The sequence below is a fragment of the Corallococcus sp. CA049B genome, assembly GCF_003611685.1.
GTDB lineage: Bacteria > Myxococcota > Myxococcia > Myxococcales > Myxococcaceae > Corallococcus > Corallococcus coralloides.
Window position 1 is genome coordinate 1 of record NZ_RAWC01000051.1, and the last position, 46,934, is coordinate 46,934.

Genomic DNA, 46,934 nt, shown 5'->3' on the forward strand with positions numbered 1-46,934 from the left:
GGCTTGGGGTGGTGGGCGCAGGCGGCGAGCGACAGCGCGGCGGCCAGGACGAGCGACACGGTAGCGCGGGTCTTCATCACGGCGTCCCTCCGGCGGCGACGGCCTTGGGGGTGAGGGTGAGGACGGTGAGGTTCTTGTCCTCGAGGTACTTCCTCGCGAACAGGGTGAGCTGCTGGGGCGTTACGCTGCCCAGCTGTTTCAGGTAGCTGGCGAGCGCGTCGGGGCGGCCCATCACGCCCGCGTAGAGGGCCAGGTCGATGGCCACGTCGCGCGGCGTCTCCAGGTCCATCAGCAGGCCGTAGCGCAGGTGGTCCTGGATGGCCTTCAGGCGCACGGCGTCCACCGGGCCGCCGGACAGGGCCGTCACCTCGCGGCGCAGCACGGCGTCCACGTCGGCGCGGAACTTCTCGTCCTGCAAGGTGGCGTCGATGGGGAACAGGTACGGGTCGCGGTGCGGCGTGGTGTAGACGTTCAGCGACTCGACGTACTGCTTCTCCAGCACCAGCTCCTTGTACGCGGGGCTGGTGTCGCCCACGAGGTACTCGGCGAGGATGGTCTGGATGGCGGCGTCGGGCGTGTCCGCGCGCGCGGCGGGCGTGTGCCACGCGAGCACGTGGCGCGGCTGCGTGGGCTGCGGCCAGTCCACGTGGACGGTGCGCTGCTTCGTCTGCGGGGGCTCGGTGGGGATGCTGACGCTGGTGGGCTGGCGCTGCCATCCGCCGTAGGCCTTCGTCACCTGCGAGACGACCTGCGCGTCGTTGAAGTCACCGACGATGAAGAGGGTGGTGTTGGCGGGCGTGTACCAGCGCTCGAAGAACGAGCGGCTGTACGCGTACGCCTTGGGCATCGCCTGGATGTCTTCGTAGAAGCCCAGCGTGGTGTGCTGGTACGTGTGGCGGGTGAAGGCCGTCTTCGCCAGGGCCTCCTCCAGCTTGAGGTCCGGGCCCGCGGCGTTCTTGTGGTACTCGCCCAGGACGGCGAGCGCCTCCGTCTGGAAGGCCGGCTCGGAGTACTCCAGGTTCTGGAAGCGGTCGGCCTCCAGCGCGATGAGCTTCTCCAGGCCGGCGGTGGGGCCGTACACCTGGTACACGGTGATGTCGTCGGTGGTGAACGCGTTGTCGTCGAAGCCGAAGCCGCCGAGGATGCGCTCGCGCTGGCCCTCCGGGTTCGCCTTGGTCCCCTTGAACATCATGTGTTCGAAGAAGTGGGCGAAGCCGGTGCGGCCGGGCTCCACCTCGTTGCGTGAGCCCACGCGCACGGCGGTGACGTACGCGACGATGCCGGGCGAGTTGAACGGCACGCGCACCACGGTGAGCCCGTTGGGCAGGACCGTGGTGTTCAGCGTGTAGGGGAAGAAGCGGGTGGCGTCAGGAGGCTGCTGCGCGGACGCCGGGAGCACCGGCATCAGGAGCAGCAGCAGGAGGGGCAACAGGCGGCGCATGCGCGGACCCTTTCGGTGCTGGGAACGCGCGGGACGTTACGCCGGAGCCAGGCCTTGCGTGGGTGGCTTTCTGCCGGCGCCTGTCACCTGTGCGCCAGAGCCACGCCTCACAGGGTGATGACGATCTTCCCGAAGTGGCCGCCGGACTCCATGTACCGCAGCGCTTCGCGAGCCTGGGCGAAGGGGAAGACGCGGTCGATGACGGGCCGGGTCTTCTCCTGCGTCATGGCCTTGAGCATGTCCTCGAACATCTCTCGGCTGCCCACGTAGGTGCTGACGACGCGCAGGTGCCTGGCGCTGGTGGCGGTGGTGTCTGGCTTGCCGGGGGCGCCGGTGAGCAGGCCGATGAGCGCGATGTGGCCGCCCTCCGTGGTGGCCGTGATGGAGCGGGGCAGGGTGCCCGCGCCGCCGACCTCCAGCACATGGTCCACGCCCTGGTTGCCGGTGAGGGTGAGCACGGCCTCTTCCCAGTCCGGCGTCTGGCGGTAGTTGATGAGCCCCTGCGCGCCCAGCTGTTTCGCGCGCTGGAGCTTGTAATCCTGGCTGGAGGTGATGAGGACGCGGGCCCCGAGGAGGCGGGCGAACTGGAGGGCGAAGATGGACACGCCGCCGGTGCCCTGCGCGAGCACGGTCTGCCCGCGCTTGAGGCCGCCCTGGGGGACGAGCGCGTTCCAGGCGGTGACGGCGGCGCAGGGGAGGGTGGAGCCCTCCTCGTAGGAGAGCCAGTCCGGGAGGAGGACGAGCCCTTCGGCGTCCAGGCAGACGTATTCCGCGAGGACGCCAGGGACGCCGCCGCCGAGCGCGTGGGCGACCTTCTCCGGGGTGCGTTCGCCGTCGGTCCAGACCTGGAAGAAGGTGGGGGCGACGCGGTCGCCGGGTTTTACGCGGGTGACGCCGGAGCCCACGGCGACGACCTGGCCAGCGCCGTCGGAGCAGGGGATGAGGGGGAGCTTGAGGCCGGGGTAGGTGCCGCGGGCGATGATGAGGTCGCGGTAGTTGAGGGAGACCGCGTGGATGCGGACGAGCGCCTGGCCGGGGCCCGGTTGGGGCTGGGGCGTCTCCACGAGGGTCCAGCTGGAGGAGCCGGTGGGGGTGTGGAGCTCGTACGCCTGCATGAGGGGACTCCGGAAGGAAGGGGCTGCCTGGGGGGCAGGCAGGGGAGGAGATGTTGCAGGAGTGACCGCCGAGGCTTCAGGAGGATTGACGGGGGGCGTTCAGCGGTTAATGTAGGTCGAGTGCGGAGCTGATGGGGCCGCATGACGTACATCGAACCGGGGGCGACCTGGCTTCGACGGGGGCAATGACGTTCGAGACGCGTGCCGAGCTTGTTGGGTGCTCGTAAAACTTCCGACAACAACACAAAAGCCAACGACAACGTTGAGCTCGCGCTGGCTGCCTAACTAGCAGTCTCTAGTGCGCGGTCCCCCTGCTCTCGGTCCGTGGGGTAGGGATGGGCCGTCATAATGCGGACTGGTCGCCAAGGGTGCCTGGGCCCGAGGTGACGAGATCTTTCCAGGACCGGCATCAGGGATCCCGTCCGTGGGAGCCCGGGTGACGTAGCAAATCGCGGACTACGCACGTAGGGTCGAAGAGCCGACGGCTTTCGGACGAGGGTTCGATTCCCTCCGCCTCCACAGTGAAGCCTGGCAATCCAGTACGGGTTGCCAGGCTTTTTCTTTTGGAGGAGCCGAAGCGCGGAGGCCGCTTCGTGAAGCGGTGGGTGAGCGCCCGTCAGTCCAGGTTCTCCAGGGACAGCTCCACCTGCTCTCGGTAGAGCGGCACCCGTTCCACTGCGAGCAGGTCCTTTAGCAGTTTCCGTGCTCCAGCCTTGTCCCCCGCGCGCTCGAGGTCCCGTGCCCTCATCTCCGTGATGTTCAAGCGGATGGATCCGTCACGGATCCGCCCGCGCGCCTCGCGCAGCAGGGCGGTTGCCGTGCCCACTTCCTGGACGGCTACCTGCGCGTCGGACTCAAGAATGCCCACCTGCCGGGCCGTGCGCAGGAGGAGCTCGCGCACGTGCGGGGTCAGCACCAACGCTTCGCCCGCCTCCACGCGCGAGGCCAGCTCCCGCACAGGGTCCCAATCAATGTCCTCGGACATGCTCAGCGCCCGCCCTTCCGCTTCCGGCACTTGTCGCGAGGCCAGTCGCCCTGCTGCCCCTCGCAGTATCGGAAGCAGTCGTAGCAGGAGCCTGACCAGCGGTCCTCCTGACATTGCACATAGGTCTCCAGGCAGGCGCGCTTCCACTCTGGAAGGTCTCGGGAGAGCTCCTCCGCGGCCCGGGCGAACAGGAGGATGTCCTCGGCCTCCAACTCCGTCGCGCCGCAGCGCGCGGGGTTGCCCGGGTGCGTCTTCACACAACAACTGATGGTGGAGTCCTGGGGACCACATTGGGCCTGAGCCAGGTACACCGCGGTGGCGCTGGGCTCGGTGGCGCTCGCACGGGCATGGGCCCCGCCACTGCAGCCCATGCCCACCAGCGCGAGTGCCTCCACGAGCATGGCCACGAAGCGGGTGTTTCGATTGTGCATGCATTGCCGCTTAGGCTTGTTTTTGCTTGGGATTCAATCCCTACGGCTTCCGCCCTCGACGGCGCGCTCCGTCGATGCCGGTACACCCACGACTGCAGCGTGCTCAACTGCACGCCGACGCGAACGCCCGCTGCGTCTGCCCGCTCGCCACGATGGACTCCGCGACACGCGCCCTCTCCGGCTTCTCCACCTGCTTCGTCATGCCCGGAAGCGCCCGCCGCGCGCCGCTACCCCGGCAATCCCTCACGGCACGTCGTTGGCCGGACGGATACGGCGCTCGGCACGAGTCTTCTACCGCCCACCCGGCGATTTCCATGGCCCCGGAAGTGGCACTCGGCGCGGGTGGCTTCCAATCCGTTCCCGCCGAGCGTAACCGTCCGGCCAGTGACGTGCCGGAAGGCTTGATGTTGCCGCGCACGTATGCTGAGGGTTGCTTGAGCCGACTGGATGATGGACGCCGGAATCCCGAGTCAGTTCAAGGCCCTCCGGGCAGCCTTGATCCGCCTCGTGCTCCGGCTCAAGCTGCAACCGGCGATTCCCCAAGGGGAATCGCCTCTGGATGCGCCCATCACAGAGCCGGTCCGTGAAACGCCGTGGAACCATCAATATACGTGCGCGATAACACCAAGCCGATGACGTCAGTGCCGCCGCTGCCATTATTTCCGCCAGAGTGTGCAGGAACTACTCAATCCACCCGCTCCCGACATGATTGTCATCAATGGAGTTCGCCAGCGAGACTTGGTTCGAGTCGAAGCCACTGCCCGCGGACAGCGAGACGTCCACCCCCCAATGGCCAAAGCCGACGATGTCCGCAAGGCCGTCGCCGTTGACGTCCGACAGCGTGCGGGGGTGCTGCTCCACTCGCCAGGTCTGGTTGTAGCCGTAGTCCGCTAGCCAGAGCCGGGAATCGGTGAAGCCGGTCCCCGTGGACAGCGCCACCTCCACGCCCCAGTTGCTGAAGCCGACGACGTCTGCAAGGCCGTCGCCGTTGACATCCGCCAGCGTGCGGGGGTGCTGCTCCACTCGCCAGGTCTGGTTGTAGCCGAATTTCGCCAGCCAGAGCCGGGGAGCGGTGAAGCCGGTGCCCGTGGACAGCGCCACCTCCACGCCCCAATTGCTGAAGCCGACGACATCTGCACGGCCGTCGCCGTTGACGTCTGCCAGCGTGCGGGGGTGCTGCTCCACTCGCCAAGTCTGGTTGTAGCCAAATTTCGCCAGCCAGAGCCGGGAATCGGTGAAGCCGGTGCCCGTGGACAGCGCCACCTCCACGCCCCAGTTGCTGAAGCCGACGACGTCTGCAAGGCCATCGCCGTTGACATCTGCCAGCGTGCGGGGGTGCTGCTCCACTCGCCAAGTCTGGTTGTAGCCGAATTTCGCCAGCCAGAGCCGGGAAGCGGTGAAGCCGGTGCCCGTGGACAGCGCCACCTCCACGCCCCGATGGCTGAAGCCGACGATGTCCGCAAGGCCGTCACCGTTGACGTCTGCCAGCGTGCGGGGGTGCAGTTCCACTCGCCAGGTCTGGTTGTAGCCGAAGTTCGCCAGCCAGAGCTGGGAAGCGGTGAACCCGGTACCCGTGGACAGCGCCACCTCCGCGCCCCGATGGCTGAAGCCGACGATGTCCGCAAGGCCGTCGCCGTTGACGTCTGCCAGCGTGCGGGGGTGCTGCTCCACTCGCCAGGTTTGGCTGTAGCAAAAGTCCCGGCTCCACAATCTACGACCGTAGAGTTGGACGACGCCCTCGATATCGGTCGCACTCAGCTCACCGTTCCCGTTCCAGTCAGGGTTGCAGTAGTTCATCACCGATTGTAGGTCCCATGCACCAATCATCAGGTTGCCGTAGGAGCCCTGCGCAGGCTCGGTGCAGGTGGACGGTCGGTCTGGACGATTCTGCTCGTGCGCAAAACCTAGCGCATGGCCGAACTCATGTACCGCAATGGCCCGAATACAGAACTCCCGCTGGAACTGGCAGCTCGGGCTCCAGTTAGCGAAAGTGAAGTTGAGTTCCATGCCGTTGACGTAGCCATCCAGGCGGCGGCCTAGACCCTTCACGTGCGGACCGGTGTCTGCGATGCGGATACGGATGCCACGTGAGGTCGAGGTGCACGTGCTCCAGCCAGTGAAATTCACCCGTGAGACACTGCCCCACGTGCTGTTGGCAGCATTCTCTACCCAGCCCCGCTCCGTAACACTCGCGACCGTTGGATTTTCCCAGCAGACACTGATGACTGGAGAGTTCCAGATCGAAGTGGTGTCGGCGTAGAGTGCGCTCACATCTGAGGCAAACGATGTCTGATGCGCTGCTGAGGCTGAGAGCCGGTCGCCACCATCACACCCTGAAATGAGAAGGAGTCCTGACATCGCAAGGAAAGACAATGACATGAAATGAAAGGTTGTTCTCGGCATAAGTCTCTTTCCGTGTGGGGCAGGCCCATTCCACCCCAAGATAATCAAAATAGAAAGGCAACATCCCTCAAAAAATCACTCGCCCCATTATGAAAATGCGTATTCCGGTCATGGTGAGCACTCGTTCCGGCTCAAGCCGAGCAGCGATTCCGGCTGATGGCGAGCGGTCGGAGTGTCAGTGACGCTGGGTGGTTCATACCTTGGTCTGCTTCCGACCCTTCATCAAATTTGTCTCCACGTACCGGATGGACTCTCCGCCCAACTTGATGCGATGGGCGTTGTGGACGCGCCGGTCGAGGATGGCGTCGGCCAGCGTCGCGTCGCCAATGACGGCGTGCCAGTCCTTGGGCTCCAGTTGGGAGGTCACCACCGTCGAGGACTGGTGGTAGCGATCCTCCAAGACTTCGAGCAGTTCCTTGCGCTCAGCTGAGCCCAGCGGCTCCAGGCCGAAGTCGTCGAGGATGAGCACCTGGGCCTTGGCCAGCCGCTTGAGCGCATGCGGGTGCGTGCCGTCCGCGCGGGCCTGAGCCAGCTCGTCGAAGAGGCGTGAGGCGCGGCGGTACACGCCACTGAAGCCATCACGGCACGCCTTCTGTCCCAGCGCGCACGCCAGGAAGCTCTTGCCCTCGTCGCTGAAGGACCCGCACGATGGCTGGTCGCAGCTTCTCCGGGGTGGGATGTCCTTCGCTCATCCTCAGAGAAGGTAAAGTTTCGACGATCGCGTCAAACGAGCCCTGGGTTGGCCCCCACCAGATGGGCCCCTCCGGCTGCCCGTAGATAAGGTGGCTCGCCCCGAGACGAGGGTGTACCTGTCGCAGGTGTTCACCGCGCCCCGTCCTGGTTCGGAGCTGACCCAGACGTGATGAGCGTTGACAACAAGGCGGGCTACTCGGCCTTCGGCGTCTGATATGAGAATGGGTCGCTGGCCATCGTCTAGCATGTCCATCCACTGGAGCATTTAAATGCCTTCGAAGCACTTCCTGACTGCTTGCTCAGCTCTCGCGCTCCTGGTGGCGCTTCCCTCGACTCCGGCAATGGCTGATCCGGGGTATGGGGATTCCCCTGACTTGGCCTTGCGTAGCTGTCAGCACCTTTATGCCATGGGTGTCAGGCGCTCAGGCGTCTACTTTCTCAAGCCTGACGGCGCACAGGCCCTCACCACCTACTGCGACATGGAGACGCAAGGGGGAGGGTGGGCGATGGTCTACAACAGCGTGCTCGGCATCAACACGACCGACTTCTGGAACATCCCCTATGGGGACCGCCTGGGGCGCCGCGGTCGGCCCAGCTTGGATTCCAACTTCTACGAGGGCAGCCTCTATCTCTATCGCAGGACGGAATACGTGGATGCTGTCAAGTACATGGATGTTATCGAAGATCTTCGTGGAAAGACTGTTATCCTCTTCACGGCCCAGGTCGGAGGATTCGCAACCAGTACCATGAGGTTTCAGGGACCTCAGTTGCTCAGCGGCCAGCCGGAGATATACAGAGAGCAGTTTGCTACTGGCTGGGCAGCCCCTGATTATGATGGGGACACCCACTCAACCACGGAGTGCTCGAGTTACTTCGCAAACGTCACCCAGCACTATGGTGCCTGCTGGGTCTATAATCTCGGTGCCGATGCTGGTGACGGACCTGATGATGGCAGGGTTGGGCCCCACCTGAACTCGACTGTGGCGTCTGCACTGGGGCTCGCCACCGATGGCACGACGTACACGCGTGTCCGCCGCATCACGCGCTTCGTGAGGTGGTAGCGCAGGGGACGAAGCGCCCTCGTCGGATAGACGGGGTCGAGCGGCATGGGTTCGCCCATGCCGAGCGCAGGGCCGCCCTCTGCCGCACCTGCCTGGGCGAGGTATCGAGGGAGGCCGCCGCCCCCTGTGTCAGGGAAGTTGTCGCCTCGGGGTGCGCGCCGAGCTGACGATGCCCTCCGCGCGCCTCGCTCACTTGCTTGTCAAGGACCAGGGCCATGGATCGCATGAGGGTCGGCCAAGCGGATCGCTCAGCTCAGCCGTCCAGGTGCGGCGATTCGAGTTCGCAGCGCTGACGAGGTTGGGTCGGCCCAGCGGATCCGCTGCGGGCTACCGGGCTTAGGCGGCCGAGGGCTTGCGCCGCCGGGTGGGAGACGGATTGCGGAAGCTGTCGCCTTCGATGACGAGGAAGTGGGAGTGGTGGAGGAGCCGGTCCATGGCGGCGCTGGCCATCAGCAGGTCGCCAAAGAGGGGCGGCTACTCCTCGATGGAGCGGTTGGAGGTGATGACGGTGCTCTTGCGCTCGTAGCGCTTGCGGACGAATTCGTAGAGTGAGCGTGAGCGCCTGTCAGTCCAGGTCCTCCAACTCCAGCTCTGCCTGCTCACGGTAGAGAGGCACCATCTCCACGGCGAGCAGGTCCTCCAGCAGCTTCCGGGCCCCGGCTCTATCACCCGCCTTCGCAAGGTCTCCAGCCAGCATCCTCGTGCGCGCCAGACGCATCGAGCCCTCGCGGATCCGCGAGCGAGCCTCGCGCAGCAGCGCGGTCGCAGCAGCCACGTCCTGGACAGCGGCCTGTGCATTCGGCTCAGGAATGGCCACCTCGCGCGCAGTACGCAGCAGCAATTCGCGCACGTCTGGGGTGAGCGCGAGTGCTTCGCCGGCCTCGACGCGCGCGGCGAGCGCACGCACCTCGTCCCAGTTGATGTCCTGCCCCATGCCGCTACCGCCCCTTCCGCTGCCGGAAGCATCTGTCATGCGGCCATTCACCCTGCTGTCCTTCGCAAGAGCGGAAGCAGTCGTAGCAGGACCCTATCCAGTCCTGCTCCTGGCACTTCGCGTACTCGTTCATACAGTAGCGCTTCCACTCCGGCAGGTCCTCCCGGGCCAGCTCCTTGGCGACCCTGGCACCGAAGAGGATTTCCTCTGCCTCAAAGTCCGTGGCCCCGCAGCGCGCGGGGTTGCCCGGGTGCGTCTTCACACAGCAGCTCACCGTGGAGTCCTGGGGACCACATTGGGCCTGAGCCAGGTACACCGCGGTGGCGCTGGGCTCGGCGGCGCTCGCCCGGGCATGGGCACCGCCGCCGCAGCCCGCGCCCACCAGCGCGAGTGCCGCCACGAGCATGGCCACGAATCGGGTGTTCCGACTGTACATGTGTACCTGCCTGGGCTCGTTTTGCTGTGAGTTCAATCCCTCGCAAGAGGGAGCCGGGCCGCACATAGAGGCCGGCCCCGAGGCGCGATGCTCCTACGCGATGAGTACTGGCAGTTCGTCGCCCGGCTCAGGCAGCAGCTCCAGCACACCCCCTTGCTTCGGCGCGAAGCGGGGCGGCGGATATCCGAAAAAGAGGTGAGGGGGAAATACCGTCCCGCCCGTTGCTTCGAGCGGAAATGCAGAAACGCTTTCCGGAGCCCCACGCCCATCCTGGGCGCGGAGGACTCAGCCAACGGCATAAGGGGACACCACAATGAAGCGAGCGTCCATCGTTGTTGCGGCGGTGATGATGTCGGTCGGATTCGCCAGCACGGCCCTGGCGGCCCCCATCACCGTGAATGGCTACGTCTGCGCGGCGACGTACACCCGGCAACCCAACGTCACCTACGGCCAGGGCTACGTGGTCGTGCAGGTGAACACCGGGGCGAACTGCACGGGGAGCTTCGTCGGCAACTACTACTACCTGGGCTCGGGCGCCTCGGCCGGTGGCTACGAGTACAGCGAGGCCGAGCGCCTGGGCCTGTTCGAGCGCGCCACCCAGGCCGCCACCCAGGGCACGTCCGTCAGCCTGTATGTGGAAGGCGCGGGCATCGGCATCCTCAACACCACCTACCGCGGCAACTGACGGCGGACGGGCTCTCGCGCTCCAAACTCAATCCATGGCGTGGCCCCACCCACGGTGACCTGGATGCGCGCCTCCCTCACATGCTGGAAGGCGCGCATCAGGGACCCCGTCAATTCAGTACACCTCCACTGAGGCGTAGAGACTGGTGCCGTTCGTGTAGGCCACCATGGCGCCGCCGTTCGACGGGAGCGCCGCGACTGCTGGCGCGGCGCCTGGCCCCACTGTCCTGGCATCCGTGTTCAGAGTCGTGGCGGCCCCCACGACTTCCCAGTCGGGATGCGGCAGGGGCCTGGCTGTCTTGGCTGGCTGTGGCGGCTTGAGCTTCAACACCACGCGCTCTGGGCCTGCTTGAGGGAAAGATGAGGCAAGGCGCGTGCCTGGTGGGGAATGGCTCTTCGAAGAAGAGAAGACGCGGCCCACGTTTGTATCTGCCGTGCGCTGCTCGACTTCTTCTTCAGCCCGTTGTCTGGGGTTTCCGCCGTGGAGATCGCACCCATGTATTGCGGGAATCCGGCTCAATCGGGGGCCAAGCCGACCTGGACGGGCGACCCATGTCTTTCAAAACGTTTCACCTGCGGCCTGGAGCCCCACTTCTCTCGGTGCTGCTGACCCTCCTGATGCTCCCCGCGATGGCGGGAGAGTCCGTGGACTCTCAGACTGACCCGCGTGAGTGGGGTTCGCAGCCTCCCTATGCCCAGAAGGTGCTGTGCCTGGACCCCGTCGTCTACCTGCGGCTGAACGGCAACTTCCGGGACTCCGCTTCTCCAGGAGTTCATCCGGGTGTGGGCCATGGAGGCGTGGACTTTTCCAGGCCGGGTGGCGGCGCCCCCCTGGCGCGCAACCCCTCCAACAAGGCCGCCGTCTTCGATGGCGTGAACGACTACATCGTGGTGCCCAGCTTCGCGAGCCTGAACTTCACGGAGGAGGTGACGGTGATGGCCTGGGTGAAGTTCGACAGGCTGCCCTCCGAGGTCGGACACATCACCACCATCGTTTCGAAGTCAGGAGTCGCGAGGGATCTCGACCTCCAGGCGGAGCCGGACAACCGCTTCTATTTCTTCATTGGCCCTGGGGCGCCCATTCGGCTGATTTCGCAGACACAGATTCAGGTCAACCGCTGGTACTTCCTGGCGGCGACCTATCGGCGCGGAGACCGGATGGACCTCTATGTGGATGGAGTCCTGGAGAGCACGTTGATGGGACCCGAGGTGTCCCGCGAGGAGAACACGACCGCTCTCAGCATTGGCCAGAGCCTCGTGTGGCCAGGGCGATTCTTCCCGGGCCGAATCGATGAGGTCGCGGTGTTCGGGGACGCACTGGCTCCGGGGCAGATACGTCGCGTGTATGAGGCCTCCTTCCGCTCGTGCGGATTGGATGACTCCAGCACCCCGTGACACGTACGCCCACACCTCGCTCCTTCTTCAGGGCCTGGAGGAGCGGGGAGGGGACCTCAGTGGAGGCGCGCCGGCGTCTCTTCGCGCGCCGCCGGGGATGCGCGTGGCACGGCGGATGGGGCCTTGGGCGCGTGGGCCACGCCCTTTTCGCGGTAGCGCCGCACCAGCGTTTCCAGGTGCCCGCTGTCCAGAGATGTGTGGAGGGCCTGCGCGGCCTTTTGAAGCAGGGCCCGCTCGGGTTCGGTCACGGCGAGGTCCGCGGCGGCGAGCGTGTTCAAGGACTCCTGGAGGACTTCACGCGCGCTGGCCGGTGCCGAGCGCAGGCGTTGGAGCCACTTGGACTCATCGTCCACGAAGAGCACTCGCGTCTCCCGGCGCCGCGCCGGGGTGAGCCGCGAGAGCTCGTGGGTGAGCACGGCGGACTCCTCCTCGCGGAGGCGGCCGTCGGAGACGAAGAGGAACCAAGCGCTCTCCAGCAGCAGGCTCTCGTTGCGCGGCGCCACCTCGCGCAGGGCCGCGTCGGCGTCCTCCAGTGCGCGGCGCAGCCGCACGTAGCGCAGCATGGAGTCGCCCAGCCGCCGGGTGCGCCGCCAGTTGTCCACGGAGGACGTCACCACGTTCAGGAAGGGCACGATGTTGCGCGCCACGCTGTCGCCCAGAAGCTTCGCCCCCACGTCCTCGCCCAGGTCGGTCGCCTTCGCTTGCGCGAGGTGCTCCACGCGCTCCAGGCCGAGCGGGTCCTCTTCCTCGTCGTGCTCCCCGCCTCGGAGGAGGGCGTAGAGCCGCGAGAAATCCGCGGGGTCCTCCGGGTCGAAGCGGATGTGGAAGGCGCTGGCCAGGTCGCACGCCAGCCGCAGGTGGATGAGGGCCCGCACGATCATCTCCGCCGTGACGACAATCCCCGATGCGGGAAGGGCCACCATCAACCCGGCGACGCCCGCGTCCACCGAGGCCGCGGTGATGCCGGTGGTGACCGAGCCACTCCCCGCGCCGGTGAGGAAGGCCGCCTCGCAGGCCTGCCGGATGAGGGTTTCGGTGGTGTCAGCGCCCGTCCCCTTCGCCGCGGCGACCGCGTGCAGCCGGTGCGTGTCGTAGTGCCGCAGGTAGATGGACAGCAGCTGGGTGAACCAGCGCCCCGTGCGCAGGTCCCTGGGGGACAGCTCCTGCAGCAGCGCCCTCGTCAGCTGCCAGGAGCGCAGGAGGACCGCCGTGCCTTCCTCACGCTCCCCTGGGACGATTTCCAGTGTCTCCGTCATGGTTCCTCCTCGCGGACTCGCAGCCGCGGAGTGGGAGACCATGCATTCACGTGTGGCATGGCCTCGCGGAACGATGGACACGCGGAGCATGGGAAGGACAGCAGCCCTCTTGGGCGTAGCGGGCGGGAGCCGCGCGGGAGGTGAGGGACGCTGACGGGGAGCCCATGCGCCGCACGCCGGGCCGGCGCGGAAGCCATTCATCTCCAGCAGACACACGCCTGCTCAGCCCAGCCGCCTTCCCAGGCGGGAGGCGGCAGGGGCCTGGCTGCCGTGGCTGGCTGTGGCGGCTTGAGCTTCAACACCACGTGCTCTGGGGCGGCCCTCGCGCAGGGGCCAGGTGTGCACCCGCCTTGGGTAACCCCAGGTGCTCCAGAATCCCTCTCACCCCTCCTGCTCCCTTCCTCCTCCACCGTTGCGGCAAAGGCGAGGCTCTCCTCCTCCACGCCCGGCTCCGCCCCTGCTTGAGGGAGCCCCGGAAGGCGTGTCGCTGCTTCGTCCCATGAGGACGCAAGTGCGTCCCATGAAGACGCACCAGGATGTGTTGACGACGCGCCGCCATGGCGGTCCTCCTTATTTCCCGCCGTCACCCGGGAAAGGCAAGATGTTGTATAAGAAGGAGGACACGGGGGTCGGAACCAATGGTCAACATCCAGGAACTCCATGGGGCGAAGCTGAATGTCAACATGGCCGCGGGCATGAGGCGGATCCAAGAGCTTCTTCGGGACGAAGAGGAGGTCCAGAAGTATTTGAAGCGGCTCGAGGATGCGATTGCCCAGTGCCCAGGAGGCAAGGGTGGGAGGACCACACCGACCGCCAAGCTCAGTCTGGTGTTGGAGGACACCGAGAAGCGCTGGATGCGCTCCGGCGTCGATCGGCTCATCCCGAAAGAGGGGGTCGTGGAGGTCATCAACTTCCTGGTCGACCACCTGTGGCAACGCAGGGCCCTGAAGGACGTCGGTGCGGGGCCGCAGCACGGTGAACACAGCCATCGGATCCAGTGGTACATCATCTTTAACTACTTCCGCTCCAAGGGGGCGCCCATCAGCTCCATTCAGGATCTCTATGACACGATGGTGAGTCCCACGCACACCGCGACGAACATGGTCGGCATCCAGGTGTCGCTGTGGGACTCCGTGCTCGACGTGAGGTACTCCTGGTTGAATGGAATGCACGGCGGGAAGCCCGTGCCTGAGCTGAGCGAAATCTACGGAGACGTCAAGTACGCGTCGCCGGTCTTCCTGAACGAGGCGCTGACCCATCCGGATTCGAAACTGATTGAACTCTATCCGCGACTCAGCGCCGCATTGACTCATAGGCGTTTGAAGAGAACGCCGTCCACCTCGCCGAAGACCCGCGCTCTTCTCCAGCAATGCCTCGCGAAGGCGCAGCTGAACATCAACCCCGACACTGTCGCCCAGGCACTGCTCGAGGAGGTGATCACGGACGTTGTCAGCTCGCAGGGTGCTCACACCGATTTCTAGTTGTCCGTATCCGCCCTTCCCGGTGAGCACTGGGGTTGAGGCGCCCGGAGGCCCTCGCCCGCAGGGTCGCGCTGAAGAAGCGATGCCGCCGGCGTCCGCGCTCCCCGGAACGCCCGGTGCCCCGGCGGGCGGTGGGCTTGCACCGCCGCAAGCGTCGCCGCCGCGCTCGCGTGAAGCGGTGACACCCGCCACCCCCGAGTGCTCCGGCAATCTGCAGCTTCGGTTGCGCGTCGAAGGCGGTCGGCTGAGCATCGTCGACGTACGCCACCTGCCCGGGCAGCTGGTCCAACCCTGGGACGCCGGACCCGGCTACGCGTATGAGGTGACGGTCGGGGACAGGCGCGTATCGCTGGGCTCGCTCCCCGACCTGAGTGTGCGGCGGTCCTACCCCAGCCCGCACGGTCCGCCGGAGCAGCTGGTGCATCACGTGAGCCCCAATCCGCACCCGGAGTTCGCCGTGCGGCTCCGAAGTGATGAAGTCACAGGCGACGAACCGTCCTCGCTCGGGGTGGCGCTGTACGACGTGCCGGCCCACGCCGCGCGCGCCCAGCACCGCGCTCCTTCGGGACGCGGACCCCGCGGTCCGGCCGCTCGCGACCCTGGCTCGACCAGGTGCCGGCCCAGACCTGGCTGGAGCTCGAGCGCGCGCTGCGTCCGGGCTCCTGGCGTCACGTGTCCGACGCATGAGATGCCCGGGGCGGTGGCGCCGACCCTGCCCGAAGTCCCGGGCAGTGGCGCCATGCCACCATCCCGAGTGCCCCGCCAGCCCATGGTTCGTACGAGCGCCCGACGCACCTTCCGTTGCAACACAGGGGAGGTCCGCATGGCGAGGCAAGTGGTCACTCGGAAGGTCCGGCGGGGAGGGGGCACCCTGCCGCGCAGCGCCGCGAAACGTGTACGGGGGCGTCAGTCGGAGACGGCCCTCCTGGAGGAGTCACCTGCCGCGAAGGCATCAGCGCGAGGCTCCGGTGCAACGGCGCCGGCCGTGGACATCCGGAACCTGCCTGCCTGCATCCGCGAAGTGGCGCTCGCGGCGCAGGACACGGACCCGGGCCCGCCTGAGCCCACCGACTATCACCAGCTGCGCGGCCGGATCGAGGCGGCGCGGGCCACGCTGCCTCCGCTCTACCGCGACGCGGTCCTCGTGCCCTACCTGCGGACGTTGGACCAGCTCGGGCCCCAGGGGTTCGCCGACACGCTGGTGCGCGACCCACGGCGTGAGTCCGGGGCCGGGCTCCTGATGGACGCCGCACACGCCATCCTCCAGAACGGGGAGGGGTACCAGCGCATCGCCACGGATGCGTTCGAGGAGGTGGTCAGCGACCTGTACGACGGCTTCCTCAGCGCGGAGGATCGCCGGGGCGTTCATCCGCCGGACCAGGGCACCCTCGCGCCGCTGGTGAAGTGGGGGAACCCGGACTCCGGGCCGTACACGTGGCCGGTGAACGCGACCTTCTCCGTCCTGGGGCTGGAGTGCGGCATCGTCAACCTCCCGCCCTCGCAGGGCCGCGCGGGCCTGCTCGCGTGGGCCGCGCTCGGACACGAAGTCGGCGGGCACGACATCCTCCACGCCGACACCGGGCTCGCGGAGGAGCTGTCCACCGTGGTCTACGACCGCCTCCAGAAGCAGGGCCTCTCCGCCCTGGCGAACTACTGGGCCCGGCGCATCGACGAGACGGCCTCGGACGTGCTCGGCATCCTCAACATGGGGCCTGCCGCGGGCATCGGCATCATCGGGTACTTCCGGGGGCTGGACACCGCGTTTGGCGGGGCAGGGCGCCTGCGGAACGCAGGGGGGGCGTCGGATCCACACCCCGCCGACATCGTCCGGGGCTACCTCGCCGGGAGTGTCGTGAAGCGCCTGCGCTTCAGCCAGGCGGAGCCCTGGGCCCAGGTCATCTTCGACGAGGTGGACAAGGACCTGAACCCCGCGGAGCTCCGGCTGGGCACCCAGCGCGTGACGCCCGAGCAGGCGCGCCTGTCGGCGGACCTGGTCGCGGACGCCATCATGACCCATCGCGCGACGGCGCTCGAAGGGCAGTCGCTCGCGTGGATCCAGAACTGGCGGAACCATGACGAGCAGCGGGTGCAGCAACTGCGGCGCCGGCTCGCGACGGGCGTGGGCAACCTCACGGAGGAACTCTCGACCGGAATCTACGCCGCGCACGTCGTCGCGGCGGGCGTCGTCGCCGGCCTGACGGAGCAGGCCGACGTGCGCAAGATCTTCGACCGGATGGTCCGCATGCTCAAACAGATGCACGACCGGAACCCCGCCTGGGGGCCGCTGTTCGTCCGGCACCGGGGCGACGTCGTGCCGCACTTCATCTATCCCTTCCCAGCCCGGAGGACGTGAGTCGGTCCCCCCCCGCCTCCATCGTGAAAGCGCCTGGCAATCCAGCACGGGTTGCCAGGCTTCAGTGGCCCGGCTCTTCGCCAGGGCCCGGCCGGCCGTGGACCCGCCGCTTGAAGTGAATCCCCAGTAGCTGGTGCAGGATGGCGGCGCGATGAGCGCGACCCCTGCCGTGACCGAAGAGCTTCGACGCACCCTGAAGGCGCGGAGTGACCCTCGCCTCGCCGAGGCGACGCGCCGCTACTTCCCCTCGGACATCCGAGCCCTGGGGGTCCGCAACGCGGAGGTGCGGCGCATCGCCGATGCGTTCATCAAGGAGCGGGGCCTGTCGCCCGAGGACCGCCTGGCGGTGACCGAGGACCTGCTCGCCCAGGCGACCCACCACGAGGAGGTGTTGCTGGGTTTCGCCGTGGTCCGCAAGGCGGTCGGGCGCTCGTTCGACGAGTCGCTGCTGGACCGCTTCCGGTACTGGTTGGAGCACTCCGTCTGGAATTGGGCCCAGTGCGACGACCTGTGTCTGACGGTGCTCTACCCGTTCTTCCTCACCCGGACGCCCGCGCTCACCCGAATCCAGCACTGGACCGGATCCCGTTCTCCCTGGTGCCGGAGGGCGGCGAACGTCGCACTCGTGAAGTTCGTGAGCCGCGGGATTCGCTCCTCCAGGTACATGCTGCCCCGCGAGGTGATTCTCGGAAATGCACACCGGTTGCTATCGGACCCAGAGCCGTATGTGCAGAAGAGCGTGGGGTGGCTGCTGAAGGTGGCGGCGGACCACCACCGGGAGGCGGTGGTGGCGTTCATCCAGGAGAACATCTCCGGGATGCAGCGGGACACCCTGCGCTATGCCATTGAGCGGCTGGAGCCAGCGCAACGGAAGGCGCTGCTGGCGCTGGAGTGCAAGACATCCTGACCTTCCCTTCTGATACGGAGCGAGTCATGCGAAGCCTCTTCATAGCACGGGATCGACAGGTAATACCCAGACGCTGATGAAGCAGCCACAGGGGCGGGACGCGCCGCTCGCGGATGAGTCCTCCGCGAAGTTCACGGCCACCCTGGACCTCGCCGAGCCGCGGTTGGTGACCGTGGAGGTGTCCGGGCCACTTGCGCAGCGGCAGGCGCTCGCGACCAGCACGCCCCAACTCTGGCTGCTGCCCGGCAAGCACCTGGAGGGTGATGGCCTCATCCTGGAGCTGCCTGGCTTCGTGGTGGATGTGCTGATGCCATCCGCTCACGAGTTCATCAAGCTCGCGAAGGACAAGAAGCTCACCGTTCCTCTTCGCGCCAACCTCACCCTCATGTGTGGCGGCACGACGGAGCCCAAGGGACTCGGGGACTCCAGTCGGTACGAATTGCAGGCCACGGTGAAGCACAATGGAAAGCTGCTCACCCAGCCCCCCCTGAAGTACGCGATGCGCCAGGGGGCGTCGCGTCCGTGGACTGGTCCCACGGAGGCGGGCTTCTCCTGGGGCCCGGTTCAGGCGCCTGCCCTGGACTTCTCCAATGCTGGTGCAATGCGCTGCCTGGTAAAGGTGCGAATCCTGGCAATAGCGTTCACCAGACAAACAATCGTTGCTCCGTGGGTTTGGTTTGCTCTACCTTTCAAATCGTCGCTACCGGCCCGGGCGACGTCAGTTGATGGGGAGTGCGAATCATTGTTCGCCCCCGGCGGCTGTCAGCGGAATCGCCTTGTCCACCGGATACCCGGCACGCTCGGCAGCACTTACCCTTGAATGGAGATGAATCCGTGCGCGTTGTCTCGCTTCTCGCAATGTTTCCTCGTTGGCTCGCCCTGGGGCTGAGCCTCTTTGGTGCTCAGGCTCTCGCGGGCTACGCGCCCATCCCGGACGGTTACGTTCTCCTCAGCTCGGACACGACAAACCGATACGTGGTGGCGGGTGGAGCGCGGTTCTTCATCCCTCCCGCGCAGTGGAGCAATTATTCCGGCGCCAGCACGGTGGTGCTGCCCCAGGCCACCATCAACTCCTATGCGGAGATTCCCCAGGAGGGCACGCTGCTCCGCCAGCTTGGCTACGCCGCGATCTATGTCGTGGTGGGAGAGAAGTTCTGGTGGATTCCGAGTCCCACGGAGTTGGACTACTGGGATGACTGGAAGACCGTCAACAACATCCCGAACGCCGGCTGGAGTGAGGTGTTCTACAACTACTCCTACAAGGTCCTGGTCCAGGAGCGCACGGGGAGCCAGATCTATCTTTATATCGCGGGCGCCAAGTACCCCATCACCAATGCGTCAGACCTCGCCTACTACGGGGGGGCATCCAGCGTGAAGATCGTCCCCTTGGGAACGCTTGCCGATAAGACGGCCGAGCCCTGGTGTGGCGCTCTTCTGCGCGAGCGCTCGAGCAGCACCGTGTATTTTTTTGGGACCGTCTCCTCCCTCCCCGGCATTTATCGGTCGCCCGTGACCGCCACCGCGGACGGCGAGGTTCCAGATGGCGCGCTGAACTCCATCCCGGTGTTCACCCCCGGCGGGTTCCTCAGCTGCATCGGGTAGCGACACGCTTCCAAGGGGGGGCGGTGACCGCCCCCTGTCTCACGAAAGCGGCGACTCATCCGTGGCTTCTCGCAGGACCGCTTCCTGGTGAAGCCTCCGCGCGAAGAAGGACAGGATCTCGTCTCGCGCCGCGAGGGTCGGCTCTCCAGCTGCGTCGATGAGGTGCGCGGTCACGACGCTGTGCGCACCGCCGACGATCCGCTCGAAGAAGGGCGGGGGCGTGGGGTTCGCGGCCGACGACGGCAGCACCCTGGGGTGGAAGCGAGGCCCCAGCGCTTCGGCATAGGCGGCGAACCGCTGCGCCGTGCAGAAGCGATCGCCGTCGAAGCGGTACGCGAGCACCGTCAGGTCTTCACGCTCGAGTCGCTCCTTCACGGCCGCGGCTTCCTCGGGGGCGATTTGAATCGCTCCTGGGTTGTCGAGCGGCAGCGAGGGCTGGCACAGGACGGGCGCCAGCACCGCGGGCTCGAGCATCATGCTGAGCGCGAAGTTGCCGGTGAAGCACATGCCGATGGCGCCGACGCCGGGGCCTCCACATTCCTGATGCGCGAGGCTCGCGAGCGCACGCAGCCACTGCGTCACGGGGCTTGACGCATTCGCCGCGAACGCACGGAACTCCGCGCTCACGCAGGCCTTCTTCATCACGGCGAGCCCCGCCTCGGCCTGCGGGTAGGCCCCATCCCTCCCGAACAACGACGGCATGTAGACCGTGAAGCCGGCATCCCGGACCCAGCGTGCGAAGCGCGCGACGTGAGGGCTGATGCCAGGCATCTCGGCCATGACGATGACCGCGGGACCTCGGCCGGCGACGTAGACGGCGCGCGGGGTCGACTGGAGCGTGATGGTGCGTCGCTCGAAGTCATCCAGGGGATCGTCGGCGGTGGGCTCGGAGGCGGAAGGAGTCATGCCCGGACGATGCGGGAAACCCTCCCTGGTGAGCCAGTGGCGACGTTGACAGCTTTCGGTCTACCCTTGCCAGACATGATCTGGCATGTCGTCCTGGATGGCGTGGCCGAAGGGCCGCTGGGTGTCGGCCTCGACGTGATCAACACGGCCACGCGCCTGCTGGAGTCCGGCCTCGTCCCGGGCGCCCCACGCGCGAACCCGCTGCGTCAACGCGTGGTGTCGCTGGACGGCCGCCCGGTCCGCTCGGGCACGGGACGCTCTGTCTGCGTGGACGGCGCGCTCAACCTGCGAAGCGTGAAGGCGGGGGATGTGCTGCTGGTGCCCGGGCTCTCCGCGGCCAGCGAGCGCGCCGTCGAACAGCTGCTCTCCCGCGCCGACACCGCGCGCGGCATGGAATTGCTCGCGCGCGCGGCGGCGAAGGGGGCGAAGGTCGCTGCGTCGTGCTCGGCGACCTTCGTCCTGGCGGCGGCGGGGCTCCTCGAGGGACGGAACGCGACGACGACCTGGTGGCTGGTGCCCGCGTTCGTGCGCCGCTTCCCCCAGGTCACCGTCCGCGCGGACCGGATGGTCATCGAGAGTGACGGTGTCCTCACCGCGGGCTCTGCCTTCGCGCACGCCGACTTGATGCTGGCCCTCGTCGCGCGCGTCGCAAGCCCGTCACTGGCGCACCTGGTGGCTCGCTACCTCGTGCTCGACGAGCGCGTTTCGCAGTCCCGCTACATGGTGATGGAGCATCTGCGCGTCTCGGACCCGGCGCTGCGCGCGGTCGAACGGTTCATCACCGCGAACCTCGGCCGGCAGTTGACGCTGGCGGAGCTCGCCCGCGCCGCCGCCACGTCCTCGCGCACGCTCGCGCGGCGGGTCCAGGCGGGCCTGGGCATGACGCCGCTCGAGTTCGTGCAGCGGGTCCGCGTGGCGCATGCCTCCCACCTCCTGGAGACGACCCGGGACTCGGTCGATGACGTCGCCGCCCGGGTGGGCTACGCCGACGCGGCTGCCTTTCGGCGTGTGTACCGGCGTTACGCCGGCGAGAGCCCCCGCGGCAGACAGCCGAGGGGCTCCCGTCCGGGATGACCTCGTGAAGCAGTCCAAGGGCCGCCACCCGGGATGACAGTGAAATGGTCCATGCCGCGGGGCTCGCTCCCGGCCTTGGCTGGGGCCTGTCCTGCCGTGCTCGACGTCCCCGGGGTGGCTTGAGGGCTACCCGTAGGGCGTCTCTTCATGGCGCTGGAACGGGTAGGCCAGCTGGCCCAGGTAGGTCTCTGGCGGCTGGAACTTCGTGGTCCCGTACTTCGAGGGCCAGTGGGCCGGCATGTGCGCGGTGCCGAAGATGACGTCGATGAAGGACAGGAAGACGGCGAAGTTCTTGTCGATGCCTTCGTCATCGGACGTGTGGTGCCAGTGGTGGAACTCCGGCGTCGCGAAGACCCAGCGCAGGTACGGCCAGCGGTGGTTGACGTTGGCGTGGATGTACACCGCGTGGAAGGACACGAAGACGAGGTAGCCGTAGATGGCGGACGGGTGGAAGCCCAAGAGGAACACCGGCACGAAGCCCGCGAAGCGGTTGACCAGGATGTCCACCACGTGGCTGCGCGAGCTGGCCAGCCAGTCCATCTGCAGCGTGGAGTGGTGGATGGCGTGGAAGCTCCACATCCACCCGACGGTGTGGAAGGCCCGGTGCACCCAGTAGCTCACCAGGTCGATGACCAGCAGGATTTCGAAGAACTGCAGCCAGATGGGCTGCGCGGCCACGTGCGCCTGGAAGTCGAGCTTCACGGCCCAGGACAGGAACACCTGCACGGGGATGAGCACCGCGAAGGAGATGAGCTGCACGCCCACGTGGCTGACGAAGAAGTGCTTGAGGTCGGTCTGCCAGCCGGCGCGGAAGATTCGCTGCTCGTGCAGCCCCCACAGCCGCTCCATGGGGATGAACACCAGCCCGAGCACCAGCAGGTCCAACGCGAAGAAGTCCAGGCCCGCGCTCATCGCGCGCGGCGTGTGCGTCAGGGGCTCCGCCTCGCTGCCTCCCAGGAGCAGCGCCACCATCGCCAGCACCATGGCGATGCCGCCGTGCGCCTTGGAGCGCAGGGTCATCACGCTGAAGGTGCCCAGCAGGAAGGTGGCGACGATGGACACCTGGAGGATGCCCCGGAAGACCTCCAGGTGCTCCACGTAGAAGGCCCGGCCATCGTTGGACACGAGCACGTGGGGGAACAGGAAGCAGAGCTCCGCGACCACGCAGAGCACGCCCAACAACCCGCCCGTGACACCGGCGCGCTTGCCCAGGTCGATGCGCCGGGCGGGAGCAAGAAGCATTTCCAAGGAGGACCGTCCAGAAGGAGTGCGGCGAGGCATGAGCCTACACCACCCGGGTGCCGGAGCTGGGGCAGCCAGGAGGACGCACGCGTTCCTCCACCTCGCTTACGTTTCCGCGACGGGCTCCGCGGCCACCGCCCGCACGCGGCGCTGTTCGTTGTAGACGGACATCCGCAGCGTCAGCACATAGGTGACGCAGCATGCGAGGACGGCGGGCGGTCCATAGGCGGAGCCGAACACCTCCAGCACCAGGGCAATGGCCGCCAGGGGCACGCCGACCACCGCCACCAGCGCGGAGGCGATGCCGACCACCACGAACACCGTCACGTCCGCGGGCCCCGTGCCCGTCAGCGACGCGAGGAGCTGCGCCGTGGCCGCGCCCGAAACGCCCCCCAGCACCATGGAGGGAATGAGCATGCCCGCCGACCCGCCCGACTGCACCGTGAAGCTGGTCGTGAGCAGCTTTCCGCCCACGATGAGCAGCAGGTACCACCACAGCGACAGCGTCCCAGCCGCGCCCGTGAGCAACCGGGCGATGGTGTACTCCCCCATGCCCAGCACGTGCCGGAAGTCCATGCCCACACCGTAGTAGAGGCCCCCGGCCACCCCGACGGTGCACAGCGCGCCCATGGCGCCGCGCAGCAGGGGACTGGCGCGCTCCACCACCTTGCGCGTGTGCTGCATCGACAGGCCGAACAGCAGCGCGATGGGCGCGGACACCGCCACGGCCACCAGCGCGGTGAGCCCGTACTCCCCCAGCGTGTACGTGTGCGCGTGCGGCGGTGCCACGAAGATGGGCTTGAAGCCGAGGAACCGGTTGTTGAGCGCGTACGCGATGATTCCGGCCAGCAGGCAATACGCCAGCTTCCGGTAGACGATGCGGTTGCCGTAGACGACCTCCAGCGCGAAGAGCGCCGCGGCGAACGGCGCGTTGAGCAGCGTCCCCACCGCCGCGGCGATGCCCGCCAACTGGCAGGTGCGCAGCGTGTGCTCGGAGCGGGCGCGCGTCAGGCGGGCCACGCCCGCGCCCAGGGACTCGCCCACCAGCACCACGGGACCCTCCAGCCCCCCTGACGCGCCGGAGCCCAGCGTCAGAAGCGTGGCCACCGCCTTGCGCAAGGCGAGCCGGAGGGCGGGCCGCGAGTAGCGCGGGCTCGGGTCGTCCGCCGAGTCCTCGTAGGTGATGTGGTAGTTGTGGAGCGCGACATTCACCCCGTCCGAGGCCACGTCGCTCCAGCCGGGCCGGCGGTTGAGGACGCCTCTCAGCAGCCCGCCCAGCAGCAGCACGCCCGCGAGCACCAACGGTGCCCACCAGACGCTCTGCCCGGAGGCGAACGCCAGCAGCGCGTCGCTGGTGGCATGGACGCCATACCGCAACGCCGAGCACACCCCCCAGATGAGCACCGTGCTCAGCACCACCCGGCCCACCGTGCGGAGCACCGTGTCCCAGGAGTCGTGGAGGGCACGCTGCTCTTCATCCAGGGGTTCGCGACGTCCAGCCATGGAGCGGGAGGCTACGTCGTTTGAGGCCAAAGTAAATGGGCTCGGCCGCCCCGGGTCCAGGGCGTCTTCAGCGGAGCTCCTCTTCCAGGAGGGCCCAATGCGCATCCACCCAGTCGTGGAGGTACCGCACCTCCTCCTCGAAGCCGAGGATGTCGGCGCGCTGGTTCCAGCGCGGGAAGTGGCGATAGGCCTCGCCCCAGTGGGCTTCATCCTTTCGTGCCGCGCGGTCGACCTCGGCGGCATAGGTGTCGATGAGCCCCTGGACGACGTCCCGGTGGAGGGTGGTGTGCAGCAGCGTGTGGAGGCGCTCGCGGAGGGGCTGGCGGATGGCGGGGTCTTCCAGCATCCGGGCGAACAGGCGGTTGTCCTCGGTGAAGGAGTCCATCACGTCCGGGGCCTGCCGCGTGGTGTCCCAGTTCTGCCCGAAGCTCGCGTCCAGGTCCCAGGGGATGTAGCGCCAGCGCCGCGCTGGGCCTTGCGCGCGGAAGTGGCAGGCGTTCTTCGTCACGGAGTCGGACAGGGCCGCCAGGCGGGCGAAAATCCACCAGTCCTCGTAGTCCTCCACCTGCATCCATGCGCCGCGCTCCGTGCGGAAGCGCACCGCGTGGGAGTCCGCCACGAAGGCGGTGAGTTGCTCGATGCTGGCGTAGGCCCCGTCTCCCTCCTCGGGTTCGCCCTCCTTCTTCTCGTAGCCCAGACGCAGTGAGGCCTTGGGCCTGCCGGACGCGTCTCGCCAGGAGAAGTTGGCGTCGGAGTCCACGGCCTTGAAGAGCTCTCCCTGGACATCCATTCCCTGCGCGGAGAGCGAATGCCGGTCGACGTGGTCCGCCACCGTGTAGAGCCCGTGATAGCGCCCGTTCAGATAGACGACCGCGCTGAAGGTCTTCACCTGGAGGTGGCCGGGAGACATGCGGCTCCACAAGGTGAAGCCCAGCCTCGCGCGAAGGTATGAGTTGTCATTGAAGGGGCTGATCAACACCACCTTGCGTCGGCCGGTGAAGCCAGCCGCGAGCAGGGGCTCGTCGAAGGTCTGCCCGCCGAGGAAGTCGAGCGTGAAGCTTCGCTTGGGAAAGACCTTGGACGTCGCGCCGCGATGCCGGGCCCGGGCGACGTAGCAGCGTCCGCGATAGAAGACGCGCGCCGACTGGTAGTCGTCGTCATCCGGCAGTGAGCCCGCCACGTAGAGGTGGAGCACCGGCAGGCCATCCTCCTCGACGTAGGCGCGAGGATCCTGTCCGTGCTCGCGAGCCGCGTCTTCTCGGGCGGTGTCCCCCGTTCCGGTGCATTCGGGAACGGGCAGGTCCCAGGGACTCTGGGGCCGGCAGCCAGAGGCCGCCATTCCCAGCACCAGCAGGGCCAGGGCGACGTGCGGTGACCCTCGCCTCGTTCGTCCCATTTCCTTCCTCCACGCCATGACGCGGGTCATGCGTTCGTTCCCATACCTCTCCCCGGCTGGCGGCGGGCCCTGTCTCCGGGGCCGAGGTGCGTGTCGCCTACAGGCGGAATGGGGGCCGTGGTCGAGGGGGAGGCGCGGGGCGCGCTCCTTGCCGGGGCAGGTGTGTGCCCACTACCGTGGACGCATGAAGACCGTGCATGAATGGAAGGTAACGATGCGGGCCGCGCTGAAGGAGGCCCTGCGCGCTCGAAACGCTCCCGCCTCGGCGGTGCTTCGGGAAACACTCGCCGCCATCGACAATGCCGAGGCGCCTGACATGAGCGTCGCCCCAGTCTCGGTCGGTGGCGGCATCGCTGGCAGCGCGGGGGGACTCGGAAGTGGAGAGGTGGCCCGGTTGCTGTTGTCGCCGGAGGCGGTGGAGGCCCTCATCCAGCGTGAACTCCAGGAGCGTCGCGACGCGGTGGAGCTCTACACCCGGCTCGGCAAGCTCGAAGAGGCCCGGACGCTTCAGGCGCAAGTGGATGTGCTTCTGGCGCTTTGAGGGCGGTCAGTAGTCCTCGTCCTCGTCCTCGTCGTCCCAGTCCTCGTCCTCGTCGATGGCATCTCCCTCGAAGTCCGTCTTCGCATAGCAGTCGTCAGCCCAGTGGCCGGACCGCCCGCAGCGGAAGCAGGCATCGGGATCATCGTGGTGAACGCGGTCGTGGATGCTGTCCTTGAGCACAACGAGATTCCGGGAGCGGTTGTCCTCCTTGTCACCGTTGATGTGGTGGACCTCTTCGCCGGGGACGGGCTCGCGTCCGATCTTCTTCTCAGCGACCCGGCGGTGCGTGAATACCCAACGCTCCTCATCCTTGTCCCAAAACTGCTTGTAGCCGCTGGAATTGACCCGAGTCTTCAGCTTTCCTGCCATCGTTCCCTCATCGCGCGAGGCTCGGGCCAAGCTCACTTCAGGTCTTTCGTTCTTGCAAGGCCCCCATCTCGTCGAGCGGACGGGGCAAGGCAGACCGAGCCTCCTGGGACTCATATCCCATGCGAGACGATGGGCAGGTCGGTCAGTGCGAGCTGGATGCACCCTGCAATCCCACCTGCTGGGGCGTGGAGAGCGCCTATCCCGTCCACAGCGACTACTTCTACTGTACGTGTTGCCCTTGAGGCCCTCGCTCCCGCCGTACAGCGCGGGAGCGACGAAGTCGGGCGCGGCCAGCGAGGGCGCGCCCGGCCGCGGGCACTACTCAGGCACGTCCCAGGGGAAGCGGGTTGCCAGCCTTCCGCGTGGTAACAGATTCCTTGCTTGTGGCCACAGCGCAGCTGAAGCCAATTTGCGCCTTATGTCCCGAAGGTGCGCATCAGCTCCAGTAGGCGTAGGACCTCCCTGGTCCTGGCGGTGTTTGAAAGAAAGTCCATGCTGAAGGAGGTGCATCCACTTGAGGTTGTAGGGGGACCCCATGGCATTGAGGAAGACCCATCAGGGCGCCGCCAAGAGCGAAGCAAATCAGCTCTCCAGAAGAACCAATGCCGCCGAGCCCAATGCCGTCAAGAACCATCAGCCCGCAAAGGACTTTCGTCAGCTTATCGGGCTTGTTCGCGCGACGGAGGAGCAACTCATCGCGAATGGGTATGACGATGTGGAGGAACGCATCCACGTCATTCGTGGCATCTACTATGGGACCACATGGAGCGCGGACTATCAGGGGGAGAAGAGCCTGGTTCGCAACCTGGGCTTCCAGACATACACAAACTCCTCTGTGCCTGACGATCCCCGGCCCTTCTTGAAAAACAACCTGTTTGAGTCGATGCGACAGAGTCGCGACGTGCAGGAAGGGGATCGGTATGTCGACTTCAGTCATCTTATCATTGGCATGGATGCGCGAAGGAGTCGCATTGCACGCAACATGGCAGTTCCAATGCAAGGAGGTACTGGGTTGGAGTTGAGCACGTGGCTTGGCGACCTGGGAGGGGCTGCGGGCATGCTCGCCAGGGACAGGTCGACTTCGCCCAGCAGTTCCGTGCTGAAGCGATTCATCGGGCTTGATTTTGGAGGCTCCAACAACCTGGAAGGGGACGTCGCCGGATACGTCGTTGCGCGGGACAAGAGCGATGACAAAGGGTCCAGTGCTCTGGATATATCCAAGGGGAAATGGGTCGCGGATGCCCTTGAGGAATACATGTCGCCTGGGCGCCCTGGCTCTGAATGGAAGGACCGTTGCACCGTGTTCCTGAAAATGATGGGTGGAGAGTTCAAGGGCTACAAACTCGGCAACCGCGATGCGTTGATTGCCAGGTTGGCCGTCCAAATTGCGGAATTTGGCAGCGTCTACCTGCTGAATCGCTTGCGGCAGAAGAACCAGCTTACGGCAAGCCTGCTTGAAGCTTCGTATCTCCACCTCGTGGGCGCGGCCATGGAGGTGGCTCAGGTCTTTGTCAGCGCCCTCGTCTATAGCCACGAACATCAAGGTGGGCGTCTGCAGGCGCGCCCTCCGGCGCCTCCCGTGACTCCCAAGGCCCAGCAAGTGACGGTGGGCAGCACCCTCCTGAGTACCATCAAGTCCAAGGAGAACGTGGAGAAGGGCGCGAAGAAGATCGAGAAGGACCTCCAAGAAGTGGAGCACTGGCTGAAGAAGCACCTCGGTTTCTGAGGGTTGGGTTGATAGGCTCAGCCTTCTCCTGGTACGCGCGAAAAGTCGGAGGAAGCAATGAGATCCACCAGCGGAATCCTGGTTCTGACGCTCGGAATGGTGGGGTCCGCTGTTGCGTATTGGTGGATGGGGCTGATTCTTCTTTTCGTTGGCGAGGCCCTGGGCGTCTTGACGGACCGGGCGTTTGTCGAGGGGCTGTTCGCCATGGGGGCAATCGCGGGGGGCACCGCGGGCCTTCTCGCGGGGAGCACGGGCCTGATGGGAGTCCGCGCATTGGCCGTCCGCCCACAGCGAGCACTCCCGGTGTTCCTGTTCATCTGGGGCGCTTGGATGCTCCTGGGCGCCATGAGCTCCGCCTTCCTTCGGAACGCGCTATCACCGCTCGCGGCCGCGAGCCTCCTGGGTGTCTGTCATCTGGCCGCGTGCGGGCTCTATCTCGTGACGGAGCGATTGAGGACCCGGTAGCCACGGAGGTACTCGACACCGAGGGGGCGCACGGGCTGCAACGCCAACACGGACGGCACGAAGTCCGGCGCGGCCAGCCGCAAAAGCCCCAGCCCTATTCCGGACAGCCCCAGCATCAGCCCCGGCGCCTCGGTGAACCGGGGCAGGCCGCAGCGCCATGCTCCGCCCTGGCCCTGCGCCAGCACCCGCGCGGCCCGTGAGTACGCGGCCTCTTTCCAGGCCGCGTCTCCCAGCACCTCTCCCGCCAGGTGCAGCACCTCCAGGTTGCCCACGTCTCCGTGGCACAGGCAGTGGCTGCCGCCGAAGCCCTCCCGCTGCACGGTGGCGAGCCCTGCGTGCAGCTCGTCGCGCAGCCGCGCATCGTCCAGGTGGCGCAGTGACAGCAGTCGCGCCAGGACGCCGCCCGCGGCCCCGTTGCACCAGGCCGTCATGAAGCCGCCGGGCACCAGCGGCTCGCCTTCCTTCGACGTGCGCACATCCTTCCAGTTGCCGCGCTCCGGGGCGAACAGGGCCCGCTCGAAAACCAATCCCTGACGTGCGGCCTCCCGGTAGCGCTCGTCGCCGGTGAGCGTGGCCAATTCCAGCAGGGCCCAGACGAAGCCGGCCGCGCCGTGGGCCAGGCCCGTGAGCGCGCGTCCGGCCGCGGGCACCACCCAGGCGCGTCCTCCGTGCTCGGAGTCGCTCGCTGTCTGGAGCATCCGCTCCCCGCACCTGCGCGCCAGCCGGAGCGCCTCCTCGCTGCCGGTCTGCTGGTGGAGCCGCGTCAGCACCAGCGCGGTCCCCGCGACGCCCGTGACCAGGTCCAGCGCCGTGTCCGCGTCGATCTTCGCCTCCAGCGAGCCCAGGCCGGCGTGGACTTCATCCAGCAGCGCGGCGTCGCCCAGGGCCACGGCCAGGTGGCCGAGGACGTAGACGTTCGCCGCGCGCCCCGAGAACGCCCCCACGCCGGAGGGGTCCTGGGACTCGGGCGCGCGCCACTGCTCGCGCACCGGCACCGCCGCCCTGCGCGCCAGCGTCGCGAAGTCCTCCCGGCCCGTCACCGCCGCCAGGTAGCCGAGGAAGAGCGCCACGCCCCCCACGCCGTCGAAGAGGTCCGTGCGCAGGGGAGAGAGCCCCCAGCGACGGCGCTCCAGGTCCTGGAGCCCCACGCCAATCCAGCCGACGTCGTGGGCACCCTGGATGGCGCGGGCCGCCAGCAGCTCGCCCAACTGGACCGCTCCGGCCAGGCACGCCGCGGGCGTCGCGGGCGGGGGCAGGGCCTCCCCGGCGGCGGTCACCGGCGCGCGGGGCGCCACGGTCTCCTGCTCGCGCTCGAGCGTCACCAGGGACTGGCGGATCAGCGCCACCTGGTCGGCGCAGTCCTCGGGGCCCAGGTCCTCCAGCAATTGGAGCGAGCCCTCCAGGCCGGCGCGCGGCAGGTGATCCGGGATGCAGCGGCCCCGGCTGTCCCAGACGTGGCGGGAGCCGGGCCGCGCGGTGAAGACGGGCACGTCGCCCAGCAGGAGGTCCTCGTGCTCTGAGTGCGTCAGCCGCGCCAGCGAAGGACGCACGCGGACCTCCGCCCACAGCTTGTCGAGCAGCTGGTCCCGGTCGAGCGCATCGCGCAGGAAGTCCGGGTGCAGGCCCTCCTGGAGGAGGAAGCCGTAGCGCATCGTCGCCCGGGCGATGTGGCGTACCTCCACGTCCCGGAGCCCCTCGAGCGTTCGCGCCACCTCCTCGCGGTGCTGGAGCAGCAGCCCGTACGTCTCCTGGAAGCCCTCCTCGATGCACGCGCCGAACGCCGTGACGTCCACGGGCCGGCCCTCGAGCAGCGGGCGGTTGTGGGCCCCCGCGGTGGTCGGCTGCCGGCGGACGACGTGCAGGGTGTCCCGGGCGCGGTCCTCCAGCGTGGGCGTGGCGTGGGGGAAGAGCTGGCCGGCCTCGCCGCCCAGACCGCTCAGCTCCACTCCGGCCCGGCCCTCCCTGCCGAACATGAGCGTGGGCAGCAGGCCGCTGCTGATCACGGACCGCTCCAGGAAGCGCGCGGCGCGGGACGCCGCCGAGTCATCAGCGCGTGGGGCGGGCAGCTGGTGGAAGAGCCCCTCCAGGTCCACCAGGACAGGGAACTCCCCGGCGGCGAGGAGGTTGCCGGAGTGCAGGTCCACCCCGCGCAGCAGGTACAGCAGCGCCAGGTGGCTGCCCTGCCGCCAGTAGAAGCGCGCCACGGCCTCGCGGTCGTCGCACCCGCCGGTCTCGACGTGCTCCACCCAGCCATGCGACGCGCGCGTCAGCACCTTCAGCCGGCGATGCGGATGGCGCAGGCCCCAGCGCTCCAGCTGCGCCAGCAGGTCCTGATAGCGCGCCTCGACCTCCAGCGACCGCGGCTTGTAGACGACCCGCAAGCCAGAGCGGAAGGTCAGCAGCGCCACGCTGCGGCCCTCGCGGTGCAGGTCTCCCGCGCCAGTGCGCGCCTCCACGAGCGGCCCTGGATCCACCCCCGCGCCGAGCACGGCGACCAGGGCCTCTCGGTCCTCCGCCAGGTGCGTCAGCAGCTCCAGGCTCGTCCGGCTCCAGCGGTCCAGGGCCGTCACCAGGAGCCGCGCCAGCACCGGGTACTCCTCCAGGAACGCGGCGAGCCGGCCTGGGGCTTCCAGGTGGCGCAGGGCGAAGTGCTCGAAGCGCGACTGGGGCGTTTCGCCCTGAAGCTCTCCGCTCAGCCGGGCCACGTTGAGCTCCAGCACCAGCGACCGGGTCGCGGTCTGTATCAACCGCTGCTCCAGCGCGTCCACGAGCCAGGCTTCGGCGCGCGCGTCCAGCAACGCGTCGGGGGCGCACCCGGTCCGGGCGGCCAAGGCCTCCACGCCGGCCCGCAGCCGACGCAATCCCAGTTGGAGGAACCGGCGCGTCAGGGCCGGCACGCGCATCCGTGGACCCGAGTCCACGGGAGAGGGGAGGGCGACGCCGGCCGCGCGGTCCGACAGCACTTCTTCCAGGAGCGGCAGCCACGTCAGCGCTTCCGGCCGCGGGGCGCTCCCGGCGAGCCTGCGCACGAAGGCCGCCGCGTCCAGCCCCACGGCGCGAAGCCGCTCGTCGAAGGACGCCTCATCCCCCAGCGTGCTGCGCCGCCACTTCTGGAGGCGCGACCCGGCCTGCTGGAGCGCCGGGGCGGAAGGATCCTCTCCCGCGGCCTCCCGCTCATGGAGGAAGGCAGCCCGCTCCCACGCACCCATCTTCGAGCCCTCTCGCATGCGCGCCCTGCACGTCCGTCTGGACTTGGAAAAAGACAGGCGCGAGAGCCGGAGCCCCCGCGCCTCGGGTGGTACGGGACGACTCCCCGTGGGAGCCGCCCGTCACACACCGTCCATCAGCACACGAACGTCAGGTTGGTGCAGATGTACTCACAGGAGTTGGTGGCGGTGAAGCCGATGTCGATCTTGCCGCCGACCACGTCCATCAGCTCGGTCTCGCTCATCTCGTTCACCGTCGTGCCGGAGGGGTTCGCGGGCAGCTGGGCGCGCTGCTCGGCGGTGAGGCTCTCGCGGAACGACGGGTCCTTCCAGGCGCGGATGATCATGTCGGGGGTCATCATGTGGGGCCGCCTCCTTTTTGACGGCGCTCTCAGGCTAGCCCGCGAACTCCGGCTGCTTCAAACGTCCGCGGTCTTTTCATGTATCACCGGGTGATGCCGGTGTGAGTCGCGGGCGCCCCATTTCCCCTGGCGCGTGGGGGAGGACCTCACGCGGGGTGAAGGGTCCCGCGCCGAGAAGCCTTCAGGACTCCGTCTCGGGTGGGGCTTCGGGGGCCTTCCGCATCGACTCCCGTGCGCGAGCACGCTCTTCCCGCTGCTTCTCGACCAGCGCTCGCGCCTTCTCCTTTTGAGGCTCCTCCAGGAGGGCTTCGACCTCGCGGTATGCCACCGTCTCGTTGTCCTCCATCGCCTGGAGCAGGAGCTGTTGCCGCTTCAGCGCTTCTTCGCTCAAGGGGGCGGGAGGCTGGGCCGGAGGCCTGTACGGAGGCCGGCCGCCCCGTCCCGCGGGGCCGACCCTGACAGGCATGGTTCCCGGCGGCGGATTGTTTCCCATGGGAGGGGTCCAGATGGCCCGGAGTTCTTCACGCAGGGGCTTGTTGGTCACGGCCAGCGCCTCGTCCCGCTGGCCTATCTTGATCAACTGGTCGGTGCTCAGCCCCAGCTCCTGGTAGTTCTCGAGCAGCAGCGCGAGGGGCGACTCGAAGAGGATCCGGGGGGGCGGCTGCCTTCGCTGTTCCACCGGAGGGGCTGATGCGCAGGCCGTAACGAGAGCCACCAGCAACCACCACGGCACGAGCTGACGCTGCGACATCGGTCCTCCTTGGGGCGTGTGCCTTCTCTCTATGCTGATATCGCGTCCCACAGAAGGCCCAGGAGGTCCTGGTGCCAGGAACACTGACGTAGAGTGCACGAGTGATGTCTCAGCCTGACGACTCCGCCGGCCTGAATGATGGCTACGTGTACCGCGAGCGGATCGGCGCCGCCTCCGTGGGGCGCACCGCGCTTGCCCACCTGACAGGCACGTACCGGCACTCCACCGAGGAGCAGTGGCGTGCGCGCTTCGTGCGCGGCGAGGTGCGGCTGGACGGCGTCATCGCGACCGGCGACGAGGTGCTGCAAGCCCACCAGGAGCTCTGCTGGCACCGGCCACCCTGGCGGGAGCGGGAGACGCCCGACAGCTTCGAGCTGGTGTACGAGGACGCTTCGCTGCTCGCGGTCATCAAGCCGAGCGGGCTGCCGACGCTGCCCTCCGGTGGCTTCCTCAAGAACACGCTGCTCTCGTTCGTGCGGCTGCGTTGGCCGGAGGCGTCCGCGCTGCACCGGTTGGGGCGGGCGACCTCCGGGCTGGTGCTCTTCTCCCGCACGCAGGAAGCCGCCGCGAAGCTCTCCGGCAACTGGCGCGAGGGCGACGTGGAGAAGCGCTACCGGGCGCTGTCGGACGGGGTCGCGGCGCAGGCGGCCTATGACATCCACACGCCCATCGGGCTGGTGCCCCACCCCCTGCTGGGGTCGGTGCACGGGGCGAGCGCGAAGGGCAAGCCGTCACACAGCTGCGCGGAGGTCCTGGAGCGGCGTGAAGGGCAGACCCTCTTCGAGGTGCGCATCCACACGGGCCGCCCCGAGCAGATCCGCATCCACCTGGCGTCCATCGGCCATCCGCTCACGGGGGATCCGATGTTCGCCGCGGGAGGTCTGCCCCGCGAGCACGAGCCCGGGCTGCCTGGAGATGGCGGCTACCTGCTCCACGCGGAGACGCTCGCGTTCACGCACCCGCTCACGGCGGAGCGCCTGCGGCTGCACGCCCCACCTCCGGCCGGGTTGAGGATGGCGTCGGAAGCCTGAGCCCCGACACGCAATGGCCTCAGTAGGAGCCCCACCGCGTAGGCAGCGGCCCACTCCATTGGGTCTTGAGCCCCGGCGTCGTCAGCGGCGCGGTGCCATTGATGCGCATGACGCTGGTGCTCGCATTGTTGAGGCCGGACCAGTCCGCGGCGATGTTGCGGCAGTAGCGGTCCTTCGCGAACCCGGTGGTCATGTCGTGGATGCAGGGCGTGGCATCCCAGACGCGGTCGGCTTGCAGGCGCTGGACGGCGGCGACGATGTTGGAGGGCATCTCCCCGGAGGCCCGGACGAAGGGAACGCCATCGACAGGCACGCCCTTCGACGACAGCAGTTCAAGCACCTTGCCGGAGTAGCTCAGCGTGCCAGGCATGCTGAAGTCCCAGGCGCTGGCGCTGAAGGGCTGAGTCTGTCCACAGGAGGCCGGGTCGCCGGGAGCGTCGGTGCAGGAGCCTCCGAGGTGAAGCACCAGCACGGCGCCCGTCTCCACCGTGTAGCCCTGGGGGAAGGTGAAGGCGAAGTCGGAGTTGGTGAGCTCCTGGAGGGAGATGCCGGTCAGCGTCCCGCCGGTGACGGCCACCAGTTCGATGAGGTCCTGCGGGGCGTCTGGATTGATCTCGGTGATGCGAAGCGAGGCTTCCGGCGGGGGCCCACCGCCATCCAGGGAGCCCGCGTCGCCAGCGCCTGCGTCCTCGGTACCCGCGTCGGGAGTGCTCGCGTCCACGCCCGAGTCACCCGCGCCTGCGTCTGGCGAGGACGCTTGAACGCAGCGCTCTTCAACGCAGACGATGTCGGGGCCCCGGGACGCACAATCCGGCGTGTCCGTGCACTCAGGGTTGGAGCAGGCGGAGACGAGCGGGAGCAGGGCAAGGGCTGCGAGTCGCGGGCGGATCATGGGGAGGACCTGGAGGCGCGGTGGGGGAGCGCACTGAAACATAGGAGAAATGGGAGCGCTGCTGAGAAAGGGAGCGCTGGCCCGGCTCCTGGCCTCCCGTCACCTGGAGATGGAAGGTGGCATCGCGGCCCGCCGAAGTACACCTAGCGCCCCCGCGTCATGATGCCGCCCTGCTCCAGCAGCCCGAACAGGTCCAGCATGGCCTCCACGGGAAAGACATATCCGTACTCGGCATGGGCCGCGTCTCGGATGTCCGCCACGGAGCGCTTGCCGTCGGCGTAGCTCGCGAGCGCATCCGCCAGTTGGTAGAAGCGCAGCTCGCTCTCCCCCTGCTCGCGCAGCGCCGTGGCCGCGGCGGTCATGGCGGCCTTCACCGCGTCCACCCGGGCCTTGGATGCGGTGGGCGCGTTGCGCTCCAGCTCGTCGAACGACGCGAGCTCCTGGCCCCTCACGCGGCGCGGAACGAAGGCCCGCGCCTTGCGCTCGGCTTCGCCCGGTGAGGGCTCCTTCAGGGACACCCCGCGCGCCTTCCCGTCCGCGTCCAGGCGCTTGAGGGCCTGGGACTCGGCGGTCTCCAGCGCCTGGACCATCGCCTTCACCGGCTCGGCGGGCGCGCCCAGGGCCAGGCAGGAGCGCAGGGCGTCGCGTTCGCGCTGGTAGCCCGCGCGCACCCCGGCGCGGGCCAGACGCGCGAAGCCGGGCACCTGCGCGGCGGGCGTCGCGGCCAGCTCGCGGCGGGCCCGGAACTCATCCTCGGCCACGCGCTTCGCGCCGTGCACCGCCACCAGGCGCGAGAGCTCCAGGGCGCCCGTACCTTCGGCCCACGCGGCGACGGTGATGCCGGCCAGGCTCGCGAAGGCGGCGCGGTGCAGCTGTGTGGGGTCCACGTTCTCCGGCCGGTCGCCGCTGGTGTGGTAGCCGTCATCGGGCCACGTGGAGTAGGCGACGCCGGGGATGCCGTGGTCGTTGAAGAGCTGGTGATCCGAACCCCGGCTGTAGCGCTCCATGTGCGCATCCATCGGATCCTGCGAGCCGGTCACCGACCCGATGCGGAAGTCCTTCCTCGGGGGATAGGCCACTCCGTTGAAGCGGTTCATGAAGGCCACCGTGGACTCGGACACGGCGTTCACGAAGCTGCCGTTCCAGTCCGGGGTGTAGGAGACCTGGAAGCGCGAGTGGACGCGCGTCATGCTGGCGCCGAGCATGTCGAAGTTGAACTGCGCCACCCGCCGCACCGGATCCGCGCCGTGGTGGGAGAACCACTCGCGGGTGCCCTCGAACTCCGGCAGCCACAGCACGCGCAGCGTTCGCACCGGCTGGGGCAGCACGCCCTTGCGGATGAGCGTGGTGTACGTGCGCACCAGCTCCAGCAGCGTGGCGGAGCCGGAGGCGTTGTCGTCGGCGCCGGGCTTGTAGTGGTCCAGGTGGGCGGTGAGGACGACCTCCTCTCCCGCGAGCGTCCCGGGGATGACGCCGCTGACGATGCTGAGGTGTCCCGTGGGCGCTTGCGTGGCGACGCTCACGTCCACCTTCACCGGCCCCTCCCGCAGCTGGGCGCGCAGCTCGCGCCCCTTCCGGTCCGACACCATGAACAGGAAGGGCGTCCGCGCGCCCTGCGGCATCAGGCTCCGGGGGACGCCGGCCCAGCCCACCTGATCCGGGAAGTCACCGTCCATGCGGTTGGGGAGGTTCCAGGGCGGCGTCGAATAGGACGACACCACGCCCACTGCGCCCAGCTTCACCACGGCGTTGCGCAGCGCGGGCATGGGGTGCCCCTGGGTGAGCACGACCTTGCCCTTCAGGTCCTTGCCTGCGTAATCGGCGTCCTGGGCGCCCATGCCCACGTCGACCAGCTCCAGGTCCGTGCCCTCGAAGCTGCCACTGCCTATCGCCAGGGACATGGGCAGGTCGGCGTAGGACGTCACCCGGTACCGGTGGGGACCGGCCACCCACAGCTCCCCGTGCGTGGCCCGCCACTGGGGACCGTCCTTCATCGCCTCCAGCCGGACGTCCTGGAGCCCCGCGGCCTCGGCGGCGGCCTTCGTCCATGTGGCTGCCTCCGCGTAGCCCTCCGCGCTGTCCCGCGCGATGAGGGACAGCCGCTGCACGCCGTCATGGATGCGGTCACCCGAGCTCTCCTGGATGAGCGCACGCACCACGTCGTCCCGAAGCACCAGGCCGGTGGTGGGAGAGATGGGCCCCAGCGGGGACGTGGGGGCCTGGGCGGAGGCGCCAAATGAGATAGACAGCGCGAGGAGGGCGAAGGGCAACGGGCGGAGGGGCATGGCTTCCCCGTTCTACACCGTGCCTGCGGGGAAGGCCTTGGCCGCTTGTAATCCTTCGCGAGGGCGGGGCGCGCGACAGTCGTGTTCAGCGAACAGGGGGGTGCCCCTACGTAGTCCGTATCGCAAGCCCAGACGACGCTCAGGGGACGTACCGCTCGGCGGTGTTCAGCGCGACGCCGCCGTCGGTGCCCCCGATGATGAGCACACTCCCCGATTCCAGCCACGTCGCGGTGTGAGCGGTGCGCGCCGATGACATGGGGGCGATGGACTCCCAGCCGCCATCCCGCCGGAGTATCTCCGCGGAGGCACGCGGCTTTGCGTAGGGGGTGGCATACCCGCCTGTCACCAGCACCTCGCCCGAGGGCAGGGCGGTGGCCGTGTGGAGGAAGCGGGCTTCCCCCATGTTGGCTTGGGGCGTCCACGAAGCGTTGCCGGGTTCGAAGAGGTCCACTGACGGGAGGACCGTCCCAGGTGAACCCTCGAGGGAGCCGGTGACCAGGACCTGTCCAGAGGGCAGCAGCGTCGAGGCGTGCCCGTTGCGCCCATGGCTCATCCGCTGCGAAAGGAGCCGCCATCCTCCATCCGGTGGGTTCGAGTCGTAGACCTCGGCGGTCGTCTCCGCTCTGTCGTAATTGAAGCCACCGATGGCCAACGCCACGCCACCGTCCAGCAGGGTGAGCGTCAGCATGTTGCGGTTGATGTTCAGGTCCCTCGCCTTCGTCCAGGATTGGCTGACCGGGTCAAAGAGTTCGGCGGTGTTCAGCCCGTCGTCCCCCGAGAATCCGCCACCCGCCACCAGCACCTTCCCCGAGGGCAGCAAGACGGCGGCATGGCCGGCACGTGCTCCGCCAGGGAGGGGACCGACCACGGTCCATTGATTCGCACCTACGTCATAGATTTCAGCGCTGTCCAGCGCGCCACCCGTGGGGCCCCTGCCACCGGCCACCAATACCTTGCCATCCGGCAACAGGGTGGCGGTGTGGTCCATGCGAGCCGTCCTCAGGTTCCCCCCGGGACTCCAGCTGTTTGATGAGACGGTGTAGAGCTCCGTCGTGTTCGTCGGGCTGACCGCCGAGAGGTCGCCCGTGCTGCTTCCGCCAACAACAAGCACCCGGCCGTCTCCCAGCGCGGTGGCCGTATGGCCTGTGCGCCGCACCCGCATCGCGTCCACGGATTTCCATCCCGGCGGTTCGCGCTCGTCGTCGGGGAGGCCCCCGTCAGATCCTGCGTCCTGCCCCGCGTCCCCGCCGTCCTGTCCACCTGCATCCTGGATGTCATTGCCGTCAGGCCCCGCATCCGACCCGCCGTCCTTGCAGATGCGAGGATTGTCGAGGCAGAACTGGTCCACCACGTCGTCGACGTCGAGGCACGCGGCGGCCTGGACGCTGAGCACCAGCAATCCAAGGGCTGTCGAGCGGAGCAGGGGCTTCATGGCCACCTCCCAGACACGAACACGGACGTCCCATCCAGCCCGAGCTGCACGGGCACCGGCTTCTTCGGCGACCCCAGCAGGTACATCCCCGTGGAGGCGCCCAGCCCCACCAGGCCTCCCACCAGCAGCCCCACGGAGGCCGTCTGCAGCCTTCGCGCGCTGTGGGCCACGTTCCTGGCATCGGCCTCTGAGTGGATGTCCTTCGCCGCTCCAACCAGCGTTGACCTCCGCCCCTCCGCCACACCCCAGAAGACGCCCGCCGCGACGACGAGGGCCCCTCCCGCCACGGCGGGAATCATCGCCTGGTCTCGCAAGGATGCGCGCGAGCCGGACACCTCCCGCACGGGAGAGGATGAAGACTCCGGGAGTCCCGCGGTGATGACGGGGAGCGGCTCTCGCGGCGCCTGGACCTCCTGCGCTTCCGAGACGGACTCCTGCTTCAGTGGCTCCCTGGCCGCCCCTCGCGTGGCCAAGGCTTTCAGGACTCTCTTGCGCACCGCTTCGAAGTGCCGCGTCACCTTGGGCGAGACAGTCAGCGGCAACTTCGCTTCGGGGTTCATGCTGAGGGCGGACGTGAAGGCGGCTTCGGCGTCGCTCAACCGCCCGCTCAACTCCGCCAGGATGACGCCCTGGTAGAGCGACAGCACCACCTCATCCTCGGGCCCGCGCGCTCCCTCCTTGCAGCGAGCCACCTGGTCCAGGGCACGCTCGTACTCGAGGTCCTCGAACAACAGGGTGATGGACTCCGTGCAGAGGCGTACGCCGGGGGAGACGTCGCCTCGGGCAACCCCTGGGATGAGGGAGAGCCAGAGAAGCATTCCCCAGACACAGGTGCCGGGCGGCCACGGGATGTTTGACGCCTTGCCGTGGATGGAAGGACGCATCGCATTGTCTTTCATTGCATGGGTCCATGCTCCCGGTGCTCGCGGAGATGAAGGGTTGCCCTGTCGCCGGGTGCTGCTCCGTCCTGCGATGGCCCGACCCCCGCGTCGTGGATGAACCCGTCACATCCGGGGGCTCGTCCACGAGGGGGCGCGCATGCCGCCTGATTGCGTCTACGGCTTCGGCGTCACCGGTGGGGTGTCGCTGCCATCCGGCGTGGAGGGGAGGGCGGTTCCACCGGGCGGCGGGGAATGCGCCGCGTCGCCCAGCGGGGCTCCCTGCCACGCCTGGAACCCGGTGCCGGCGGACGTCTGCCCGAGGGGGCCCGTGAAGGCGTCCTTCGTGTCCGAGTACTTCGCGTCCACCGTGCCGAGCGGAGCTCCAGGAGCCCCGCCCGCCCCGGACGTCTGGATGACCTCCTGCTGCGGCGGGGGCGTCAAGCCCAACACCTTCTCCAGCTCCGCCTTGCGATTCGTGCCATCGAAGGCCGAGTCGAGCTCGTTCTTGGTCGGCTTCACCTTGTCGATGTCCTTCTGGCTGTACGGGGCGGGCTTGCATTCCTCGAGGGCCAGCGCGTTCGCCTTGTGCATGGCCTGCTCCGCGCTCCTGGCGGCCAGGGCCGCCTGCTCCTCGGCCTTCTGGAGGTTCTGGGCCGCGGTCCTGGACGCCTCGTTGGCCTCCTTGAGTTTCTTCTCCGCGGCGGCGAGGGCTTCCTTCGACTTCTTTGCCTCTTCGGGCGTCTGTCCCGGCTTCTGCGCGGCCTTGCGTGCGTTGGCGGCTGCCTTCTCCGCGGTGGCCTTCTGCCGTCGCGCGGCATCCGCTTCGAGCTTGGCCCGCGCCAGGGTGTCCCGGGCCTCCGTCGCCGCCTTGCGTTTGGCTTCGGCGGCGAGCCGCGCCGCCTCCGCCTTCTGTCGGGCCGCCTCCGCGAGGCGCTGTGCCTCGGCGGGATCGACTTTTGCCGCATTCGAACCACCGACTGCCTTCACTCCAGCCATGGGTCCGCTCCTCTTGATTGGGGCTGGCGGGTCAATGATTGGCCGCCCGTGCAATCAATGAGGAAGAGGGAGCGGGCCCAAGGGCATCCCAAGAAATCCCTGGGGCCCCCAGGCAGGGCTTCAGTCCAGCAAGCCCTGGAGGCTGAGATCCAGCCGGCTGCTGAGCAGTCCCAACAGGCTCTCCAGTGCGAGCCGGTCCTGCTTCAGCCGGGGCGTGAGTTCCATGCGAACGCGCTCGAGCAACTGCTCGCGGGCCTCCGCGATCCTGCGCGCGATGCCGGAGCGCGAGCTGCCATACATGAGCGTCAGCCGGTCCATCGTGAACCCATGAAAGTGGTGCAGGCGCAGCAGGGTCCGCTCCTGTTCGGGGAGCACCGCCACCGCTTTCTTGAGCGACTCGACGAGGAGCTGACGCGCGTCTTCGCGCAGCAGCGCGTACTCGGGGTCGCTCGGGGCCAGGAGCCGCGCGAGTTCCTCGGGAGGCTCCGCGACGAGCTCATGGCGCGCGTCCCGGCCCACCAGCTCCCCGGCGATGCGCGCGGCGACGATGCCCACCCAGGTCAGCAGGGGCCCTCGTCCCCCATAGCTCGCGATCCGCGGGGGCGTGTCGCCGCTGCCCACCAGCAACCGCTCGCGCAGCACCTGGAGCACTTCGTCCACCATGCTCGGCGACACCCTCCCGAGCCGGGCGGGAATGTACCGGAGGATGTCCTGCTCGAAGGCCCGGAGGGCGGAGGGCTCCCCTCTGGAGCAGGCGCACGCGAGGTACAGGTCGGCGCCGTGGAGGATGCGCAACACCTCCGCGGTCCTTCCCACGGGCAGGTGGCGGGCCAGGTGCCGCGAGAAGGCCTCTTCCGGAAGTGGCGTCAGGGGCCCTGTCCACCGGGTCCGCGCCGCCTCGACGTGTTGCTTCAGCAGGGCCTCCAGCCCCTCCACGGCGTCCAGCTCCGCGCGCTGCTCCCGGGGCAGGTGCTCCCGCAGCAGCGCCGCCAGGGAGCCTGTCTTCCGTTGCTCGCTCATCGCTTCGCCTCCCGCTGTTGCCAGGCCAGCACCCGCTGGAGTTCCGGCCGGCCCCGGACTCCCACGGACTCCAGCTGCGTCCGAGCCTCTTCGGCCAGTTCGAGCGCCCGCGTCCGGTCCGGAGCGGGGCGCGTTTCGAGGAGCGCCCGGGCCAACAGGAAGGAGGTCCTCCCGGCCGCCTCCGCGTCACCGGGCTTGCCCCAGCGGGTCTGGATGCGACGGGCGCGCTCGAGCAACGGTGTGGCCTGCGCCGCGGCGCCCAGTGCCAGATGCGCCTTGCCGGCACAGGTCAGCGCGTTGGCACCGTCCTGGGACTCCGCGCCATCGGCCTTCTCGGTGAGGGTCCTCGCCCGCTCGCAGTACGCGAGCGCCTCCTGAGGGGCCCGTGTCGCCAGGGCCAGCTCGGCCAGCAGCTGCAGCACGGACACCGTCTTCCCTGTCGCCGGGCTGGAGTCCCCCTCCAGCCGCTTCAGCGCGCCCAGCAGGTCGCGTCGCGCCTCGGGGTAGCGGCCCGCCTTCAGGTGCACCTGCCCCCGGACGGTCAGCGGCAGGGCGGCGCGCGGCGAGTCCGGGCCCAGCGAACGCTGGACGCGCTCCAGGGCCTCCGTGGCGAAGGCCAGCGCCTCGGCGCCCTGACCTGCCTCTCGGGCGATGACCGACTGCTCCGTGAGCGCGAAGATGACGGTGATGTGATTGGGGCCCCGGCCCCGCTCGAAGATGGCGCGTGCCCGCTCGACCTGTGAGCGCGCCTCGTCCAGCCGGCCTTCCAGGCGCGAGACCCCGGCCAGGTTCAGCAGCACCGTCCCCAGCGGAGTGGTCTCCGGGCTGGAGGACGCCTCCTGGAGGGCCAGGGCCCTGCGCCAGGCATTGACGGCCTCCTCGTGCCGGCCCACCTCCAGCGAGGCCGTGGCGACGCGGTTGTAGGAGGTCACGAGGGCCGGGTTGTCGGGGCCCAGCAGGCGCTCGCGCAGCGCCAGGGCCTCGCGGTGGAGCTTCAGCGACTCCTCATAGCGGCCCTGGCCGTAGCGGATGCGTCCCAACTGGTGGATGAGGTTGGGCGTGCGCAGGCTGTCCGGGCCATTCCTCCTGCGCGAGAACTCCAGGCCCTGGAGCGTCTCCTGCTCCGCCTCGGCGAGCTGGCCGTGCGCCTCTCGCAGCGATGAAAGGCGCGTGTGCAGGTCCGTCGTGATGTCGGGGAAGCGCTCCCGCCCCAGCCGCTCGACGGCGGCCCGGGCGTGCAGGATGAGCTTCTCCGCTTCGTCGGGGCGCGACTGCTCCTCGCCCACCGCCCAGATGAGCTCCAGCCAGGCCCGTGCCACCGTCTCGTCGTCACGCGTGGCCTCGCCCGTCCACAAGGCCTGGTAGAAGAACGCCTCCGCTTCCTTGGGTTTGTTGAGGCCCCCGAGGAACACGCCGTGGGCCAGGAGCACCTCCGCCCGCAGCGGCTTGTAGTCGAGCCCCTTCAGCTCCTCGAGGAGGGCTGTCGTCACCGCGAGCCCCTCGGTGAACCGGTGCGACACGAGGTGGGCGCGGGCCTGCGCCAGCTTGTGCCGTGCCGCCTCCACCGGGGCCCGGAGGTTCTCGGGCGGCTGCGGCCGGGCGGAGAGGCCGGGCGAGTCCCGGCAGCCGGCAAGCCCTTCGAGCGAGGTCGTCAGCGGGTGCGCGTTCTGCACCGTCAGCGCGTCCGCCTTCTCCAGCACCTCGGTCACGGCGGCGAACTGCCAGAGCCGCGCGTCGAGGCACGCGGCCGTCTGCCAGGCGAGGTCCTCCGTGTCGTTGTCCGCGGCGATGCAGGCCTCGGTGCGAAGCGTCCGCCACTGGGCGGCGTACGCGTCCAGCGTCGACGCGAGCTGCTCCCATGCTGGCGCGGCGTAGGTCGCGCCCGTGGACAGGAAGGCCGTGCGGATCCGCTCGCGTCGCGCGGGGCTCCAGGCCACCGTGAGCTTCTCCACCTCCTGCTCGCAGTGGCTCCCCTCGCGATGCGTCATCCCGTAGGCCGCGAGGGTGCCCAGCACGCCCGCCACGGCCGCAGTGGCCGTCATGCGCGCAAGCCACCGGATGGGCCGTGGAGCGAGGGCCGCCAGGAGGGACTCCATCGACGGGAAGCGCTCCTCGGGGTTGGCGCTGAGCCCGCGGAGGACCGCGCGCCGGACGCGGGCTGGAACCTTCACCTCGCGCTTCGGGGGGCTGATGGTGCCTTGCCGCGCGGCCCGGGCCAGCTCCTGGAGCGTCCCACCCTGGAAGGGGCGCACGCCGAAGAGGGCCTCGTGGAGCGCCACGCAGAAGCTGAACTCGTCGGAGTGCGCGTCCGCGTGCTGGCCCTCCATGATCTCCGGAGCCATGTAGGCGGGCGTGCCCAGGAGCTGGCCCGTCCGCGTGAGGTGCCTCATGGAGGCGACCGGGGCCTTGTCGGGCTCCTGGAGCGGAGCGCCTTCTTCGTGGTGGATGGAGCCGGCGATGCCGAAGTCCGTCACGAAGACGCGGCCCTCCTTGCTCAGGAGGGTGTTGGCGGGCTTGAAGTCACGGTGCACCAGGCCCGCGGCGTGCGCGGCGGCGAGGCCCTTGCCGGCTTCGCGGAAGACCCGGAGCACCTCCTTCCAGGGACGCGGCTCCCGCATCCACTCCGCCAGCGTGGTGCCCTCCACCAACTCCATGGCGAGGAAGACGCAGTCTCCGTGGGTGCCCACGTCGTAGAGGGTGACGACATTGGGATGCGCGAGCCGGGCGAGCGCCTGGGCCTCGCGCAGCAGTCGCTGCCGCAGCTCTTCGCGTTGGCGTCCCTCGGGGCGCAGCATCTTGAGGGCCACCCGGCGTCCCAGCTCGGGGTCATCCGCCGCGTACACGACGCCCATCGCGCCAAGGCCGATGCGCTCTCGCACCACGTACCGGGAGAGCTTGTCGCCCGGCATCAGTGACTGGGACGCCGCCTGCGTGGAGGCCGTCGGAGCGCCGGCCAGGACCTGGGTGCCATTCCCCGCCGCCAGGACCCAACGGCAGTCCGTACATCCTTCCAGGTGCGCCAGGACAGAGGTCCGGTGCTCCTCCGAGAGCAGCCCCGCGAGAAAGTCCGTCAGCGTCGCTTCCTCTGGACATGAATGCATGTGTGCTCACTCCGCGATGCGTTCCGGTTTGCCAGACAAAGCCGTCGGAGAGTTGATTCAAGCGTGTGGGCATTCCCCCTTTGAAGTCCTGGGATGCAGCTTAGACCATTCCCTCGCTCTTCACGAGCGCATGGGCAGTCGTGCGTTGACTCGCGCACGGAAGAAATCCTGGGACGCAGGCGGGCCCATTCCCTCTTTCTTTATGAGCGCATCACTGGATTTCGGATTCTTGATTCTCAAGAAGGGTGCTCGGCGTTTCGTGAATCCTGTGTGTCGGTGTCTTCCTTTCATCTGGATGGTGTCTGTCTATTTCGATGATGGGCTGTGAGTCCTTTGTTGAGAGGGGAGTGTCCCATGGGCGCTGTCGCAGCTGCGAGTGGTCCGGGAGCAAAGGTAGACGCCGCCGAGCAGCAGCGAAAAGCGCAAGCGGATCAGCAAAAGGCGGAGGCCGCGAAGGTCGCCGCCGATGCCAAGATCAAGGCTGCGGCGGAGGCCCGGAAGGCCTTGCCTCCGGTCCGGCGCGCCGCGACTACCGCGCGGCAGGAGAAGGCCGCCGCGGCCACGGTCGCCAAGGACGCTCGCAAGGACGCGCGCAAGCCAGGGCAGACACCCTCGGAGGTGAAGAAGTCCAAGGAGACCTCCGCCACCGCGGACAAGAAGCTCGAGGATGCCACCGGGAAGTCGAAGGCCGCGGACGCGAAGCTTCAGGAGGCGGAGGAGAAGGCAGCCGTGACCGCGACGCGCGCCGAGGAGGCCATGCGCAAGGCGAACGCGTTGGCCCTCGCGGAATGCAAGGCGCCGCCCTACAGCCAGAAGGACATCGACAAGGTCAAGCCGACGAAGAACGAGCTCGACTCGGCCTTCGAGGGCACGAGTCGCAAGGCGGAGCTGGAGAAGGTGTTGGGCTTGACGCCTCCGCCGCAGCGGAAGGCCGCACGCAAGCCCGAGAAGGGTGATGCGCCTCCGAAGTCCCTCGATGCGGTGGATGCCAGGGTCGCGAAGGCCGCCGCGAAGGTGCATGGGAAGACGTACACGGACCCGTCCTCTGGCGCGAAGTACCAGGTGACGAAGAACGCCACCACGGGCGAGACGGTGTTGTCCGACACGACCCGCGGCACCACCGTCACCGTCAAGCCTGACGGCAGCTACACGTCCACGGTGACGTCAAAGGAGTCGACCAGGTCCGGCGGCACGCGCGAGACGACGTGGACGAAGTCGTCGGACGCACAGGGCAAGCCGACGCGCCTCGAGTCTCGCACGAGCCAGACGGAGCAGCACCCGGAGACTGGCGCCACCACGACGACGTCCACCACGCAGTACGACGCCACGCGCTCGCCGCCAGGGCTTCGGTCGCGCACCGGGGAGCTGCGCATGGAGAAGCCTCCGGCGGCGCTGGCGCAGCGGCGCGGCACGCCCCAGGGCCCGGCGACGGTGAAGACGGAGACGCAATTCAACGCACAGGGCCTGCCGACGAAGCAGGTGAAGACGACGCAAATCCACACGCCGGGCTTCAAGGCCCATGACGTGAGCGCCTTCGAGGCCGGTCAGGATTCGGCCCTGCGCAATGCCTCCAAGGGGGAGGACCACCACCGGACGAACAACGCCCCCACCCCGCTCAAGCCCGGAGAGTCCAGCCTCACCCTCACGGAGGAGACGCGCTTCAACGCCCAGGGAGAGCCCGCCGTCTCCACGAGGAAGACGGAATCGGTGGCCACCCAGGCGCTGAAGTCAGACAAGAACGGCAACGGCGTGCAGGTGGTGCGCACCCAGCAGGAGGTGACGCGCGGGCCCCAGGACTCCGCCTCCACCGACACGGCGCCCGCCCTCACCCCGAAGACGCCCGGCACCGTCAACCAGCGCACCACGGTGACCGGGTATGATCCGGACGGCAGCCACTTCGAAGCGGGGCACGCCAGCCGCTCACGGACGGTGACCCAGTCCTCCGGCACCGTGGACGCCCACGGACAGATGCAGCTGAAGCACCAGCCCACCCAGGTCCAGAGCCTCCAGGAGGCCAGCGACAACCGGTGGCGGTATGACCACGTCGGCTTCGACGTGGGCGCGGACGGCAAGCCGGTGCCGGGCCAGGAGCCCCGGCAGCTCGACAAGGAGCGTCAGCTCCCCTGGTACGAGGACGCGACGAAGTTCGTCGGCGACGAACTGAAGGCCCTGGCGGACACGGCCGACGACATCGCGGACGCCGCCTCCGACTTCGTGACGGCGCCGCTGCAAGAGGCGCTGACGGACGAGATCCAGAAGCTCGACAGCGCCGGGGACTCGGTGTCGCTGAGCGGCAACCTGGACGTGAAGTTGGGGCTGAAGGGGGGAATCTCGGGCGAGGCCGCCATCGAGCGGACGGAGGATGGCAAGTACCAGCTGTCGGCGGAGGTGACCGCGGACGTGGGCGTGGGCCTGCTGGGCTCGGCGTCGGTGGGGGCTGGTGGCCGCATGGAGTGGATGTTCAACACGCCCGAGGAAGCAGCGAAGGCGGCCCTCACCCTGGGCAAGGGACCCTCGGCGCTGGCCCCGGGGAGCGAGGGCCACACGTTCCTCAGGGACCACCTGTCCGCGATGGAGG

37 protein-coding genes, 1 other RNA gene and 1 pseudogene are annotated in these 46,934 nt (G+C 68.2%); 14 read left to right on the forward strand and 25 right to left on the reverse strand.

Translation table 11 applies throughout. From position 1 onward, the window contains the following. Positions 1–76: 76 nt before the first annotated feature. Together D7W82_RS14230 and D7W82_RS14235 are read right to left on the reverse strand one after the other, a co-directional pair. A complete protein-coding gene (locus D7W82_RS14230) occupies positions 77–1,441 on the reverse strand; it encodes a pitrilysin family protein (RefSeq protein WP_120618875.1) in 1,365 nt (454 codons plus the stop codon). A gap of 107 nt (positions 1,442–1,548) precedes the next feature. Continuing rightward, complete coding sequence (locus tag D7W82_RS14235) at positions 1,549–2,556, reverse strand: NAD(P)-dependent alcohol dehydrogenase (RefSeq protein ID WP_120618876.1); 1,008 nt, start codon at positions 2,554–2,556, stop codon at positions 1,549–1,551. A 158-nt stretch (positions 2,557–2,714) separates the two neighbouring features. Here D7W82_RS14235 and ssrA point away from each other — a divergent pair. Beyond that, positions 2,715–3,078: a transfer-messenger RNA gene (gene ssrA, locus D7W82_RS14240) on the forward strand. 94 nt (positions 3,079–3,172) lie between these two features. On the opposite strand, the gene D7W82_RS14245 is transcribed toward ssrA, so the two are convergent. From D7W82_RS14245 to D7W82_RS14260, 4 genes are all read right to left on the reverse strand, one after another. Beyond that, positions 3,173–3,541, reverse strand: coding sequence for a DUSAM domain-containing protein (locus D7W82_RS14245; protein WP_120618877.1), 369 nt, complete (start codon positions 3,539–3,541; stop codon positions 3,173–3,175). 2 nt (positions 3,542–3,543) lie between these two features. After that, complete coding sequence (locus D7W82_RS14250) at positions 3,544–3,972, reverse strand: hypothetical protein (protein ID WP_233587533.1); 429 nt, start codon at positions 3,970–3,972, stop codon at positions 3,544–3,546. Positions 3,973–4,653: 681 nt separating this feature from the next. Further along, the gene (locus D7W82_RS14255; protein ID WP_233587534.1) at positions 4,654–5,979 is read right to left on the reverse strand and encodes a M12 family metallopeptidase; all 1,326 of its coding nucleotides are present in this window, start codon (positions 5,977–5,979) and stop codon (positions 4,654–4,656) included. A gap of 589 nt (positions 5,980–6,568) precedes the next feature. Next, on the reverse strand, positions 6,569–7,054 hold the full coding sequence (locus D7W82_RS14260) for an ATP-binding protein (RefSeq protein WP_370450997.1): 486 nt from the start codon (positions 7,052–7,054) through the stop codon (positions 6,569–6,571). Positions 7,055–7,337: 283 nt separating this feature from the next. Between D7W82_RS14260 and D7W82_RS14265 the strand changes: the two genes are divergently transcribed. Next, positions 7,338–8,129, forward strand: a complete 792-nt coding sequence (locus D7W82_RS14265) for a fibrinogen-like YCDxxxxGGGW domain-containing protein (protein WP_120618879.1) — start codon at positions 7,338–7,340, stop codon at positions 8,127–8,129. 336 nt (positions 8,130–8,465) lie between these two features. On the opposite strand, the gene D7W82_RS42540 is transcribed toward D7W82_RS14265, so the two are convergent. The 3 genes from D7W82_RS42540 to D7W82_RS14275 all read right to left on the reverse strand — a co-directional run bounded on the left by D7W82_RS42540 (position 8,466) and on the right by D7W82_RS14275 (position 9,499). After that, complete coding sequence (locus D7W82_RS42540; protein ID WP_370450996.1) at positions 8,466–8,564, reverse strand: hypothetical protein; 99 nt, start codon at positions 8,562–8,564, stop codon at positions 8,466–8,468. A gap of 130 nt (positions 8,565–8,694) precedes the next feature. After that, entirely contained in the window at positions 8,695–9,063 is a 369-nt protein-coding gene (locus D7W82_RS14270) for a DUSAM domain-containing protein (RefSeq protein ID WP_120618880.1), read from the reverse strand. A gap of 4 nt (positions 9,064–9,067) precedes the next feature. Further along, a complete protein-coding gene (locus D7W82_RS14275) occupies positions 9,068–9,499 on the reverse strand; it encodes a hypothetical protein (RefSeq protein WP_233587540.1) in 432 nt (143 codons plus the stop codon). A 313-nt stretch (positions 9,500–9,812) separates the two neighbouring features. Here D7W82_RS14275 and D7W82_RS14280 point away from each other — a divergent pair, with 313 nt between their 5' ends. After that, positions 9,813–10,184: a hypothetical protein gene (locus D7W82_RS14280; RefSeq protein ID WP_120618881.1), complete on the forward strand. Its 372-nt coding sequence runs from the start codon at positions 9,813–9,815 to the stop codon at positions 10,182–10,184. A 644-nt stretch (positions 10,185–10,828) separates the two neighbouring features. After that, on the forward strand, positions 10,829–11,578 hold the full coding sequence (locus tag D7W82_RS14290; RefSeq protein WP_158617663.1) for a LamG domain-containing protein: 750 nt from the start codon (positions 10,829–10,831) through the stop codon (positions 11,576–11,578). Between the two features lie 56 nt (positions 11,579–11,634). Here D7W82_RS14290 and D7W82_RS14295 read toward each other — a convergent pair whose 3' ends face one another. Continuing rightward, positions 11,635–12,834 carry a hypothetical protein gene (locus tag D7W82_RS14295; RefSeq protein WP_120618884.1) on the reverse strand — a complete coding sequence of 400 codons (1,200 nt, stop codon included), beginning with the start codon at positions 12,832–12,834 and terminating at the stop codon, positions 11,635–11,637. Between the two features lie 638 nt (positions 12,835–13,472). On the opposite strand from D7W82_RS14295, the gene D7W82_RS14305 reads away from it, so the two are divergent. From D7W82_RS14305 to D7W82_RS14325, 5 genes are all read left to right on the forward strand, one after another. Beyond that, positions 13,473–14,315 (forward strand): LirA/MavJ family T4SS effector, encoded by an 843-nt coding sequence (locus D7W82_RS14305; protein WP_120618886.1) that lies wholly within the window; start codon positions 13,473–13,475, stop codon positions 14,313–14,315. Between the two features lie 985 nt (positions 14,316–15,300). Continuing rightward, positions 15,301–16,668 (forward strand): hypothetical protein, encoded by a 1,368-nt coding sequence (locus tag D7W82_RS14310; RefSeq protein WP_233587547.1) that lies wholly within the window; start codon positions 15,301–15,303, stop codon positions 16,666–16,668. Positions 16,669–16,819: 151 nt separating this feature from the next. Further along, entirely contained in the window at positions 16,820–17,575 is a 756-nt protein-coding gene (locus D7W82_RS14315; RefSeq protein WP_147439337.1) for a DNA alkylation repair protein, read from the forward strand. A 76-nt stretch (positions 17,576–17,651) separates the two neighbouring features. Next, positions 17,652–18,395 carry a hypothetical protein gene (locus D7W82_RS41515; RefSeq protein ID WP_233587549.1) on the forward strand — a complete coding sequence of 248 codons (744 nt, stop codon included), beginning with the start codon at positions 17,652–17,654 and terminating at the stop codon, positions 18,393–18,395. A 14-nt stretch (positions 18,396–18,409) separates the two neighbouring features. Beyond that, positions 18,410–19,177, forward strand: a complete 768-nt coding sequence (locus D7W82_RS14325) for a hypothetical protein (RefSeq protein ID WP_120618889.1) — start codon at positions 18,410–18,412, stop codon at positions 19,175–19,177. A gap of 39 nt (positions 19,178–19,216) precedes the next feature. Here D7W82_RS14325 and D7W82_RS14330 read toward each other — a convergent pair whose 3' ends face one another. Continuing rightward, positions 19,217–20,083, reverse strand: a complete 867-nt coding sequence (locus tag D7W82_RS14330; protein WP_120618890.1) for a dienelactone hydrolase family protein — start codon at positions 20,081–20,083, stop codon at positions 19,217–19,219. A gap of 75 nt (positions 20,084–20,158) precedes the next feature. Between D7W82_RS14330 and D7W82_RS14335 the strand changes: the two genes are divergently transcribed. Beyond that, positions 20,159–21,157: a GlxA family transcriptional regulator gene (locus tag D7W82_RS14335; RefSeq protein ID WP_120618891.1), complete on the forward strand. Its 999-nt coding sequence runs from the start codon at positions 20,159–20,161 to the stop codon at positions 21,155–21,157. Between the two features lie 126 nt (positions 21,158–21,283). Here D7W82_RS14335 and D7W82_RS14340 read toward each other — a convergent pair whose 3' ends face one another. The 3 genes from D7W82_RS14340 to D7W82_RS14350 all read right to left on the reverse strand — a co-directional run bounded on the left by D7W82_RS14340 (position 21,284) and on the right by D7W82_RS14350 (position 25,298). After that, positions 21,284–22,399 (reverse strand): sterol desaturase family protein, encoded by a 1,116-nt coding sequence (locus D7W82_RS14340; protein ID WP_233587561.1) that lies wholly within the window; start codon positions 22,397–22,399, stop codon positions 21,284–21,286. Positions 22,400–22,504: 105 nt separating this feature from the next. Beyond that, positions 22,505–23,902 (reverse strand): chloride channel protein, encoded by a 1,398-nt coding sequence (locus D7W82_RS14345; protein WP_120618893.1) that lies wholly within the window; start codon positions 23,900–23,902, stop codon positions 22,505–22,507. 67 nt (positions 23,903–23,969) lie between these two features. Further along, positions 23,970–25,298 (reverse strand): CotH kinase family protein, encoded by a 1,329-nt coding sequence (locus tag D7W82_RS14350; protein ID WP_158617664.1) that lies wholly within the window; start codon positions 25,296–25,298, stop codon positions 23,970–23,972. Positions 25,299–25,482: 184 nt separating this feature from the next. Between D7W82_RS14350 and D7W82_RS14355 the strand changes: the two genes are divergently transcribed. Continuing rightward, entirely contained in the window at positions 25,483–25,839 is a 357-nt protein-coding gene (locus D7W82_RS14355) for a hypothetical protein (protein WP_120618895.1), read from the forward strand. A 6-nt stretch (positions 25,840–25,845) separates the two neighbouring features. Here the strand turns inward: D7W82_RS14355 and D7W82_RS14360 are convergent, their stop codons facing one another. Next, on the reverse strand, positions 25,846–26,208 hold the full coding sequence (locus D7W82_RS14360) for an HNH endonuclease (protein ID WP_120618896.1): 363 nt from the start codon (positions 26,206–26,208) through the stop codon (positions 25,846–25,848). Between the two features lie 535 nt (positions 26,209–26,743). Here D7W82_RS14360 and D7W82_RS41520 point away from each other — a divergent pair. Beyond that, positions 26,744–27,934, forward strand: a complete 1,191-nt coding sequence (locus D7W82_RS41520) for a hypothetical protein (RefSeq protein ID WP_233587552.1) — start codon at positions 26,744–26,746, stop codon at positions 27,932–27,934. 431 nt (positions 27,935–28,365) lie between these two features. Here the strand turns inward: D7W82_RS41520 and D7W82_RS14375 are convergent, their stop codons facing one another. The 3 genes from D7W82_RS14375 to D7W82_RS14385 all read right to left on the reverse strand — a co-directional run bounded on the left by D7W82_RS14375 (position 28,366) and on the right by D7W82_RS14385 (position 32,646). Then, positions 28,366–31,626, reverse strand: coding sequence for a type 2 lanthipeptide synthetase LanM family protein (locus D7W82_RS14375; protein ID WP_120618898.1), 3,261 nt, complete (start codon positions 31,624–31,626; stop codon positions 28,366–28,368). A gap of 116 nt (positions 31,627–31,742) precedes the next feature. Continuing rightward, positions 31,743–31,967 carry a mersacidin/lichenicidin family type 2 lantibiotic gene (locus D7W82_RS14380; protein ID WP_199727750.1) on the reverse strand — a complete coding sequence of 75 codons (225 nt, stop codon included), beginning with the start codon at positions 31,965–31,967 and terminating at the stop codon, positions 31,743–31,745. 181 nt (positions 31,968–32,148) lie between these two features. After that, complete coding sequence (locus tag D7W82_RS14385; protein WP_147439338.1) at positions 32,149–32,646, reverse strand: hypothetical protein; 498 nt, start codon at positions 32,644–32,646, stop codon at positions 32,149–32,151. Between the two features lie 176 nt (positions 32,647–32,822). Between D7W82_RS14385 and D7W82_RS14390 the strand changes: the two genes are divergently transcribed. Then, positions 32,823–33,749, forward strand: a complete 927-nt coding sequence (locus D7W82_RS14390) for an RluA family pseudouridine synthase (RefSeq protein ID WP_120618900.1) — start codon at positions 32,823–32,825, stop codon at positions 33,747–33,749. A gap of 19 nt (positions 33,750–33,768) precedes the next feature. Here D7W82_RS14390 and D7W82_RS14395 read toward each other — a convergent pair whose 3' ends face one another. The 7 genes from D7W82_RS14395 to D7W82_RS14425 all read right to left on the reverse strand — a co-directional run bounded on the left by D7W82_RS14395 (position 33,769) and on the right by D7W82_RS14425 (position 44,356). After that, a complete protein-coding gene (locus D7W82_RS14395) occupies positions 33,769–34,641 on the reverse strand; it encodes a hypothetical protein (RefSeq protein ID WP_120618901.1) in 873 nt (290 codons plus the stop codon). Positions 34,642–34,784: 143 nt separating this feature from the next. After that, positions 34,785–36,926 (reverse strand): M28 family peptidase, encoded by a 2,142-nt coding sequence (locus D7W82_RS14400; RefSeq protein ID WP_120618902.1) that lies wholly within the window; start codon positions 36,924–36,926, stop codon positions 34,785–34,787. 139 nt (positions 36,927–37,065) lie between these two features. Then, the gene (locus D7W82_RS14405; RefSeq protein WP_171424893.1) at positions 37,066–38,358 is read right to left on the reverse strand and encodes a kelch repeat-containing protein; all 1,293 of its coding nucleotides are present in this window, start codon (positions 38,356–38,358) and stop codon (positions 37,066–37,068) included. After that, positions 38,355–39,242 carry a hypothetical protein gene (locus D7W82_RS14410; RefSeq protein ID WP_233587554.1) on the reverse strand — a complete coding sequence of 296 codons (888 nt, stop codon included), beginning with the start codon at positions 39,240–39,242 and terminating at the stop codon, positions 38,355–38,357. The genes D7W82_RS14405 and D7W82_RS14410 overlap by 4 nt, the downstream gene beginning before the upstream one ends. Before the next feature lie 171 nt (positions 39,243–39,413). Continuing rightward, positions 39,414–40,235: a hypothetical protein gene (locus D7W82_RS14415; protein ID WP_199727752.1), complete on the reverse strand. Its 822-nt coding sequence runs from the start codon at positions 40,233–40,235 to the stop codon at positions 39,414–39,416. 120 nt (positions 40,236–40,355) lie between these two features. Beyond that, entirely contained in the window at positions 40,356–41,255 is a 900-nt protein-coding gene (locus D7W82_RS14420) for an RNA polymerase subunit sigma-70 (protein WP_120618905.1), read from the reverse strand. After that, a complete protein-coding gene (locus D7W82_RS14425; RefSeq protein ID WP_120618906.1) occupies positions 41,252–44,356 on the reverse strand; it encodes a tetratricopeptide repeat protein in 3,105 nt (1,034 codons plus the stop codon). Before D7W82_RS14425 ends, D7W82_RS14420 begins: the two co-directional genes overlap by 4 nt. Before the next feature lie 504 nt (positions 44,357–44,860). Between D7W82_RS14425 and D7W82_RS14430 the strand changes: the two are divergent. Continuing rightward, positions 44,861–46,934, forward strand: a pseudogene (locus D7W82_RS14430) (hypothetical protein); the annotation flags it as partial.

What these genes read in the sequence shown, in the direction of transcription:
- D7W82_RS14275 (WP_233587540.1), bottom strand. Translation starts at nt 9,499, where the DNA reads ATGTACAGTCGGAACACCCGATTCGTGGCCATGCTCGTGGCGGCACTC.
- D7W82_RS14230 (WP_120618875.1), bottom strand. Translation starts at nt 1,441, where the DNA reads ATGCGCCGCCTGTTGCCCCTCCTGCTGCTGCTCCTGATGCCGGTGCTC.
- D7W82_RS41515 (WP_233587549.1), top strand. Translation starts at nt 17,652, where the DNA reads ATGAAGCAGCCACAGGGGCGGGACGCGCCGCTCGCGGATGAGTCCTCC.
- D7W82_RS14340 (WP_233587561.1), bottom strand. Translation starts at nt 22,399, where the DNA reads ATGCTTCTTGCTCCCGCCCGGCGCATCGACCTGGGCAAGCGCGCCGGT.
- D7W82_RS14330 (WP_120618890.1), bottom strand. Translation starts at nt 20,083, where the DNA reads ATGACTCCTTCCGCCTCCGAGCCCACCGCCGACGATCCCCTGGATGAC.
- D7W82_RS14270 (WP_120618880.1), bottom strand. Translation starts at nt 9,063, where the DNA reads ATGGGGCAGGACATCAACTGGGACGAGGTGCGTGCGCTCGCCGCGCGC.
- D7W82_RS14400 (WP_120618902.1), bottom strand. Translation starts at nt 36,926, where the DNA reads ATGCCCCTCCGCCCGTTGCCCTTCGCCCTCCTCGCGCTGTCTATCTCA.
- D7W82_RS14255 (WP_233587534.1), bottom strand. Translation starts at nt 5,979, where the DNA reads ATGGAACTCAACTTCACTTTCGCTAACTGGAGCCCGAGCTGCCAGTTC.
- D7W82_RS14355 (WP_120618895.1), top strand. Translation starts at nt 25,483, where the DNA reads ATGAAGACCGTGCATGAATGGAAGGTAACGATGCGGGCCGCGCTGAAG.
- D7W82_RS14415 (WP_199727752.1), bottom strand. Translation starts at nt 40,235, where the DNA reads ATGGCTGGAGTGAAGGCAGTCGGTGGTTCGAATGCGGCAAAAGTCGAT.
- D7W82_RS14305 (WP_120618886.1), top strand. Translation starts at nt 13,473, where the DNA reads ATGGTCAACATCCAGGAACTCCATGGGGCGAAGCTGAATGTCAACATG.
- D7W82_RS14390 (WP_120618900.1), top strand. Translation starts at nt 32,823, where the DNA reads ATGTCTCAGCCTGACGACTCCGCCGGCCTGAATGATGGCTACGTGTAC.
- D7W82_RS14395 (WP_120618901.1), bottom strand. Translation starts at nt 34,641, where the DNA reads ATGATCCGCCCGCGACTCGCAGCCCTTGCCCTGCTCCCGCTCGTCTCC.
- D7W82_RS14405 (WP_171424893.1), bottom strand. Translation starts at nt 38,358, where the DNA reads ATGAAGCCCCTGCTCCGCTCGACAGCCCTTGGATTGCTGGTGCTCAGC.
- D7W82_RS14235 (WP_120618876.1), bottom strand. Translation starts at nt 2,556, where the DNA reads ATGCAGGCGTACGAGCTCCACACCCCCACCGGCTCCTCCAGCTGGACC.
- D7W82_RS14425 (WP_120618906.1), bottom strand. Translation starts at nt 44,356, where the DNA reads ATGCATTCATGTCCAGAGGAAGCGACGCTGACGGACTTTCTCGCGGGG.
- D7W82_RS42540 (WP_370450996.1), bottom strand. Translation starts at nt 8,564, where the DNA reads ATGGACCGGCTCCTCCACCACTCCCACTTCCTCGTCATCGAAGGCGAC.
- D7W82_RS14335 (WP_120618891.1), top strand. Translation starts at nt 20,159, where the DNA reads ATGATCTGGCATGTCGTCCTGGATGGCGTGGCCGAAGGGCCGCTGGGT.
- D7W82_RS14380 (WP_199727750.1), bottom strand. Translation starts at nt 31,967, where the DNA reads ATGATGACCCCCGACATGATCATCCGCGCCTGGAAGGACCCGTCGTTC.
- D7W82_RS14280 (WP_120618881.1), top strand. Translation starts at nt 9,813, where the DNA reads ATGAAGCGAGCGTCCATCGTTGTTGCGGCGGTGATGATGTCGGTCGGA.
- D7W82_RS14420 (WP_120618905.1), bottom strand. Translation starts at nt 41,255, where the DNA reads ATGAGCGAGCAACGGAAGACAGGCTCCCTGGCGGCGCTGCTGCGGGAG.
- D7W82_RS14410 (WP_233587554.1), bottom strand. Translation starts at nt 39,242, where the DNA reads ATGCGTCCTTCCATCCACGGCAAGGCGTCAAACATCCCGTGGCCGCCC.
- D7W82_RS14360 (WP_120618896.1), bottom strand. Translation starts at nt 26,208, where the DNA reads ATGGCAGGAAAGCTGAAGACTCGGGTCAATTCCAGCGGCTACAAGCAG.
- D7W82_RS14245 (WP_120618877.1), bottom strand. Translation starts at nt 3,541, where the DNA reads ATGTCCGAGGACATTGATTGGGACCCTGTGCGGGAGCTGGCCTCGCGC.
- D7W82_RS14375 (WP_120618898.1), bottom strand. Translation starts at nt 31,626, where the DNA reads ATGCGAGAGGGCTCGAAGATGGGTGCGTGGGAGCGGGCTGCCTTCCTC.
- D7W82_RS14250 (WP_233587533.1), bottom strand. Translation starts at nt 3,972, where the DNA reads ATGCACAATCGAAACACCCGCTTCGTGGCCATGCTCGTGGAGGCACTC.
- D7W82_RS14345 (WP_120618893.1), bottom strand. Translation starts at nt 23,902, where the DNA reads ATGGCTGGACGTCGCGAACCCCTGGATGAAGAGCAGCGTGCCCTCCAC.
- D7W82_RS41520 (WP_233587552.1), top strand. Translation starts at nt 26,744, where the DNA reads ATGGCATTGAGGAAGACCCATCAGGGCGCCGCCAAGAGCGAAGCAAAT.
- D7W82_RS14315 (WP_147439337.1), top strand. Translation starts at nt 16,820, where the DNA reads ATGAGCGCGACCCCTGCCGTGACCGAAGAGCTTCGACGCACCCTGAAG.
- D7W82_RS14295 (WP_120618884.1), bottom strand. Translation starts at nt 12,834, where the DNA reads ATGACGGAGACACTGGAAATCGTCCCAGGGGAGCGTGAGGAAGGCACG.
- D7W82_RS14350 (WP_158617664.1), bottom strand. Translation starts at nt 25,298, where the DNA reads ATGGGACGAACGAGGCGAGGGTCACCGCACGTCGCCCTGGCCCTGCTG.
- D7W82_RS14265 (WP_120618879.1), top strand. Translation starts at nt 7,338, where the DNA reads ATGCCTTCGAAGCACTTCCTGACTGCTTGCTCAGCTCTCGCGCTCCTG.